At 45.1% G+C, this 57671-nt stretch carries 14 protein-coding genes (1 of these 14 cut by a window edge); 8 read left to right on the forward strand and 6 right to left on the reverse strand.

Annotated elements, in window-relative coordinates:
* Nucleotides 1-376 precede the first annotated feature (376 nt).
* Together KHS79_RS12320 and KHS79_RS12325 are read right to left on the reverse strand one after the other, a co-directional pair.
* Complete coding sequence (locus tag KHS79_RS12320) at nucleotides 377-1204, reverse strand: mechanosensitive ion channel family protein (RefSeq protein ID WP_212719348.1); 828 nt, start codon at nucleotides 1202-1204, stop codon at nucleotides 377-379.
* Nucleotides 1205-1221: 17 nt separating this feature from the next.
* On the reverse strand, nucleotides 1222-2031 hold the full coding sequence (locus KHS79_RS12325; RefSeq protein ID WP_212719349.1) for a hypothetical protein: 810 nt from the start codon (nucleotides 2029-2031) through the stop codon (nucleotides 1222-1224).
* Between the two features lie 686 nt (nucleotides 2032-2717).
* Between KHS79_RS12325 and KHS79_RS12330 the strand changes: the two genes are divergently transcribed.
* The 7 genes from KHS79_RS12330 to KHS79_RS12360 all read left to right on the forward strand — a co-directional run bounded on the left by KHS79_RS12330 (nucleotide 2718) and on the right by KHS79_RS12360 (nucleotide 14189).
* Nucleotides 2718-5843, forward strand: coding sequence for a GEVED domain-containing protein (locus tag KHS79_RS12330; RefSeq protein ID WP_212719351.1), 3126 nt, complete (start codon nucleotides 2718-2720; stop codon nucleotides 5841-5843).
* A gap of 485 nt (nucleotides 5844-6328) precedes the next feature.
* Entirely contained in the window at nucleotides 6329-8272 is a 1944-nt protein-coding gene (locus KHS79_RS12335) for a Hint domain-containing protein (RefSeq protein ID WP_212719354.1), read from the forward strand.
* A gap of 174 nt (nucleotides 8273-8446) precedes the next feature.
* Complete coding sequence (locus KHS79_RS12340; RefSeq protein WP_212719357.1) at nucleotides 8447-9682, forward strand: hypothetical protein; 1236 nt, start codon at nucleotides 8447-8449, stop codon at nucleotides 9680-9682.
* Nucleotides 9683-9695: 13 nt separating this feature from the next.
* Nucleotides 9696-10544: a GEVED domain-containing protein gene (locus KHS79_RS12345; protein WP_212719359.1), complete on the forward strand. Its 849-nt coding sequence runs from the start codon at nucleotides 9696-9698 to the stop codon at nucleotides 10542-10544.
* Between the two features lie 14 nt (nucleotides 10545-10558).
* Complete coding sequence (locus KHS79_RS12350; protein WP_212719361.1) at nucleotides 10559-12073, forward strand: internalin; 1515 nt, start codon at nucleotides 10559-10561, stop codon at nucleotides 12071-12073.
* A gap of 76 nt (nucleotides 12074-12149) precedes the next feature.
* Nucleotides 12150-13385: a hypothetical protein gene (locus tag KHS79_RS12355; protein WP_212719363.1), complete on the forward strand. Its 1236-nt coding sequence runs from the start codon at nucleotides 12150-12152 to the stop codon at nucleotides 13383-13385.
* A 384-nt stretch (nucleotides 13386-13769) separates the two neighbouring features.
* On the forward strand, nucleotides 13770-14189 hold the full coding sequence (locus KHS79_RS12360; RefSeq protein ID WP_212719365.1) for a GFA family protein: 420 nt from the start codon (nucleotides 13770-13772) through the stop codon (nucleotides 14187-14189).
* Between the two features lie 22 nt (nucleotides 14190-14211).
* On the opposite strand, the gene KHS79_RS12365 is transcribed toward KHS79_RS12360, so the two are convergent.
* The 4 genes from KHS79_RS12365 to KHS79_RS12380 form a co-directional block, all read right to left on the reverse strand.
* On the reverse strand, nucleotides 14212-15231 hold the full coding sequence (locus KHS79_RS12365; protein WP_212719366.1) for a TIGR00266 family protein: 1020 nt from the start codon (nucleotides 15229-15231) through the stop codon (nucleotides 14212-14214).
* Nucleotides 15232-15362: 131 nt separating this feature from the next.
* A complete protein-coding gene (locus KHS79_RS12370) occupies nucleotides 15363-16040 on the reverse strand; it encodes a TIGR00266 family protein (protein ID WP_212719368.1) in 678 nt (225 codons plus the stop codon).
* A gap of 32 nt (nucleotides 16041-16072) precedes the next feature.
* Entirely contained in the window at nucleotides 16073-16735 is a 663-nt protein-coding gene (locus KHS79_RS12375; protein WP_212719371.1) for a TIGR00266 family protein, read from the reverse strand.
* Nucleotides 16725-17912 carry a M48 family metallopeptidase gene (locus KHS79_RS12380; RefSeq protein WP_212719373.1) on the reverse strand — a complete coding sequence of 396 codons (1188 nt, stop codon included), beginning with the start codon at nucleotides 17910-17912 and terminating at the stop codon, nucleotides 16725-16727. The genes KHS79_RS12375 and KHS79_RS12380 overlap by 11 nt, the downstream gene beginning before the upstream one ends.
* A gap of 455 nt (nucleotides 17913-18367) precedes the next feature.
* Between KHS79_RS12380 and KHS79_RS12385 the strand changes: the two genes are divergently transcribed.
* Nucleotides 18368-57671 carry the 5' portion of an Ig-like domain-containing protein gene (locus KHS79_RS12385; protein ID WP_212719376.1) on the forward strand. 5834 nt of this gene lie beyond the right edge of the window, so 39304 of the gene's 45138 nt are visible here — the first part of the coding sequence; it begins with the start codon at nucleotides 18368-18370; its stop codon lies beyond the right edge, outside the window.

A 57671-nucleotide genomic window follows, 5' to 3' on the forward strand; every position in this document is an offset into this window, starting at 1 on the left:
TCGTTCTGGGTATAGTATGGAGGCGGAAAGACTTGGTGATTTCTTAAGAACTGTCTGCCGCAAGGATGCGGCAGTCAAGCCTCCAGGGATGGATATACGGCGAGTTCAGAGGGAATTGGCAAGTCTTGGAGTATATTCATTATTGTGTGAATATACCCTTCACGAATGATTTCTAGGTTTTGTTATCTTCACTCCTCACTCCAATCACCTATTACTATATGCTCATGGGGCTTCGTCACTCGATGGTCGCACCTAAAAACCATTCATATTCGGTATATATACTGACAAACACAGTTTATGGCTTACACTACTTTTTTCTTGATAGCATTTTCATTAATGATTACTGAGCTTCCCTCCCTAAGTAAATTTTTGAGTTTCATGATGTTGTTGATTTGGTGACATGTTCTACCGGAAAAGGCTGGGTCTGGCTTCCAGTATAAAGTGAAAGATGAGGGAAGGGGATTTCTATATTATTTTCATCAAAAGCGCTTTTTACACGTGCGATGATGCCATTTTTTAACTCTAGAAGATTTTCTCGTTTAGTCCAAACGGAAAATTGAATATTAATAGATGAGTCACCAAAACCTAACAGCATAAATAAAGGTTCTGGATCTTCCAGGCATAGATTATAGTCTGCTGCGACTTTTAATAATACTGTTCTTACTTTCTCTAAATCTTCTTTGTAAGCAACGCCTATAGCTAAATCAAAGCGCCGTAGCGGGAACCGAGTAAGCGTTGTTACTTCTGATTTTATAATGGTTTCATTGGGAATTCTGACAAACAGATTATCAAATGTTCGCAGCTTAACTGATAGTAGGTCAATCGATAATACTTCACCTAAAGTTGACCCAACCCTAATGGTGTCGCCAACGCTAAATGGTTTTTCACCAATTAAAAATATACCACTAATTACATTTGAGGCAGAAGTTTGTGATGCGAAACCAATCGCAACGGTCAGTATACCAGCAGCGCCAATAATGACACCTAAGTCTACATTGATTTGTTGCAATGCGGTCACTAGAAAAAGCAAAATAATGAGGTAGTAACTGATTCGCTGAAATATCAGTGTTTGATGTTGAGTAAGTTTGTCTTTGCTGAATTTTACAATAGCTTTAGATGATATTTTTGCTAGAAGAAAACCTATAATTACAATGGTTAGACTAAAAGCTATTTGATTAATTGTTAAGTTTTTAAAAATTTCCATGCTTTATTTTTTAATCCCTATGAAAAAAATGTATTATAAGCTTTTGACATCAAGCCTTCCTCTAAAGAAGTTTCAGCTTTATTGATTAACTCCCATTTAGAAAAGTTGGTTGAATATTCATTTGTAGGATCCGAAAGCTTTATTTCACTTTTCGTTTTCGTTTGGGTCAGTGTTATGCCTGTAGTCCATAGTAGCCCATCTTGGCTATACCGTAGTTCTAAGGTAGGAGCAGGGATGTTAATTTTTTCAATAGATAACATTTGTGACTGATTATTCACAATGGTGACAGGAATTATACCTCGATAGGGCTTTATGGATATAAGGTCTTTATTAATAACAGCTCTCGTTTTGCTTGCGTAGCATAGCTGTCCGAGTTGTGTATTTGGGCCGAACCAAGTATCAGATAGTGCCCTTATGGGGACTTGACAAAGAGTGACTTTGTCATGATAAATATTGATCCGATACCACAGCACTATACTTATATATAAGGTAATATGCTCATCAGGTAATAACATTATACGGTCAAAAGGTTTGACAACAATATTACGATCAGGTAACACGGGAGTTATTGTTAGTTGACTTCGAGTTTGAGCCACTACAAAGCGTTTGAGTGTCTTGAATCGGGTTAAATTATGGTTCTCAGCTATTATTTTGACTTCATCCTGCTCTGCTTCAAGGGGGATATCTATATGATTAAATCGTACTTGCCATTCATGGGCCAAGCGTAGGATATTCAACTCAAGACAACCAAAGTCCCAGGTTTGCCCGTGGTTCTCTTCTAGGTGAATTGTTTGCCACCATCGTTCTTTAATAGCTGTTTGTGACATAAATAAAGCCAGTCTTATGAGTTTATACCCTTCACGAATCAATTTTATGTGCGCTATCCATAGCGCTCACCCTAACGGGCCAGCGAAGCTGTTCTAATGTGTTCCCGACACATTAGTAGGGTTTATTGTCTGCGCTCTTGACCACTAAGGATAGTGGGAATGCAGTTTACTGCCATCCCAGTCACTTATTTCTATAAGCTTCTGTGGCTTCATCACTTGACGGCCGTCCCTAAACGTCCTTCGCTTTGGGTATATTTTAAATGTAATATATTTGTTGTGTAGTGACTAATTATACCTGACTCAGTGTATAGTGTGATGGTTTTAGTTTTGTTAAACGATAATCTACCCCTGTGATTTCAATAGTTGACTGCTTAGCCAACTAATATTTTTTTAAAATATAATTGCTGTCACTGCTGGTTTTAAAAGAGCAGACTATCGCTTCTTAAAAATCCTTTGTTATGCTGCTAATTGATGTGTGTCAAAAATAATTTGCTATCGTATTCGAATATATAAGCGAAAGCTAACGGATTAGACCAAAGTCTATACTTCGTAACTTAAAAATTAGTTGAAAGTGAGTATGGAATAGGTTAGCGTGACTTTGATAAAAAATATTACATTGATATATAAAATATAAATACGGAAAAAAGAAGAGTCTAATAGTATAAAGGCTAATACAGGGGGTTGTAATGAGAGATCATCTACTTTTTTTGATGACTCTTCTGCTGTTATCTTTTAATAGTGTATCTGCAGAAAGGTTGAAGCCATTAGAGGTGAATACCTTTAAAATTGCTAATGGTCGACTGTATCATGTCGATAAAAAAAGTCACTCTACAGTTATAAATTACTCTGCTGAACATTCAAACAATAAAATTCTACTTAAAAGAGCTGAAAGTAACTATTACGATCATAGTGATCAATACGAACATTACCAGCAAATTTATAGAGGGATAGATATTGAAGGTTCTGGCCTAATACTTAGTAAAAATAATCATCATAACGCTAAAGTTTTTTACCAGAAATTATTTAAAAATTTAGAAAGAGATATTGTAACTACAGCAGAACCACCCGATTTTACTCCAGACAAAGTTAAGCTTTGGCTTGTTGAAAACTATTTAAAGAGACAACAGGCTGTGAGTGATTGGCAACTCACAGGTTATACAGTTAAACCTGCTATTTATATTGATTCAAATGATAAGGCCCACTACAGCTATAAAGTTGAGTTTTTAGCGCGTTCCCCATCTATTATTAAGCCAATAAGAGAAAAACTGTTTTTAGATCCCTATTCTCAAACTATCATTGCCCGTCAAGACCTAATTAAATACGAAAGTGAACGTATTGCTGGTAGTGGTTATGGAGGAAATAAGAAGGTTGGTTATCGTCAATATAATCAGCCGAACTATTTAAACAGAAATGATACGGCATTAGAAGCAAATACATTTTTAGTAAGTTACGATGGGGTAGCTACTTGCACAATGGATCAAGATAATGTGCAAGTTCTGGATGCCAGTCAGGATGATGCTATTAAAACGCCTTATCGCTATCCCTGCTCATTGTCTGGACAGCACGATGAGACTCAAATCAATGAAGCTTACGGTGTAAAGAGTGATGCTCAATTTCATGGTCAGGTAGCGTATCAGTTATTTGACCGTTTACCGTTTATTCATAAAGGGCCTCTTGGTAAGCATGGAGGTAAGAAGAAACCCGTCAAGATTCGTGTACATTCGGGCTCTAAATTAGATGATGGGTTCTGGGATGGAGAGTATATTAATTTGGGGGATGGTGATAAGTACTTTTATCCTTTGGTTTCTTTGGATTCTATTACGCATGAGCTAGCTCATGGTTTTCTTGAAACATACTCAAAACTTGAAGGTGATGCTGGTCACTCATTTGGTATCAGTGAGTCATTTGCAGATATTGCAGGTGAAGCAGCAGAATATTTATTAGGGAAAACACAAAGCTCTAACCTTAATGATTGGTTCTTTAATAAAGAGTCATTTAAGCAAGGAAAAGCCGCTCGTTATTTTGAAAAACCTTCTCAAGATGGTAAGTCAATCGATAGTGCTAAACACTATCATTGGCAACAAAATGGTCACTACTCAGCGGGTGTTTTTAACAAAGCATTTTATCATCTTATTAATGACAATAATGGATGGACTCCACTTGAAGGATTTGAATTATTTGCTCTGGCTGCAGTAAATTGCTGGGGCGATTACCCAAGTTTTACTGAAGCAGCACAGTGTGTATTAGATCAAGCCAAAAACCTGAATGTTTCAGATACAGCGCTAGCAGGGAAAACAATTGAAGAGCTTGAAAAAGAAATTATGTCTGCTTTTGCTAAAGTAGATGTGTATGTGCTGAGTAATACGGGGAGCCATGCTTTGTTTGACTATAGTGTCTCTTACCGTGAAGTTACCTTTACTAATTTGAGTCACCAGTGGGGTCGTGTGAATGGCTCTTCTTTTGTAAAATGGCACTGGGATTTTGGTGATGGGCTTACACAAATTGAAACTAACTCAGCTGCATTAGTAGTACATCAATATAAGGAGGATGGCTCCTATAAAGTCACACTCACCGTAGAGGATAGTTCAGGAAATCAATATACATACAGTAAGACAATAAGTTTAACGCCACATTATTGTACGCCTTCGGGTAATCCTGGTGATCAAGATTTTATCAAACAAGTTAGTTTAGTGAGTACAGCTCTAGGTCAACAATTAGGGCCTGTTACCTTGCAAGAAACCTCGGGTTATGGGCAGTATTTGAATACCCCTTTTAAAGTAAATGCGGGTGAAAATTTTACTATTAAGCTAAATAAAGAGAGTAATAGCTATAGTCATTATTGGTCAGTTTTTATTGATTCTAATGGCGACGGTGATTTTGCTGATGAAGGTGAGTTAATTACTGAGTTTAAGAGTAAAGAGAACATAAGCTCACAAATAACTATACCTTTAATGCCCGCTAACGCCAGTACCCGAATGCGTATTGCCATGAGTTGGGGAACGAAAATAAAAAATCCTTGTGATTCACTCAAGGTTGGGGAGTTTGAAGACTATCTGCTTATCAATGGTGGTACCGATACTCATCCAGATCCGCTAGTCAGTTTTAGCTTCAGAAAGGTAGAAAATACTGTTTATTTTAAAAATACGTCACGATATCTACCTGATGAAATGGATTGGCAGTGGCAAATCAATGGCCAAACTTTTAGTGGTAAACCGGCATTTAACAGCGAAATCTCACATCAATTTGAAGTGCCAGGAGAAGGTGAGCCTCCAATTTCTTACCGGGTATCACTTGTTTTGAATGGTATATATACCAGTGATGTGGCAGAAATTACTTTTGAAAATGAAGCAGATACTTCAGGCCTGCCGCAAGGTTATTGTAACGCAAAAGGCAGTTATGCTTTTTATGCCTATATAAATAAATTTGGACTCGGAGCATTTTTGAATAGTTCGGGGAATAGTGGTGGCTATCAAAACTACACAGATCAAACAATTTCTTTAAAAAAAGGAAATACATATTATTACGCTTTAACACCGTATTATTCATGGGGTAAGAAAGATTCTTATGCGGGTATTTGGATAGACCTTAACCGAAATGGTCGTTTTGAAGATAATGAAAAACTGGTAACAGAATCAAACTTTAGAGAAACTATTGCAGATAGTTTTTTGATACCAGTAACAGCAAGCACAGGTTTAACTAAAATGCGTGTAATATTGAAAAGTAATGAGCGTCCCAGTGCTTGTGGTACATTTGGTCATTTTTTGAATGGCATAGGCGGGGAGGTAGAAGACTATATTGTTAATTTACAATAGTATGATTTTGCCTTAACAAAATAAGTCGTCAAAGATACGGTTTAATTCGTCAATAATCACCAGTTAAAGATATCTGTTTGGTTAGAATAATTAAAATGTATTCACTGAAGTTAATAGGTGTCTTTTTCTGTGAAAAAAATAAAACAGAATAACTATTACTATACCCAAAACGAATGGTTTTTAGGTGAGGTTATCGAGTGACGAAGCCCCATGAGCCTATATTAATAGGTGATTGGGGTGAGGAGTGAAGATAACAAAAGCTAGAAATCATTCGTGAAGGGTATATATTGGGCAATCAACACTATACCCACAGTGAAGGTTTTTTTAGGGGCGGCTGTCAAGCGATGAAGCCCCTGGAGCTTATATAAATAAGTGACTGGGGTGGCAGTAAACTGCATTCCCACCATCTTTGGTGGTCAAGAGCCTGACAACAAACCCTAAAATTGATTCGCGAAGGGTATAAAAAGCATAAAGAGGACTCAGTCGTGAAACTTAATAAACTCTCATTTGCTATCGCTGCCATAGCGATGTCAGGGGCATTATGGCTAGGTAATCCAGCCAGTGCTGTTGAACACCGTTTATCAGCTCCTGTTGAGGAGTTAACGCCTTCGTTTAATAAGGCACGAGATCATATTGACAAAGTCATAGGTAAGAAAAGTAATGCTGTCAAATTAGACCTTTCTGACCAGAAACAATATGATTATATTTTAGAGCATTTACGCCTAACGGGTACTACCAGAGAAAAGTCGCCACAGTTATATAGAATGTTGGAGCAGTCTAAAAAAGAGCACACATTAAAACGTGAATATCATAAAATGCTGAAGTCAGGCGTAGCAAAAGACAGAGCTATTTCATTATTGAGTGCTAATAACAATGAGCGGATTAATTTAGCGAGAATTTTAACGAATAATAAACCTAAAGATATTTTTCATCGAATTCAAGATTTGGATGCGGGTAAAAATGTCAAAACGAAAAAGAATGAAATGCTGGCAAAAGCTAGGACCAGTATTACAGGTAAAATGACGTATACTTATACCAGTGCTGTTGTAATGGGACCTCATCCAGATGACCCCAAAAAGATGATTAAACTGGGGCATCCAGGAGGAATACATGCATTTGCAGGAAATGCAAATAATGTGGTGGCTTATAGTCCGGTAACCGATGAAATTATTAGCGCTGTTTACGATGATGGAGATTTGTTAACTGTTGAATCGATAGTGATATATGAAGATGCTGATGGTAATAAAGGTCATTATGTCACAAGGTCTAAAAAAACAGTCAGTGAGTATAAAGCGAAGAAAAAAGGAGAAAGTTCAAATGGTGAACTTGATCTCATAGCACCTGTGGATAAAAATGAAGATAATAAAATACAGGTATGTTTAAATCGAGATCATGGTGACTGTGATTATGAGCAAATGTATCCTGCTAATACGCCAAATGATAAGCTATTAATTAAACTTCCCTTTCAAGGAACAATTACAATACCGCATAAAGTAAAAAAAATATATAAGCCTTCTGAAGTACCCGCCGACTCATTCGTAACTGGAAAAACAAATATTTGGATTTCAACCAATACTGGAGAACATGCCCAGTTAGTTGATCCTGCAACCGGAAAAACTTTTGTCGACTTTATGGACCCACCTCGTGAGGTAATGATTGATGGTAGGCCACATACTATTATTTCCTGGGACATCCCTAGAGAACAGGCTGTATTTGGTACTGCGACAATGTATAAGCGGTTCAAAAATGTTGAGTGGGAGATCCATATTATAGCAGATGTTAATCTCATGTTTTATGAAGGGATAGAACCATTTACAGTGGATATTACTGCCGATAATAGCCAAACACCTTCACATCAATGGGTTATTGAAAGTCGAATGCCTTTTATGTATTTCGAATATAGCTGTATGGCAAAAGGTACACTGATTACAATGGCTGATGGTACACAAAAACCTATTGAGCAAGTCATGATTGGTGACCAAGTGCAAGCTAATGGCTTAGTTATGAATGTTGAAGATACTTCCATTGGTAATGAAGTTTTACCGATGGTTCGCATCAATACTAAAGATGGAAAATCTGTATTATTAACGGAGACTCACCCAGTACTCACTAAAAATAGAGGTATTGTTTGGGCGCAGGAAGTTCGGCAGGGCGACCAGTTAATTACCCAGCAAGGTACTACATCTGTTATAAAGGTGGCTAATGAAAACTATAACGATACAGTACATAATCTAAAACTAGCTAAGCTCGAAGATTCAAAAGTCGTACTGGCAACAGATTCAAAAGCTGTGTTTGCTAATGGTCTGTTAGTAGGAGGAATTACTATGCAAGCAGATTACTCCTTTAAAGATCAACAATCGTTAACGGTTGAACAGCAATTACAAGAAATCCCTGAACGCTGGCATCAAGACTTTTTGAATAACCAGTAATTACCTAAAGATATCAGTAACTGCGTGAAAAGCTGTACATCACATACACGGTTACTGATTCTGAGTTTTTCCTTCATGAATAGCAGGGCGTTATTAATCAATTAGCGAGCATACCTAAAAATGTGATTTTTAGACGTGCCCGGACGTAAACGCTAAATTTAAGGACATATATTGATGAAGATAAAAAAGTATAACTTCATCCAGGCCATGGTACTTACAGCAGGAGTGAGTTTAGCTTCTACAGCAAGCTTTGCAACTGAAATACCAGGCATCGATAATGATAATATTCCTTTGGGGACAGCCTATCATAGTAAAAAAGGTGGGTTTTATGGTTTTCAAGCCGTTAACGGTGATATAGATGAAAGCTATGGAAATACTGAATCGGAAATTCGCTTTGCTGTCGATCTAGGTTATAAGCAGCTTTTGGATATGGTCAATGGTAGTGTTGATGTTGGTGTAAAAGTGAATGCCGTGAGTGTTGATGCAGGTGGTGAGTACGCTACTGAAAATGCAGCGGATGAATATACAGGTACCTATACTTTTTATCTAAATAGTAAACCCAAAAAACGACTACTGGTGCCTGTAAATAACCAAGGATATCAACCTACAGCGGCAGCGCTGGAGTTAGCTGATGAAAGCCCTGGAAATCGTTTTGAGGAATTGGGTGACGAGTTTGTAACAGCGATTGAGTATGGCTCATATTTGTTAATAAATATGAAAATCGAGTATCGCAGTGCTAAGGATAAAAAGAATATTGGTGGTTATCTAAAAGTCGATGCCATGGGTGTTGTCAATGTCAGTGGTGATTTGAATTTATTGGATGAAGCGACCAAAAATTCTGTCAAAATATCGATTACTGCGAAACAAGTGGGTGGTGATCCACTTCGCTTAGCGAACATTATTCCTGATGGTTTAATGAAATGTAGTTTAGCTAATCCGACACCTTGTTTTAATTTATTTAAAGAAGCCGTTGTTTACCTTAAAACAGATTATATTAATCAACTTAATGGTTTAGATAAATATAACCCTGTCAAACTTTATACGCAGCAGTATAAATATTCTGGTCCTGCGTTAAATGTATTACTGCCACAAACAGGTTATGAGGATGTTGAGTATTTGACCAAGCTTTCGGTCAAGCGAATGAGTGATCGTTGGGTTAAGTCTATGTTGGATAAGCGTCGAGCAGAGAATATTTTAAACTATTACTCAGCTACGTTAAATTCAGAGGATAAAGCAACTATTAAAGATATTGAAATTAAAGCACGATTCAATGCGTATAGCTATGCTAGTGCCGTTTCTTACTGTCAAAAAAATCCCCTCGGCAGCTATTGCCGTGAGCGTGAGCAAATGATTAATGCCAGTAGTATTAGAACGTACGATGATTCAAAACTGAATTTAAGCTCACTCTGATAAGGAAAAAGAGATGTTAATAAAGAATCGTATTTTAATCGTTATGCTTTATTGCATGGCTGCTTTTTTTTCAAGTGTTAGCTGTGCAAATCAATATCAAAACTATGGTATGTGGGATGATATCCTTTCACCTGTTCAAGCTGTTGGTCGCTTTCAGTGGCTAGAAAAATGCTATAGTGGTTTATTAGTTGAAACCTGGGAAAGAATGTATGATGCTACTGACTTACAATCTGAACAGGATAAAATTAATGAATTAAAAAAATCATGGCTTTATGAAGAAGGCAGACTTAAGAGCTTTCCTCAATATTTAACGTTTGGTAATGAAGATCATGAAAACCCCGTTAACTGGAAAGCGGGTATTTCAGCCAGTGAATCTTGTAAAACAATACCTGTGGGGTATCGGATTATTGGCTTAATTACCAGCTTTGATTTTAAGGACTATTGTAAAATATCTGCAAGAGATTCATCAAAGGGCTATATAAAACAAGTTGAGTTTGGCACGTTTACTAATACTAGTGGTGCTAATAACCTGTCTAATTTTTGGGGACGTGTTATTCAAGTGGACCGTGGCGGTAATTATCATCTGGTAGTTACTCCTGGCTTTACAGTTATGGCATGGCCTGAAACATGGCACGGTTGGATTGACTGGAATAGAGATGGTGATTTTTCTGATAAAGGTGAAGCTATTTTAATCAATGAAGTGAGTGATGAGGCGATTAGTAAACTGATTAAAATTCCTGCCAATGCAAAACCAGGATTTACCAAAATGCGAATAACTATGGACGTGGGTGGTGGTAGTCGTAATCCATGTAACAATATCCGTTTCGGTGAAGTTGAAGAATACACCATTAAGATTAATTAAGGCAGGGCAAGGACATGAAATCAATATTATTTTCAGGTCTGTTGGTGAGCACAGCACTGAGTGTGAATAATGCTGCTGCCGCAATGAACAGAGATTTACCATTTGATAACCAGCCAGAAAGATCGTGGTCGATGATGTCGGAACGGTTTGGCACAAAAATTCCTGGCTTAGTCAATGATCATATTCAATTAGGTACTGCTTACGACAGTTCAAGAGAGATTTTTTTAAACCATCAACCTGTTGCGGGTGTAGAGCGGCAGAATTATGGTGGTGTTAAATTTACCATTACCTATGATCAGGATACCAGTTATGATGAAGTCCTGAGTATGCTTAATGGTAGTGTTGATGCTTCTGTAGCAATTAATGTTGTGCAGGTTAATGCGGGTGCTCATATCGCTAAAGAAGCTGCAGAGTCAGAATTTGCCAGCTCTTATACCTTCAGTGCAACAGCTACACCCAAAAAGCGTGTTTTACTGCCTGAAAACGCTAATACAGGTTTTGTTTTATCTCCAGTGGGAGACGCCATAGCCACTCAGTACCAAAATAAATTAGCCGAGCTGGCAGGTGATGAGTTTGTGACTTCCATTGAATACGGTGCCCAACTTTTTGTTAACATGAAGGTGGAGTTTTTAAATAGCCGTGATAAAGATAATATTGGGGGATATTTAGGCGTTGATGTTGCTGGGGGCATTGTATCCGTTAAAGGTGAGCTGGATTTTCTGGATGAAGAGGTTAAGAAATCGGTTAAAATTACTGTGAGAGCACTGCAAAAAGGGGGTAATCCAATAGAATTACTAAAAGTTATTCCTAATAATATTATTACTTGCTCATTGGAAAACCCTAAGCCGTGCTTTGATTTATTTGAAGAGTCCATTCAGTATGCAAAAACTGATTTTCAAACACAGTTTGACTCATTAAGTGACTACAACGTTGTAAGCTATGAAACAACTCGTTATGACCGTAGTACAGTTGACGTGAAACGTTTAGTTCCAGAATATCAAGAAGTCAGTTGGCAACGTGATCAAATTATCTATGAGATGACGGATAATTATAAGCGCGCAATTAAGGATGAACAACGTGCATCTGATTTACTTGCAAGTTACTTTAGTTGGATGCCGAGTGAGCAGCGCACGAAAGTGGAGCAAATTAAACAAGCGGCGTATAACAATGCTTGGCTATATTATGACATTGCCAAGTACTGCCAGGAGCATCCTTTTGGTACTGAATGTGTCGATTATTGGAATAACGTCAAAGATACCTGTGCAAGCACTGCAGAAGAAGCCTGTATCGCTGAGTATGACCACTCTCAGTTAGAAGTAAACAGTGAAATTAAATCTGTGCATCAATGTGAAGTTGCACGGCAAACAGCCACCAATAATGGTTTGGAAACCGATCGACAGTCGCTTGCTTATCGTAAGTTACGCTGGGCACCTGTTTTTGTTGATAATGCTAGACCCAACGATGGTGTCCTAGAGTGGACTCCTTGTGAGTTTGCGTTAACGACTTACGGTGATTATTTCATAAATTAATATCTTTAAAGCTATACCCTTTTTATGAAGGGTATAGTACACACAAGTTAGGTACTACTTTGTAGGAACCAACCCGGTGAAAAAAATAACCACAATCCTACCAATTATGCATAGTGCTCACTATGATATTGGGTCTAGTGTTATAAACAAGGCTGCTTTGAAATCTAGTTTGCTTGGTTTTTTAACGGCATCATTGATTTCGTTATCTTCTCAGGGGATGACTGCTGAATACATAGCAGATAATGCGCAGTTAGCATGGCTTGGGCTTGGTGTTGATAGTCGTAGTGGTTTTAAAAAGCAGGCATGTGTTACTGGGCACTGGAAAAAAGCTGGAGATACCAGCATCGAGTTAAGTTATTTAGGATCTCGCCAAGTCAAAGATACCATGGAGCAGGTTTTTGGTAAGATAAAAGGCGGCGTAAATGTTATTATATTTTCTGGCTCCGTCAGTGTGTCGATGACATCGCGTATCTCAGAAAATAAAACGACAGCAGCTTCAACCCTTAAACTTGCCTACAATGGACCCAACTATACTCTAGAAAATCGTCGTTTAACATCTCTAGGGCAGGCAATGACCCATGCAGACCCAACCAGCGTAATGAGTAACTGCGGCGATGAGTTTATCTATCATATGGATACCGGAGGTGAGGTTTATGTGACGGCAAAGTTGCACTTTAAGTCAAAGGAAGCATATAAAAAGTTTGTTACTAAAGTAAAAGTACGGGTGTTATTTGTCAAAAAGACAAAAACATATACCAAAGAGTGGTACAACTATGCAGAAGATGCTGTTTACAGCATTAATGTGGTAACAAAAGGCGGTAATACCCCAAAATTAAAACAGTTGCTCAGGGATAATCCTCAGTACTGTAAGATTGAAAATATTAACGATTGCTTTAATACCGCTAATTTATTGTTTGCTTACTTATTTGGTGATAATGGTTATCACCAGGACCTAAGCGCTGCGCCAATGAAAGTGCTGTCATTTGACACTCGGCGCTATGATGATTCTGGACACTTTGCCCTTAATCCACCCAATGAACCTTATGTTGACCCTGGTTTTAAAATTCAGGAAGAAAAAATAAAGATTACACTTCTAAAGCAGTACGACTATCAACAGTCACTTCAAGCATTTTATGCTGTTGAATCTAATAATGTACAAAAAGAAAAATATGCGGAAGAAATTGCTAAAGTAGAACATAATCTAACTGAACTTCATCAGGCAACGGTTACATGTCAGGCGGCATCAGCTTTCGTGGTGTGCCGGGCGGCAGTTGATCAGGCAATGGCAAATTTATATCCAGTGCAGATCTAGTTAACAATTATCCAATTAGTTTTTATTGTGCAATGCTAGGGCCTGTTAACACTATTTGAATATCACTGTTATGACGGTAAAAGCACTCATCTAGGCGCGAAGTTTAGTTGTTCTAAATGAACAATGAGCAACAACGAGTAGTGCTTTTACCGTCTTAACCCTTCGGGCCGTGATTATTTTTCCGCCTAGCGGTGTTACAAGTCATTTATGTAGAATGACTACACGGCATTCCTTGTGCCTAGCTAGGCGAAAAAATACTCTACGGCAGTGGTGATTCAAATAGTGTTAACAGGCCCTAGTCAGTATCAGCCTACTGACATAACGCTGTCAGTAGGGCTGGTTTATTCTGTTTAAGTGTTTTCAAAAAGACAGAAGGGGTATCGTATGGGAGAATCTAAAGGTCAGTGTGCATGTGGAGCAGTTGCATACTCAATTGATGGAGAGCCAATTAATACAGCATTTTGTTACTGTAAAAGTTGTCAAGTGCATACTGGTTCTGATAAGTGGTTTGGTGTGTGGGTACCAAAAGAAAAGCTTACTTTTACAAAAGGGCAGCCTATATTGTATACCCGCCTGGGTGACTCAGGAAAAGATATGATACACAATATTTGCGGTCATTGTGGAACTACGCTATGTATTGAAGTTACAGTAGGGAATTTTTATTCTGTTTCTGCGAGCACCTTAGATAACCATGAGAACTTAAAGCCCAATATGGCTATTTATACGGCCTCTGCTCCAAGCTGGGCCGTTTTTCCGGAGGGTATTGCTAAATATGATGTATTACCTCCTGAGTTGAGTGGTTAAAAAAGGACTCATAAAGGGCATATTACCCACTGCTGCGTGCAGGACGGTAAGCATGTGCCCACCATGCGAAAGCATCTACTCCACGGGTTTGAATCCATACCTTACCTTTACCAGAAAAACGACAAACAAAGCCTTCACCTGAGAAAAATAATGATTTATAACCACCCACTTTACTAATTTTATAGTCGAGGTGTTCGGTAAACGCTACAATATTGCCAGTATCGACCACATAATTATCCTGAACATCAATTTCGATAATAGCTCCATAGCTATTGAACCATAAATCGCCTTTACCCGATGCGCGGATTAAAAATAAATTTTCACCAGAGAAAAAGCCTTTGGTAAAGCCTTGCCACTTTGTTTCAATGTTTACGGACATAGCCGAAGCGACAAATGCGGAATTTTGCAAGTACAATACTTCATCATTTAAATACACATGCATCATATCGCCAGGCGCGCCTGGTGCAATACCAATTTCACCGGGACCATGGGCGGCAGTAAACTCATTTATGAAAATAGACTCTCCTGTTACAAATCGTCCCAGGCCACCCTTAAGTTTCGTTTTCATCTCGATATGGGTGTCCATAGTTGCCATGGCCGAGGCTTCTACTTTTAAGGTTTGATTGGCAGGTAATTGGATTGTTAGAAAACTGTAATCAGGTTTACCTTCTATTTTAAACTGTAAGCCAGGATGATCGGTTGGTGATTCAAATGTGTCACTGATGGGTGAGGAGGAGTCTTTTTTTACTGACGTGTTGTTGTTTACAGAAAGGTTTTGAGTAGCTGCTCTTGCTTCAGCATCAGCTTCGTCTGCAGTTAAAATACGACAGCCAATACCTAACTTATCCAATAGATTACGAATTTTAATAGCGGTTGCCTGATCAACATTTCTTTTTATCGTGACTGGACCTTTTTGTAATGTTTGCATCGCTACTTCTGGTGTTGTTTTGAACAAACGAGCAAACTGAGCGGATGCATGCTCTATATTTGTAGCATCTGCTATTTTACCTGTTAATGTTACGTGATATTGGTTATCTTGCATTTGTGAACTTCCTGTGCGAATCGCTTTTGTCTCTGCTTACGGCGCTTAAACTTAATTATCACTTTAATTAATCTATGGTTTAAAGCTTGTTATCACAGATTAAAAGCCATTCACTTAAAATAAGACAAAACCTATCGAGATCTCAGATCACCGCCGAGCATAGCGCCAAAGCTACTAGGATTATGTGACTGACACCAAACAGTACCTTTACCATGAAACTTACAGACTAAACCTTCTCCACCCAAAAATGAATGCAACCAGCTTTTTCCTGCTTTGGTGATGGTAAAGTCCAATGTTTCATTGAAGGCGACAATATGGCCCGTATCAACAATATACTCACCATCCACATGAATAGGATAAATAGCGCCAAAAGAGCTTATAAGTACTTTACCTGAGCCTTTTAAATGGACCCAAAATACCCGCTCGCCAGATAATATTGATTTAAACCCCTGCCAACCCAGGTCAATCTCAATGGCATGTTCACAGGCGAGAAATGAACTGCCTTGTACAATCAGTGTTTCATTATCCAGCGTCATGACTTCCATATCGCCAGCTAAAGCTGTGCCTAACCATACCTCACCCGTGGTGTTTTGTGCTTCAAAATGGTTAATGAATAATGACTCACCAGCGACCATCCGCTTTACAGCTTTTAGAATACTGCCTTTGCCTCGCTTATGGGTGGTGGTAGTAACGTTTATGTTATTGCTCATCGCAATCATGGCACCAGATTCAGCAGTGCACACCTCAGTGGGGTTTAAGGTGACTTTAGCCGCAGTATTTCCTGGCCGATGCAATAGCTGTATTTCCATTAAGAGGCCCTTTGTGAAAACATCAACAGACACTAAGGTAGTTTAGGGTTTATCCAACCTGCTAGCCCAGATAAACTACGTGTTTGTATGGTGATTTTGCCTTTGCCTACGACACGTGTTACTAACCCTTCACCACTAAAAAGGCTGGAAAAAATGCCACCCGCTAATTGTAGCTTGAGTTTAATGGTGGGTTCGTAGGCAACTAAATGGCTGGTATCAACAATATATTCGCCATCGATTTGCTTTTCTAAAAGTGCGCCAAAAGCACCGTACCATACTGTGCCATTGCCCTTAACCACAATTTTAAACAGACCTTCTTTGGCTAACCAGGAAACAAAACCAGCCCACTTGACGCCTACTTTAATACCCTCAGTACAGGCTAAAAATGCACCAGGTTGCAAGTAAAGCGTTTGTCCTTTTAACTCAGTGGCTTTAATTTCGCCAGGAGTTGGCTGAGCAAGGGTTATCTGTCGAGTACTTTTAGTATTATTAGCGAACTCATTAATAAATAAGGTTTCACCACCTAAAAAATGACGTGCTAATGCAGGAAAAAAACCACCATTAAAACGAGAATTCAAGTCTAAGTCCGCTGACATGGTTGCCATAGCATCAGACTCAGCGGTTATTCTCTCTCCAGGAGATAGTTTAACATCTAAGTAAGAAAAGGCTCGCCCACCTTTAATTTCAGTTTTCATCTGTAGTTATGTCCGATGAAGTATGAGTCACAAATTGTTGTACAGCTTGTTTCAATTTGTCAAATTCTTTATCCAGATTACGAAATGAAGCACTATTTGCTTGTGTGAGTAATTTTAGCTGATCAATTCGATCTGATGTAGTTGGGTGGCTGCTCAGTAATGCCAAAGATTGTTGGATTAACGCGTGATTTTCATCATCGGTAACTTGCGCTAAGCGTTTTTTTTCTTCCTCTTGAATTTTCTTGAAGAATTGGTGGAGTCCTTGAGGGTTAATATTGGCAGCTTTTAATAGCACAACACCTTTTTCATCGGCATCAGCTTCAAACTGTCTGGAGTAACTCTGGTTGATTAATAAGGGAGCAGCCTCGGCAATTACTGCTAAAAGTCCTGTCATATCGCCAAGGAATGCATCTATGATAATAAATGTGCCACTGGCACTGATCATATTGCGTAGTCCATGTTGCTCTGTCACATGCGCAATTTCATGGGCAACAACACCCAGTAATTCTTCGGCACTGTCTGCTTTTAATATGAGTCCTGAATGAATAACAATATAGCCTCCAGGTAATGCAAAGGCATTGACTTCCTCATCTAATGAAATTGAAAAATGAAAATCATAGCGTTTATCAGGTAATGCGGCTAATAGGGGGCTGGTAAGAGGTTTAAGTAGTAACTCAGCCTGCTTATCAGGCATGAACGTGCTTTCTAACTGATACTGTTTTAAGGCTTGTTTGGCTAGAGTTTGTTCCCAGTCTGCTGGTACCTGCCGAGCAATCATTGCAGCCATTGGGTCTATGGCGAAGTAAAGTGAAAATGGACTGGCAATAAATAGCAGGCTAACGACTATAAAGATGATATGGTTTGTTGTGCGTTTTCGTTTGGCATGAGATAGCTGGACAGCAATTGTAGGATGATCAATCAATAAAGGATCATTCAGTATCGATCGGTCACTGGTGTAGTACGACAGCTCTGGCCAGTCTGGATGAGAGATAAATACCAGGCGATTACTTGCACCGCCCAATTTAAACTCGCTGCCTTCAATAGGAATGGCTAGTTTCTGTTCACCACCAATAAAGCTGATTCTACCGTTTTCGATAGATAGTGTGCCAGAACATCGACCATTGGGGAGGTTTTTATAAAAAGCATGAGCGGTGTAGTTATGCTGAGAATTATCCATAGATTAAAGACTTTTGGCCTTGATGATAGTACCTATAATAAGTGTTGTTGGTGATTTTTAGAATCATTGGCTCTGGCAAACTGCCCTACAAAAAAACTCAAGCATTGTAAGCCTATTTTTTGCGGATTTCCTTTCACGTTTAAATAAACAGCTATGATAATTGATGCCTAACCTAGTAAGACAAAGGCTGGATAATGTACGTCAAATTGTTTGCCGCAAAGAAGCGGCAACTATTCTGGTATAAGGGGTTTTTAGGGCAAAATTTACGCCCTGATCGGCAGGCGTTCGTTATGCTGATCTTGGGAAAAGGTACTTCAGAACAGGTGTCAACAAAAAACTGGCTTAATGCAAATCGAAATTTAGCGGTACATCTTATATGAAATTTAAGCACAAATGATTGAGTTTAAACTGCTATAACTAAAGGTATTGTCACGACACCGGCGCCTTTGTAGTTTATGCAGTATTTTAAAAAGGCTTCCTTTATTCCTTCATCTTTCAAGATCGTTATTTTATTAATGATCTATTTTTTTCTGTCAGCATCCGCTTATGGGGTTGATAGCGATATTCGCGTTGTGCATTCATTAACAGGGCGATCAGAGCAAGAATCTTTCAGTTATATGCTATCAATTTCAGACTGCCAGCAGGTATTAAAAGTGGTAGTGCCTGAATTAAGTAAGACTTATTTGCCTGATGAAATGACGTGGAATAGCCAAGGAAATTGTAGCTTACGTATTGACTTTGATAAATTGCAGTTGTTGCCTAGCGTTTCGTTGCAGTTGGCTGATGGATCTACGCAGCAAGTTCAAGAAACATTTAGTGTGGAAGCTCAAAAACCACAATTGACCTTACAGAAGGTCAGTGTTGCTGAAGAAGAAGGAAAAGGTTTCTTGCGAGTTGATTTAACGGCAAGTGATGATGTAGATATTCACTATATTGCGCTTAATGTCAAAGGTGTCCGTATTTCAGACCTTAGGCGCTACAGTGGAATTTTAAATCAAGCATTGGATAATGCATTTGCGGCCACAGCGACAACAAAAATACTTTACCCTTATCATGAACAGCAAACATCTTTTGTTTTGGAACTCCCACTCGCTGATATTTCGGTAGAAGAAGCCATCCAAAATGGCATGGTGATAATTGATGCTTATTGTGTCGATAGTTCTGGAAATCGCACTACCATTGCAGAAATGATGACATTGTCAGAAAGCACCGAAGAAGCCATTTTAAGTACTCATGTTATCCCTAAAGCAATGGTTTTTTCTAACTCACTACAAAACTTCCAAATTATTCCAATGGTGAATTATCAATACCGTGGAGAGGTGGCTTTGTCGGGGAGTGGTCGGGGTGTAAGTTACTCAACAAATGCACCTAACAAAGTATGGGTGAGTGAAGAAGGGGCTGTTTATCCCTTACAGGAAACGGCTGGTGAGACAGTTGAAATCAAGGTTGCCTTCCCCAACGGTGATACGCAATCTATTCCAGTCACAATTGATTTTAATAAGCGTGTTAGCCGCTTAGCCACTAATCAAATGGGTACCGTTGACCCCATAATGATTTCTAGGTTGAATCAGTTTCAACCATGGCAAGACTTATTTGTGGTATTTGATGATGGGACGGTGACGGCTTTACCCAATAACATTGCAGTAGACTATCAATTACAGGTAGAGGAAAAAACACGGCTTGAGCTGTCTACTGAGCAGGGACTATTAGCAAAACACAGTATTGATGAAAATGCCCCTGCACAATTACAGGTAACAGTACCTTCACTCAATAATTTATCGTTAGCAATACCCGTATCCGCAAAAGATGGTCCACCTCTTCTTAAACTTAAACCTGCTGGTAAATTAGTTGCTGAGCAGGCTTTTTCACTACAGGTTGATGCCGAAGATGATGTAGGTATTAATGAGGTTAACTATTATTTGAATAATCAATTAGTCGCGAGTACTTCTGCTGCACCTTTTCAGGTGTCCTTGCCTATTCCGGATCGGTTCGTAGGTCACCAGGTTGAGATAAAAGCCATTGCTTATGATACGTTGGGCCAGTCGTCTATTGACCAGTTTACAGCACAAGTGGTCAGAGATGAGGCTGGTGTTTTTCCAGAAGTGCAATTTGAATTACCCATTGAAGGCAAGCGGGTAACAGAGGGCACATCATTAACGGCTCAATTAGCGATTGATTTAGGCATCATGGGCAAAGGTGAAACACGTTCATCTATCCAGTCGGTACGCTTTTTTATTGATGGTAAACCAACATTACCAATTACTTATCCGCAATTTACACTCAGAGATGGGCCTACGAAAGAAAAATATTTTTTTGAATTATGGCGTACTAATATCAACCTTGACCCCATTGGCACAGATGAAACAGCAATATCACTGTATGCAGAAATAACGAATACTCAACAAAAAAAGCAACAGCTCCCTGCAAAGTTAATTCGGGTTTTTAAAAATAAACCACCCATTGTGAAAATTGTGAGTCCTTTAACCGGGCGTGATGTCAGTGCGGGTGAAAAAATAACCATTAAGGTGGATGTATCTGATGATACTCTTTGGCTAGGAACGGCATTAAGGATTTCAGCCAATGGGAAAATGATTGAAGAGCAACAAATAATCGATATCACTCAACAGCAAAGCACAGCGTATAACTTAGGTAATACCCAACGGGAAATAAAACTCTCAGTACCTGCTGAAGCCATTGGCAGTTCTATTGAATTACAGGCAGAAGCTATTGATGTTCATGAGCAACGTGCACTGAGTTCGCCTGTTGTTATTTCTGTAAAAGCTGATACTAAACCTTCTGTTGCCTTAACTTATCCCGTTGAAGGAACTGTCATGACGGGAGATATTCCGGTTGAAATACGGGCTACGGCCACGGATGATTTAGGGGTGCAACGGGTAGCATTTTATGTAAATGAAGTATTACTCGGTACGGATACTCGGCCGCCTTTTAGTGTTATGTATACGCCACCTGTTTTAGAAAAAGAAACACCTGTTCAAGTAAAAGCCATGGTTTTTGATACGGCACAGCAACAGGCAGAAAGTAATGTGGTGAATGCTGTTATTGGCAAAGATGTTGAACCGCCAGTGGTTAATGTTGTATCTCCCTCAGAATACTCGGGTGATGGCCACTTAAAGGTCATTGAGCAGGAGCAGTTCGTTTTAAAATTAGCAGGCTATGATAATGTGGCTACTACCTCAATTTTGCTACAAGGATTACGCCATCAGCAAGGTCAAGGTTATCAATTAACGGGTGATGAAAATGATCAGGTAACATTTACTGGACAGGATATTAAAACTATTCCGGGTGCAGTCAATGCATATTCTTTAGCGTTGTTAGTGAATAGTCCTGCCACAGTGACTCAGGATACAGGTGACGTACTTTCGCTAAGAATTAATGTGAGTGACCAGCAGCAAAATACAGCAAAACTTACACAAACACTGTTGGTTTCGAAAGATAACCCACCCGCAATAACAGAATTCCAACCAGCAAATGTTCAACCGATGTTATTGAGCAAGCCATATTTATTTACCTTGGTGGCTGAGGATGATATTAGTGTCAATAATCTGGTGGTGGAAGCAAGGCGGCCTAACACCAGTGATGTTGTATTCGCAAAAACCTTTGCTGGCGGGACAGATTTTCTAATTGATAAAAAGTTGATTAAGGATTTTGCATTGATATTGGCTGATCAACCCGCATTAGCCAGCTTGCCTGCAGTTGACTTGACGTTTTTTGTTGTTGATAACAAAGGTCAGCGCTCTCCAGCTCGGCAGCAAACACTTACCTTTTCACAAGATAATGAGCCACCTATAATTACACTTTTTGGGCCAGATGAAGGTAAAAACTATTATGCGGGTGAGAAAATTCAGTTAGATTTTTCTGCTCAAGATGCATCAAGTATTAAGCAAATTAATGTATTGCTGGATAGTCAATCCATTTACCAAAAAAACTATACGACAAATAGTATTAAAGAACGGCTACCTGTTACTGTACCTAATGGCCAACCCTCTTTTACATTAAGTATTTCAGGTAAGGATACTTATGATAATGAATCGGCCATTATTACCAAAACCTACACCATTATTCAGGATGAGAAACCTCAGGTTTCAATAAGAACGCCTGCCACTAACAGTGTTTTTATGGAAGGAGCATTGTTTGCGCTTAATGTGGCTGCCAGTGATGACCGTAAATTGCAGTCACTCACCGCCTACTGGCTTTTTTCTGACCAAACACAGCAGCCTATCCATAGTTTTAAATTATCAGATCAGGCGAGCAGTAATACGCAAGCTTCTAGCGTTCGCCAAGCACACTATCATCATCATGATGTACGGGTCCCCAAAGCGGTTGGCGGCAATGAGGCACAGCTTATCGTAGAAGCCAAAGACAGTAGCGGTCAAACACAGCAAGCTGCCGTCACGCTTCAACTGAAACATGATGCAGAGCCACCTGCGGTATCACTCACCAGTAACCAGTTTGATATTTTACCAGGGCAAGCGCTGACATTAACGGGGGTGGCCAGTGATAATCAGTTTATTGACCGCATAGTGCTGGCTATTAAAGATGCTAATGGCCAGTTATTAACACCTGGCATTTCCATTGGACGCAAAGACGAAGTAAAACAGGAGGTGGTACAGGATGTATTAACGCTTGGTACCTTTGTGAAAGGGAGTCGTTTTTATTCAAATTTTGATTTGTTGGCTAACTTTTCCAATCAGGATTTTCTCACCTATGCCCGCCAGCCGCTCACGGGCACATTGACAGTAACGGATAAAGGGGGAAATAGTGCTGAGGAGTCATTGGTCATTCGGTTACTCCCTGATAAAACACCACCACAGATATCGATTTTACGTCCAGAAAGCCAACAGTTTAGTAATGATGAGTTAGCGTTTTCTTATTCTGTCACGGATGATTTCTTGCTGGCTTCTGTTGTTTCTTATGTCGTTAAAGGGAATGACAAAGTCATTGTCCAGCAACAAGAAGGAATTAATGGTCCACATCATTCAGTGTCAGCACTCAGTAAGCCACTGGCTGATTTTAACTTAGCGGTGAATGATCAGTTTGACGTATTAGTAGAGGCAAAAGATCAGTTTGGCAATACGGCATTACTATCACGTGCAGTAGAGGTAATAGCAGATCAGCCACCCAAGGTAGTTGTTACCAGTGAGCCTCAACAGATCCAGGGCAGTCGTATTGATTTGGCTATCCAGGTTGAGGATGATGCAGTCAGTCGAGAGGACCCTGTGTGGCTCTTTCCGCTTGCCACAACCTTAAGTGGTTTAAAGGTTGATGATTCATCATCGACGCAGGTTTCACGCCAGATCCAGCAACAGGTTAAGCAGCAGACAGTGACTTCACCCAGTCCACGGATGATTAATATGCCAGGCCTGACCTTGGCCTATCCAGAAGCGGGTAGTTGGACGGGCCAAATTTGGGTTGGAGATCAATTGGTATTAAGTGTTAAGCAACAGCAAATGACGCTGTGGCCTGTGCCTTCACTTACATCTGACTCAGTGATTCGTTTTACAGATGGTCAACAGAATGCACTCACCATTACAGCTGAGGTAACTCGGTATACAGACGATCTTTGCTTGGCTAAGCCCGATATCCTCACCACGACCTTTGATGACGGGCAGTTAGCTTTAAAAGATTTGCAGGTGGCAGGTACCCATCGTTTGGAAATTAACCTGCGTAACAACAATCCAGTACTGAATGGCTTGCTACGGCGTATGGTGATTCAGCTGGCGCAAAGTGATCAGTTGTTAGCGCCGCTTATAGTAGCAGTCAGTGATCAGCAGCAAAATGAAGCGCTGTTGTATTTACCTAAGTTACTGTCTGCGCGGCAAGCTCAAACAGAGCTTAAACAGCAGGTGCTGACATCAGTAATGACTCAGGCAGATATGGCTATGGCCATGTTAGTCAGTGCGTCTGACCGGGCCACTCATACGCGTGATATGCAACAGCTAAACCCACTTTATCATTGGCAACTCAGGGGGGATACTTTGCCTCCTGAGCTGAGCTTATTATCCCCATCATCAGGCAGTCATGTCATCAGCCAGCAACAGCTCTTCTTTGAACTCAACTTGGCAGATAATTCCACGCAAATAAAAGCACTTCAGTTAATGGATAGTAAAGGACTGCTGTTACGTGCGTTTAGCCCTAAGGCAAGTCAAACCAGTGTTAAGCTGCCCTATACTGTGCCATCTGGTTTATTGACAGGCGATCTGGCACTGACTGCTCAACTTGTTGATTGGTCAGGAAATCAGCAACGTCAGGCGTTTTTATTCCCCATACAGCAAAACCAGCTACCCACCATTCAGCTGACAGGTTGGAATGATCAGGCTAGGGCGATTAAGGATTTGGAGCGATTGAGTTATGGCGAGTTTTGGGTCAGAAATGGTGGTCGCTTTACAGTCAATTGGCAGGGGGCTGACGATACCGGGGTCTCTAAAGTTACTCTGCGTCAGTTGTCAGCGGAAGGGGTTCCCATACAAACCCTGTTTGAGAAAAGCTATGGGGTATCCTGTCCTAATGCACCTAATCTGGTAGCTGATGAGCAGGTTAGTATTGATTTTAACGAAACGGCTCCCACACAGTACGAACTTATTATTGAAGATAATGCCCAGCAGCAAGCCCGCCAGCGCTTTTTAGTCTACCCACAAGCTAATATCCAGCCACAAATAGCTATTCAATCCCCTGCTCAGGACCAGTTTATTGTAGCAGGCACCCAACAGCTCCTGGTGAAAGTGTTAGGGGTTGATGATCGAGGTATGAAAGGTTCTCCCAGCTTCCGCGTCAATGGTATGCCCGTCTTCCTGTCACAGCCTGATGTTAAAAGGGAGAAACTGGAAAAAGAAGAAATTAATGTCGTGTTGCAAGGGTTTTATGATCGATATGAGGCGCTCTATAACCCTCGTATCGCAGCAGAAGTCGCGATTAAAGAAAATATGGTTGAGCGCTACTATGTGCTGACGCTGCCTGAGCTATTGATGGATACCCAGCAACCCCTGACATTGCAAATGACCTGGGCTGATAATGAGTCGGCAGTGGCAACCTTAGAGCGGCGCATACAGGTTAAAGCGGATGATATTCCACCTGTTGCCGTATTTGTGGGACCTGCGGTTGAGGTGGGGGCAATAGAAGGTGCAGATATGACCCTGCTGTTACAGGGGTACGATAATGTACAAGTGAAGCAATTGGTGCTGGAAAAGCGTTATGGCATTAAGTTAAAGGATGGTAGTTATCAGTATGGTGATTACACGGTTATTCAACGCTATGAAAATACATCTCCAGTAGACTTCAATCCAGTTACCACCCTCAATATAGACTCTCCTTTATATCGGCATTTAGTGCATATTGATACCCAGTCTCGCATTCTTAGTTTGTTTCCGACGATAAGCCGTCAGCAAGTGGAGCGTATGGATGTTTGGTTCCGCTTGGAGGCATCCGATAAAAATCGTCAAGCTCACCGTGAAGTGGCGTTTCTCGTTAAACCGGATGAGCAGCCCATTGTCGATATCATGACACCCCAGCCAAACCAGAAGGTGGTGGAGTCTACAGCGTTAGAAGTGTTGGTAAATGCTCAAGATGATGTCGGGGTCGCTTATGTCAATTTATCAGCACGCTATGCTGATGGTAGCGAATATAGTTTTACCCAAAATGAGCCTCCGTATCGATTTCAAGTCCCTATGCCAACCTATCAGAACACGGGTTCAGCGGCTGACAATCAAGTAGAGCTTTGGGTGGAAGCAGTCGATACCTATGGGCATCGCTGTCCTTTAACAGACTTTAATCAACTACCAGCCTGTGAAAAGTTAACGGTTTACACTCAGACCGATCAGGCCCCCCTTATTACCCTGGTAAAACCTGATGCTGGGGCGGGTTTTATTGAAGGCCAGTCTGTTCTGGTACAGCTCAATGCGGCTGATGACGTCGGGGTGGATCGGGTTAACCTACAGGTTTCAGGGTTGGTTGGCGGTGACCAAGTACTGACTGATGTCGAGTTTCCCTATGAGTTTTTATTAACCTTACCCTATGGCCAGGCGGGCAAGCCGATTAGTCTAACGGCCAGTGTCACTGAAGTGCGCCAACAAAACCCACGGACGATTTATACCCCTGTACCACGTAAGCTGAATGTAGAGGGTGATCAGGTAGCGCCGGTTATTGCCGTCAAGGCACCCGCTCAGCAGGGGGCACAAATCTCTGAGCTACGAGTTCTGCCTTTTGCGGCGGAAATCTATGACAATGTGGCGGTTTCGCGCTTAGAAGCGCAGTTACGGGTCGATAAAAATCAGGATGGAGTGTTTGTTGATAACGAGGTGGTCCAACAACAGACTCAGGTTGCACCACCTTATGCGGGTAGTTTCAGTGTCCAGTCGCTGGCAACCTACTTAACTGGTCAGTCAAATGCAGGCAATGTGTCACAGCTGCCCTTGCAGGTAAAATTTATTGCTTATGATGGAGTAGGTAATACGGCTGAACAATCGGTAGCAGTTCAATTGGTCGCCAACCAGCCTCCGACGGTGACCAATATCCAGCTATTAGATAACCGGGGCTTTAATTTAGGTGAACAGTCTGAGATGGCCGAAGGCCGGCGGGTACGACTCAATGTACTGGGACAAGATCCAGAGCAAGGGGTTGCCAGTGCTGCACTTTATTACAGCTTATTAGATGATGATGGCAATAACACTGAGCTTATCTTTTTAGGTGAAGATGTTGCTGCGCCTTTCCAGTTTGACTGGCAAATTCCAAAAGGCAGGGTCGGCCAACGCATTCGATTTGTTGCCAATGTTAAAGATGTGGATGGTTTTGCCTCTACAGACTTTGCCCGGCCGTCCACTTTGACTATTACGGCAGATGCTCCACCTGTGGCTAAAATTGTCAAACCCAGTAATGCGAGTAGCGCGTTGATTGCGGGTACGGCGCTGGAAGTGGTGGTGGAAGCGTTTGATGATTTGGGTGTCGATGGCATTAACTATGTGGTGTTTTATGTTAATGGCAAGCCCATACGAACCGTTACCAGTAGTCTAGGAGCGCTGACAGGTTCATTAGCACAAAATCATCTTTATCAGGCCTTTTTGCCTGCACCAGAAGGTGTGGATGGCTTTTTGATACAAGCGCTGGCCTATGATCAGCAGGGCCAGGTGGGTCAAAGCCAAGTACTGCAAGTGGGGCAAGTCAGAGATACGGTTCCACCGAAAATCAGCATACTCTCACCCATTGACCGGGATATTTTGACAGCAGAACAACCACTGAAAGCAGTGGTTGCCGTCGATGATATTGGTGCCCCCATTGAGCGGGTAACAATGAGCTGGCAGCGTGAATATGAATCTGTGGGTGGTTGGCAAGTGTTAGCCAGTGATGAGTTGGAATTGAAGCAGACCACCAGTAATGACCCCGCTATCCCGGCAAGTGATCCGGAAAACCATCGCTATATTTATTGGGCAGAATATAGCAGTGGCATGATTTTATCTCGGGCTCGTGAACGTAATGAACGGGTCCGGGTGGTGACCAAGGTGGTGACACCTGCCCATACCGTAGAAGAAACAGCTTACTATGAAGTCGGCTGGCCGATCAGTCAGCGGCGCTATATGGCTCCCGCAGAAGGGCATACTGCTGAAGCGCGTGGGGTGTATTACACCGCCGTTGATCAGTTTAAATCTATTCGCCAGTCATCGACTTCAGATAGCCTACAGGGAGCGATGGTGGGCGCTTGGTCCACCCATGACCCGATGCGTTATGAGCAAGGTTTAGGTCATATTGAGGGTGCCAGCCAAAGTAAAACACCACCACGTACTGGGATATTTATTCTGGATGCAGTGGATGAAAAAGCTGGAGATGCACAGGGTAATTTTTACGTTTACTCATCGCTACTCAACAGTGCTGCAGAAATATTTACTGGGACCATCACTGAGATTACTACTGCTTCTGATCTGGTATTAGCGGCTAAAATTGCCTCACAGCAGGATAATGTTAATGTTGAGGCGTTCAGCCAGAATGAACATACCTTTGTCACCACTTTAGCGCAGGAAATTGAGCAAGACTGGGGTGGCTCAGCAGACCAGGCCACAGGGCGTATTGATCTGACCAATACGCAAGCGGAGTTATTATTATTTGCTCATCGTAATGGTGATGGGCAGTTTGGTTTAGCTTATCAGCTCACTGGGCGAATACAGCTCCCTTACGAAGATGTTTATGGCGTTGCCCGTAAAGATCACTTGGCGCTGGTAGCCAATGGCTATGGTGGGGTGCAGGTATTTGACATTAGTAACCCGACAGCTCCTTACAAAATAGGGTTTATTAAGCCCAACGGTTATGCCAGAGATGTGGTGGTTCACCAACATTATGCGTTTATTGCCGCTTCTCACGAGGGTATTGTGGTCGCTGACCTGGCGGACCCAGCACTACCGATAGTGGCACAGCTGGATACCTTGGGTATTGCCAACCGGTTGACCTTGCAAGGTGACAGGCTGTATGTGACTGATATGGCAGGGGATGGCGGCGCATCCCAGCTCAACATCATCAACATTAACAATCCCTTCCAGCCGCAACTGGTCAAAGTGGTTGAGCTCCAACCTAACCGGCCTGACCTGGTCGCAGATGGTATGTACGATGTACATGTGTCAGGGCATTTAGCCTATGTCACCATGCATTACTCTGACCAGGAAGATAAGCCTGCCCAAGCTCTGGTAGAAATGATCGATTTGAGCAAAGTCGATGACCCGACCATTGATGCCACCATTCCGGTGTTAACCAAGGCTAAGGCGACATTAGATGATTATGCCTCTCGAGGCATTACCCTTGCCCGCGGTGGCTTGCAGGTCGCAACGGGTAAAGGTGGGATTGCACGGGTTGAAATGCCAGAGCTGTCTATCCTGCAGCATACTCCTGTGCTGAATCAATATGATGTGGGGCAGCAGTTACCGGCGATCGAAGTGATGTTCTCAGCACCGCTTGCGGCTGAGCAGGCAGAGGCTGTTCGCCCATCGATTCAAATCAAGGTAGGAGATCCTATTGTCGGTGAGTTGATTACGGATCAGTTTGAGCTGGCCTACAAACCAACAACCGGTAATGAAGTGAGTCGTCAGACGCTTCTGGTTAAGCGCAAGCAGGGCTTCAATCTGGCACCTAATCAGCAGTATTTTGTAACGTTGACGGCTGGGCTGGAGCCACTAGCCGGTTATCCGCTCAGTGAAGACTATCAATTTGGCTTTACCACACAGCGCTTTCTCAATGCCGCAACACCTGAAATACAGCGCATTTGTGCGCAGTCAGCCGCTAACGCACCCGTTGATAGCTGTGTCAGTGCTGGTGATATCAGTGGTGGTACACCAATTCGTATTACTGGTAAGCACTTTGGTGATAAGCCCAAGTTGGTAGTAGGTGGACAGCCACTAGTGGTCAGTCGAGTTGAGCATGATGATCTCACGGGGGTGGATACCCTTTATGCAACAACAGTCCCCAATTATGCGGGGCCTGCTGCCGTCAAAGTGACTAATGCATATGAGTTATCCGATGTGTTGTTAGGAGGCTTTACGTATGTTGATCAGTTGGAAATCTCTTTCTTGACCCCAGCGGTGGTGAATACCAGTCAGCGGGGTGAAAACGATCAGGTGGCCATTGTCGGTTATGGTTTTCATAGCAGGATTAAGGTCACTGCCTATAAATCAGGGCAGCCTGCAACAGCACAGATATTTACGCCAGGTGCTGGCACCTTACAGCTGCAAAGCGCAGAGCGCATGCAGTGGACCGTACCTGATTTTGGCGATGAAAATTATCGTGGTTTTGTTGATATTGAAGTGGAGGATGAGCTAGGGCGCCGCTTTGTCCGGCGAAATGCTTTATTTTACGGCAAGTTGACTGTTGATCGCCGACTGATCAGCTCAGCACCTTTAGCAGCCAACAGAATCCAAGAACTATTAGCCGATCTGGCTGAAGGTAAGCCTACAGACTTTTTGCAGGATGCAGGTCGTTTACCACCTGGGCAAATTGTTGACCTGCAGTTTGATTCAAGCCAACCCCTGCTTTATGTATTAGGCGCAGGTATTACAGATGGTGTAGCCCCTGACCATGTTTATGATCGGCAACAGTTTGAGCATTATTTTGCACCAGGCTGGATATCACTGGTTCATTATGAGCCTGGCCGCTTGGCTGAAGCAGCGACTGTGCATGGTTTAGGGTATTACAACTTGCCTCAGGATCTGGTGCCTCAGGGAATGCTGGTTCATGGTCAGCAGTTGTATATCTCAGCAAAAGGGTATCACTTTAAGCATATTCAAACCGAGTTTAATAATCGGACCGCGCTACTGGTTTATCCAGCCAATACCACTGTATTTGATACTTCAAGCTCTGGTACTGGCAACAGTAGTGTATTAGCACCCAGTACCGAGCGAACCCTGCGTTATGCCTTACCGTTACCCCTTACCGCTACTCCCAGCAAAATGGTCGCTAAAGATGGGTTACTCTTTATTGCGGCGGATAAGCAAGGGGTTGCGGTAGTCAATATCAATCAGCCAGAGCGGCCAGTGGTAATTCGCCAGATTGAATCGGCTTTGATTCAAGGGCGAACGGTGCCATTAACCGTAGTGGATATTGCCATCGTGGAGCACTATCTGCATGTTACGACTGATCGTTATCGGGTGATTTATGATATTCGCCAGCCATCACTGGCTCAGGTGGGGGTGAGTGACCTGAATGGTTTAACGGCAACGACACCCACTAACCCATTACTTGCCACCAGCCGTAATATTACTTTGTTGGATGCCAGCCAGGCAGCCTATCCGCAAGTGAAAGGGCAGTATCAGTCGTTTAACTTTACCGTACCCGGTACCATCAAAGCGCAAAAAATGCAGGCTGCCAGTGTTGCTGCCGCCTCATTTCAAGGGCTGCTTGGTAGTGAGTGTAAGGGGTATGCAACCTACTTAGCCCTTTATGATATTGCGCGGCCAGCACAAATCAGCTTATTGGATGCCTTGGCAGTACCTACCAGTCGTTGTGTGGGTAAGCTCCATGTACCCTTCTGGTATTGGCATCAAACCCCCATGGATTATGCGCCTAACGGCGTGATTGCGTTGGCAACCCCATTAGGCAAGAACCAGTCACAGCTGTATTTTGTGGATCCTGTGCTATTGGATATTGCTCAGACCTCACCTGTAGCCAATGAGCGTTACGTACGACGTGATATCCAGCCGGTTATTACATTAACTCGGCCAGTTAACCTGACGGTTGAGCAGCTGACATCACAAATTGAGTTTGTGGCAATCAACGGGGATGCATCAGGTACCGCAACGCCCACTGCTGTCCCCTTTACTTTGGGTTTAAATGAGCAGCGTAACCAAATTACCTTACAACCTAGTTCCACCCTGGCTGCGAATCAGGCCTATCAGCTGCGTTTGCAGAGCAGCGCTGATCGACGCAGTGATACTCTACCTGTTTTCACAATGGACTTTACCACAGGGGCTTTGTCTGCAGCGCCACTGGTGATTCATCAAGTAACTCCGAGTGCGCTGACCATCGAAGGCGGGGAAGTCACCGTTGAGTTGGATAATGTCAGCGGTAATCTGAGCCTACAGTTGTCGGGTATGCCATTGGAGACCCTAAGCCAAACTGACTTGGGCAATGGGCGTACGCGCTATCAAGTGCGGGCCCCTCGGCAGCTGGCAGGGCCTGCCACTCTGGAAGCAAGTACTGACCAAGGAGGTTATGCCCAGTTTATTGGGGCAGTACAGTACCTTGAGCCGTTGCTGCTGAGTACCGTCACACCTAGCCAAGGACCACTGACCGGAGGAACACGGGTACGTATCTTAGGCCAAGGGTTTAGAGGTGATGCCGGAGGCATGGCCATTAAAGTGGGCAATCAGTCGTTGTCTGCGGATGTTATTAAAGTGCTGGACAGTAATACCCTGGAAATTATTACCCCGCCAGGTCCCTTAGGTACTGTTGATATTCAGGTTGCTCAAGCAGATGGTTCAGCAGGTGTGCTGAGTAGCGCTTTTACCTATCAACAAACTGTTCAGTCGAATATTACTGGAGGCGAAAAACAACGTATTTTGGCATTAGCCCTTGACCCGACTGAAAATTATTTATTTGCCTCGACAGGCAGTGAAATTCTGATTTTAGATGCTCAGGCCAGTCGCTATACCAGCCGTGCTGAAAACCCACTTAACCCAGATGATTTGCTAAATCGGGTGGACCTAAATAAAGACGGCATTGATGACCGTATTCTCGCCAAAATAGCGTTACCAAAGGGATTGGTGGCACTGGATGTTGAGCCTTACTTTGAACAGGGGGTGGATCGTTTATTTGTCACAGCAGTACGTTTGCAAGATGGTCAACCGAGTCAACCCGAGTTAATGGTGTTGGCCGTTGATGCGCTGAATTTAGCCAATACCACGGTTATTAAGCGCCTGCCGTTGCCAGGTGAGGTGGCACAGGGGTTAACCGTAAAAAATTATAAATCCTTAGTGGCAATGGGGCGTGCTGGTGTGGGCTTGGTGGATAGCTATTATCAGCAAAAGCTCTACTTGGTTGACCAGCAGCTGATGCCACAACAAACTCCAGTACTGGATGTAGCTCAGGCTCTGGAGGTAGAGCGTATACCTGGGCAGTCAGTCTATGTTGCGGTTGGGGGAGATTATGATTATCAGTCTTTCAAACTTAATGAGGGAGCAGGTGGCTTGTTTATTGTTGAACAGCAAACTGCATCATCTGCCAGCGATCGAACTGAGTCAGCCTCCGGATTAGTTGTCTTGAGCCAGTTACCTGTGGCAGCGAATCGGGTCAAGGTCAAAGGTCACTTTGCCTATTTAGCGGCAGGTGCTGAAGGGCTGGTGATTGTGGATATCAGTAATCCATTACAGCCAGTGATTGTCAGGCGCTTGAGTGAAGTCGGTTTTGTTCACGATGTAGATATCAATGGCCATCTGGTTTACCTGGCGCTGGGTAAACAAGGGATGGTACAGGTGGATATTGCGGACCCGACACAGCCCGTTATTGTGGCAAGCTTAAATGCTTATCAGGGTAATAACTTAACGCAAGTGGTGGCGGGTAGTGCAACGGCTTTGGGTGCAGGCCAGTCAGGCAATGCCCAGTGGGTAGCTCAGGTGGTGCCTGATGCATCCCTTAAAATCTATGATATTGACCCGCAGCAGCAGCTCAGTGCTTTACCCTCAGGAGCTCTAGAGATCACACTTCGCTTTAATAAAGTGGTGGATGGGTTAGACAGCAATAAGGGCTTATTTAGCCTGAACGATGCTACTGGGCAGCCATTACCTGCTAAGGTATCCCTACAGCATAATGATGTGCTGCTGACCTTAGCCGCTGAGCATGTTAAAGCCCTGCAGGATCAGCAGCCATTACAGCTTGCAGTAAAAGCAGGGGTGGCCAGTACCATCGCTAATACCAGCCAGGTACTTTACCGTCTGGCGCAGGATGTTTATTACACACTCTATTTTAATAGTGGCAAAGATCCTGCGTTTAGTTTGGTTAATATCACACCCCACCATGTGTCAACAGCACAGTCGACCGAGGTCAGTGTAGCCGTCAGTGTTGCCGCAGCACATGCATCCCAGCTGAAGTTTTATGTGGGCGGCGTCAGTGTTCAGCCTCAGGCGATTGAGCCAGACCAGCAGAACGAGAGCATCTGGCTAGCAAAACTAACCATTCCACCGTTATCGATACCCGGTCTTTATGATTTATCTGCTGCCTTGGGAACGCAACAGCAACGGCTGCAAGGAGCCATAACGGCATCAGCACCACTTAGTTTTACCAGCATCAATCCTGGCTGGGGGCCTGCAGTGGGTAGGCAAACGGTCACATTGCTGGGGCAAGGCTTCGAGCCAGGCACCACAGTCAGTGAAGGTTTGCAGATTTGGATTGGTGATACAGCGGTCAGCCAGGTTGAGGTGCTGTCCAGTCGAGAGTTGAAGCTGGTAACCCCTAAAGGCTTACCAGGCAAACATACCGTCAGTGGACGAGATCGTTTTGGGCATCAAGCGTTACTGGAAGGTGATCAGGGTTATGGTTATGGCTTACAGCAACAGGTTGCATTGGCCACCGGTAATGTCCATCCAACCATGCTACAGGTGTTACCGGCGTCAGGCATCGTTTTAACCAATGGTGGCTATTTACAGCAAGGTTATACCCTGGTACCTGTTGAGCGTACTGCCTTTCCGGATAACTATCGGGCTGCTGCGTTTGCAGTGCAAGACCCGCTACATCCGTTATTAGTAGGGGGGGCACCTGCATTAACGGGGGATACCCAGCAACTGGTGAAGCTGGGGCAAATACTATCGTTGAAACAAAAACAGGCGGCAGCTTCGTTAATGCAAGGCACGTCACTGCAGTTATCCAGTGCCGAGCAGCAACTGCTCAGTCAGGAAGGACGTTATGCGTTAACCATTGGTTTGGATTCCAGCCGGATTTATCCCGTCACCGAATGGGAAAATAGTATTGCCCGGCAGCGGCTTTATGTCGCCAGTGGTGTGGGAGGGATCAGCCGGTTAAATCTGGATGATCAGAATGCAATGCAATGGCTAGGTGATACCGATATCAATGGCCTGACCACAGATATCATTAAGCAGGGTAATAGTGTCTTTGCGTTGACGGCTCAACCAGATCCTGGCGGTATCAAAGTACCTCAGAATTGTAGTTTTGTGGGCATTCCTGCTGAACCTGATGCCTTGATTCCAGTTAACTATCTGATGGCCACGGATCCACTGCAGGTAACGGATAATGCCTTAGCCAGTGTCCAGGCTAATGCCCAGCTAAAAGGGCAAAGGGGACGCTATCATAACGGCTGGTTGTATTCAGGAGGAATACCCGCTGCGGTGCTATGGGGCAATTGTCCTTCCTGGTCAGGTGAAACGTTGCAAGCGCCTAAAAGTGGCAGCCAAGCCAGCCAAATAATGGCGGTAAACCTGTTTGATCCTGCATTACAGGCGAACTATGACTTTCAGGGTAATGTACTGGACTTTGTCTTTTACCAGGCCGCTGTTCAGCCTGACTCTCAAGAACCTATGGCTGCAACCTATCTCATTGCGGCGTTAGGTACACAAGGCGTTGAGCTGGTACCACTGCATGCGGCTGAGCAGCGTGTGCGGATTGGTTTAGATGAGCTTAGTCCGTCAGGTAAGTATGCTGCCCGTACCCTGCGTATTCAGGGCAATACCCTGTGGGTCGCTACTGAGCAGGGTCTTGTCATGATTGATATGACTGACCCAGAGTCTCCCAAGGTGATTTCAGCGGGTAATGATGAGCCGGTGTGGGATATGGCCATTCATAATGATCGGGTGATTGGTGTGGCCGATGAGGGGCTACGCCAGTTTGAACTACCTGGTGCACTGGTGATGGGGGTTCAGGTAGGAGGAGAGCAAACGGTTAGCCAGGCTAATGATCAAGCACCGTTCATTACAGCAGGAGATAAGGTTTCTCCCGGGGATCAGCAGTTAATAACTGTACAGTTTAATGAGCTGATCAGTACTGAAAGTATCCAGCAACCAGGTGCTTTGGTGCTGCAACGTCGAGTACCCGAAGGTTTGCAAAATGTACCGATCACCTTTGAGGCTGCGCCTGATGCTCCTGCCAGCACAGCGGTTCAGTTTAAAGTGAACCTTGAGCCCAACGCTGTTTATGAGCTGGCCGTTAATCAAGCTAATACGGTGCGAGGCCGTAACTTATGGTTACCCTTTAAACAGTCACTGCAGACAGCGGCCCAGTCGTTTAAACCTTTCTCAATTCATAATGTCAGTCAGGGACGGGTTCGTTATGGTAATCAAGAAGTTCCGGTTGTTATCCATGGGCGTGGCTTTAGTGCTGATATGCAGGCTCAGCTAAACCAGTATCCGCTTGCCCTGTCATTTATTGATGAGAATACGCTGCATATTCCTGCTCACACCTTAGATATGCTCCCCCTCAGTTCCGGGCAATATCACTTACGGTTAAGTCATGCCGAGTATCAGCAGGATTGGCTGGGTGCGGTGATTATCAGTGATGCGACGCCGTTGACGGCAGCCAAGTTTTGGCTAGCCCCGGATAATACCGATCAAGAAGGTGGGCAGCGTATTAATGTAACGGTTGATAAACCCGTACTCCAGCCCGGTACCACGGTCCTGCTAAAAGCACGTAACAGTGATCAGGAAGTCTACAGTGGTCAAGCACTAACAAGTGAGGCTGCGGGGGCTGAGGCGATTCAATTACGTGATGATGTAAAAAGTCAGCAGACATTTAGCTTTTTGGCCCCCACCGTATTAGCCGCTGACCTGTATGAGGTTTGGTTACGCATCCCCACCGGCAACAGTCAGCAAGAGGTCTATGTTGGTGATATGTCATATACCTTACCTGGTGGTTTAGCCATCAGCTTGCCGAACTATCCACCGATGACCATAGGGGCTGTCACCCGCTGGGATAATTATCTTGCCGTGGGGGTTAAGTCAGGTCAGTCACCCTCTGCCAGTAATCGATTTTTGATGAATGCTGGTTTAGAGCTTTATGACATTAGTTTGTGGGACCGCCCTGTGCGCTTATCACAGCTGCCTATGACAGACCCAGTGACTGGCATTGAGCGCTGGGATGACACACTGTTCTTAGCCAACGGTCAAGGTGGAATCCAGGTGGTGGATATTCAAGATAAGGCATCACCACTGCTGGTGGCGAATGTGTCCACCCCAGGTTATGCCGCCATGGACATTGCGCTGTCTGCACCTACGGCTGAACAAACACGCGTTCTCGCTCTGGTGGCGGCGAATGATTTGGGTGAGGGGTATTTACGGTTCTTTAGTCTAGAGCGAGAAGGGCTAACCCAGGCTGCGGCGCTACCTACCTTAACTTTCAGTAATGATGCCCAGCAGCAAGCTGGGAGTGGTGAACAGCGCCTACTTGGTATGCCTGTGGATGTGGCATGGCAGGATGGTCAGCTTTATGTGCTGACTGTGCATCAAGGCAAGCTGTCATTAGTGATCTTTGATCAACTCCAGCCTACCGTGAATTATCAGGTGGTGGCTGTGCCAAGGGCGAATGTCGGAGGGGATTTGGCCAGTGCTAAATATGCTGCAGCGCTGCAAGTTTCGCCCTCTCAAGTGACTGTGGCAACCACAGATACATCGTTGATTTTGGCGAAGCAGGATGATCAATGGTCACTGCGGTATTGGCAGCAAAATCCTCAGCAGCAGGTTGAGCTTGCAAGTACCGGAGGGCAGGTGTTGCAAGCTGAACAGGGAGGGTTACGAGTCACGCAGAGTCCGGTTTTTGGCTTGGCCTCAGTCATGCCAGCGAAAGACAGTGTGCTGCATCCTGGAGCCACTATTACCCTATGGTTTAACCAGTTGATCAATACCGAGTCCAGTGTCATTGGTAGTAGTGTGAGCCTGTTGCAGGCCAATGGCAGTCCACTGAGTAGCAACAATTATCGCATTGAAGCCAGTAACACCCTAGAGGGCGGGCAGGTCATCATTACGCTGGCAGATACCTTGAGTTACAGTGGCGTGCTCCGGTTGCAGGTGTCATCAACACTGGTGGATTTACAAGGCCGAAGTTTGGCGAGTGTTATTGATCAAGCTTATGTTATGAATGATCAGCACCAACCTGCCATTACTGAGGTGAAGCGCCTGGTTGCCGGAAAACAGCAGCGTCATTACTTCCATGCTGATGGTTCGGAGCAAGCGATTATCAAGGGGAAATACTTTGGTACAGATACAGCCAACCTCCACATCAAACTGGGCAGTCAAATACTCAATCCAGCTGACATTGTTGATGTGACGGATAGTCAGCTGACGATTAATGTTCCCGCACTGGCCATGGCTGATGCCAGTCAGTCAATCCCCTTAACCATTAAACGCCTGGATACCCTCACTCAAGCGACACGCTATGGTGCTCTGGTCATTTTACCGAAGCAGCAGATTGTTGATTTCAGACCTAGAACTGGTCCCCCACAAGGTGGTAATTGGGTTGATATTTATGGGTTGGGCTTCAGTCATCAAACCCAGGTACGTTTTGCGGAAGCGGTAGCGGGGGATCTACAGGTATTAAGTAGTCGCCACTTGCGAGTAAGGGCGCCTGCGGGCAGCTTTGGTGATGTGATCCTGCAAGCCCAAAATACGCTGTTCCCTGGAGAACAGGCCCAAAGCACTGATGCTTATTTTTATACAGGGACTGGTACCGGAAGCACTGAGCTTGCCAGTGATCGTGCTAGCCCAGTAGCGAAAGTATTAGCCAGAGAGCAGATTCTCTATGCCGTTACCGGCGGTGGTATGGATGTGGTTAACCCGCAAGGTGAAGTGGTGAAACGGCTGACCAGTAATGTCGCACGATTGTCTGTCTTTGACCTGTCTGATCCGGTTAGGCCAGCACTGATTGAAAAAAATATTGCGGATCAGACACTACCCTATCATTTTGCTGTGCCCCAAGGCCTAACCCCCAATGGATTTACGGCAATAAGGCAGGTAGCCGATAGCCTGTATCTGGTTGGTGGGCAGCAGCTGTTTTATTTTGATGTCAGTTTACCGGCTGAACCACAGTTGATTACTCAGTTCTCGCTGAGGGGGAGAGCTTCAGACCTGGTCGCATCAGGAAACACCCTGTATGTTGCTACTCAGGTGGGGTTACAGGTATTGCAAATCGATAGTCACCAACAACTGACTGAGCTGGCATTTATTGAAGCGCAAAATCTGGGTGGACAGCCTGGTTTACTCTTTTTTACCCCTGAACAGCTTTGGCTCACTTTGCCGGCAACCCAACAAGTCAAAGCACTGGCGTTGAGCACAGGGGCCTACCAGCAACAGCAGGTACTGGATTGCCAGGATATGGCCGGTAATAAGTTCACCCCGCATGGCATCATGGTGACGGAAGACTTGCTGTGGCTAGCCAGTGGGCGTAATGCTTCAGTCGTTGCCTATTTGCCACAGCAAGGTGAGCGTTACGTGCCAGTGGCTTCATTGAATTTGAAACAGCTTGAAAAAGGTGAGCTGTTAGCCAGTGAGTTGAGGCTACAAGGGCAGTACCTATATGTGGTGGCAGGCCAAGGGGATATTCAGGTGTTTGATGTGGCTGACTGGTTAGCCAGTCGCTTTAGTCAGCGACCTGAACTGATACAAGCCTATGGCATCACCGGTAATGTCACCAGCTTGGCTGTCACAGCTAAAGCTTTGTATGCAGGTACAGCGCTGCTTTATGAAGACGGTGAGGCAAGGGAAAATCCTGTCAGTAATGAAGTGATTCCTCGTATAAATCATATGGGGGGAGGTATTAATACGATTTTGCCCTCACAGTTGATGGTTATTGATCAACAGCCTGCAGCACGTCAACTCTTAGCGGTAGAGGGTACTGTTGCGGTGCAATTTAACCGAATACTTGATGCCACACAGGTGAGTAACGCTGATGAGCAGCTCTTCAGTTTAACCGTCGCAGGGGAAACTACTCCTGTAGCAGGCTATATATCTCAACGGGTCAATAACCAGGGTTCACAGTTAATTTTTACCCCAGCCCAGCCTTTATTGGCGAATAAGCGTTATCAAGTAAGCGTGGCATCTGCCTGGCAGGATATTCAGGGGCAGACGCTGGGCCAGCCTTATGCATTTGCAGTGACCACCACTGATGCTGCACAGCCAGTACTGCGGTCAGTGGATCAGGCACTTGGCAGTTGGCGAGGGGGGCAAGCATTAACTTTGTCTGGGGAAGGGTTTGGCCTGGATACTCAGGTCTGGATCGGGGACTTACTATTGTCCCCTGAACAGGTTATTGAGCGCTCTCCCAATAAATTGGTGATTCAGCTGCCCAGTTATGCTCTGGCGAAAGCACAGAATCGGGCGGTCAATATCAAAGTCACCAATGGCCCACTGGCCTCGACCTTAACGGCTGCCTACACGTTTATCGCTGACCCTCAGATTGAAGCGATTGGTGCTTGGGTCAATGGTCAACTGCAGCCAAACCAGAAGACATTTGTCTTTAACAGTGGTCAAGCATTCGCCATTCAGGGAAAAGGGCTATCCGCTGAAACCCAGGTAAGCATCAACGGCGTCCGTGTTGCCCAGGTCAAACTGGTCAGTAGTAATCTATTAGAGTTAGCCATTCCTGCAAATGTGTTGGGACCACTGCAGGTAGTCGTGAGCAATGATGGCTTTAAGCAAGATGTGCAACGGGATACGTCACTGCAGGTACGCTTACAAGGACAGAAGCAGCTCCTGGCGGTTAACCAGGTGGCACGCTGGCAGGATTTGCTGGTGACTGCGCGGGGTACAACCCTGAGTTTGTATAGCACGGCAGGTAGTGCCGTACCGGTTTTACTGGCAGAACTTTCACTCCCTGAGCATCCTGCAGCTATCACCCTTAATGACAATACATTGGGGGTGATGCTGCAAACGAGTCAAGACGTTCTGCTGTATGAGCTGACCAATGTGTATCAGCCCAGCCTGCTCAACCGGCTAGTTCATGTGGCAAGCAGCAATACAACCGCTCAAGCTAACATAGCAGCTACATCCAGGAATTTCATGGTGCGTGGGGTTAATGTGTTGCGTCAGCAAGGGGATATCCTACAGCTAACAACGCTGAATGGCCGTGACTGGTTGTCTTTGAATTTGCGGGATCAAGGCGAGGACCTGCCAATATTAGGCCTTGCTGCTACAGATTTCTATTTAGTTGTTGTTAAAGCCGGGTGGCTGGAGTTACGGCAACTGAGTCAGCCAGAAACCCTTGTTGTGGCGCAGCCTATTGCCGCGCAAACATTGCAGCAATTGTTAATCAATAAACATCGAGTAGGACTCGTCAGTGGAAATATGCTGTATGTCTATGATATTGCCTCATTGCTCACAGGGCTGGCTGAGCCACTGCTAGGTGCAGCCACAATTCCTGATGCGACTGATAGCGACCACTATGCCTGGAGCGGAGAGTTGCTGGTGCAGTCTCAGCAGGCACATATTCGCTTTTACGATATTAGCGTTGATAGGGCGGTGGCTGATTCGCAAAGGTTACAGCTTGTTACCATGACCAGCCCTATGGCCGTAGGACATTATTTAAAAGGGTTACAGCTAAGTCGTACCTTGCTGGAGTGGTGGGATAGCCATGCTTTTTACTCTATTGATTTACCCTTTGTGCTGAATAGTCAAACACAACCTGAACAGCTTTACAGTGAGCAGCAGCCACTGCAGCTGAGTATTGCCCAGCCTAATCAGTGGCGGTCAATAGGCTATCAATTGGCGAATATGCAAAGTGGTGATGATCTATCTCATACAACCCGATTGGATGGCCGGCAGGTAGTGCTTGAGCCATCAGGCTCAACCTTTGCCGTGGGAGGACTCTATCAATTACGTTTAGTCAATGAGCCAGCACAAGTGGTGCAAGGCGTGAGTTTCCAACATGATATTCCCTGGCGCTTAACAACACAGCCTGTGCTGGGACGAGCACCACCACAGATTACCAGTGTGAAGCCCTCACTGGTTATTAAAGATCAACCTTACACATTTACCTTACATGGCAGTGGTCTAGCTGATATCACCTCATTACAGCTCGGTACGTTGCAGTTGACACAGCAGCAGCTCACCTACGACCCACAAAACCAGGCTCTAACCTTTACCGCAGCACTTCCCACTCAAGGTATACAAACCTTACAAATTAATACTGCTCAGGGTGTTCAGCGGATACCTGCAGCGTTGAATGTCGTCTCACCGTTACTGATTACCCAGGTCCAGTCCAATTATATTGGTGGCGTTGACCAGGTCAGTAATCAAGCAGGACAACAAGTAACGGTGGATATCAGTGGTTACTCATCCGATGTCACACTCCATTGGTTCCCTCAGTCAGGTGGCTATCAGGCAGGTACCGGCAATCAGGTGGCATATCAGGTACAGCAGCCTGCAAGTGGTCAGACTGGTAGCACAGCGCAGCTTCAGTTCGTAACGCCAGCGAGTACGGCAGGTTTGCGGTATCAGGTGGTGGCACGCCGAGCACTTCCTGCGATGGCTGCGGTGGAAAGCCATACAGCAGCACAAATGCTGTTGGTGGTTGATGATACGGCCCCAGCTATTAAGCTTGTGCAAACACTCAGCTCACAACAGCCACTGAGATTAGAGGCCAGTGAACCGATACAGGCAAGTGGGCCCAGGGCATTCAGTGTGACTAAAATCTTTAAGGATTATCAAACCCACAGCTCACCTCAGGAAGATATTTCTGGGCGGTTTGCCGACTTACTGACTCAAGGTAACCAGCTATTGCTGCAGCTTCGTTCTGGTCAAACACTGGAGGCCAACGCCTTTTACGAAGTGAAGCTGTTTGGACTGCAGGATCAGTATGGCAATGCAGCAGCTGATAATGCGTTAATCACTCAGGGTACGTTAACCACACTATACCAGGGTACTGACTCACTGCCTCCTGATAGGCAGTCAGTCACGTTGGTGAATAGTACAGATAATGCACCTGTCACCACTGCTACTTTAGTGAAAACCGGAAGTCGTTATCGCTGGCAAATACAGGCAAATGATAACTACCTGGTCTCGGAAAAACTTCACTACAGCTATCGGTTGTCGTTCGATGGGGGGCAAACTTATGCAACCAGCTGGCTTACTGCCAGGCAAGGGAACGTTGATATTGAGGTGCCTGCTGGTACCGTTGGTGTTGCGTTAAAAGCAATGATCAGTGATGGCAAACAAAGCATTGAAAAAGTTTGGCAGTTTGCCGCGACAGATCCTAGTTTAACATTGCAGCGCATCACCATGACCCCTTCACCTGCAGAAGAGCGACAGCAAAGCCTGATGGCTTTTGAGTTAACCGGTGATGTGGACCTGGTGCAATCAGCCAGCGTGCTCATTGACAATGGACAACAAGCAGGCTGGCAGCCAGTGACCATTGACCCTGCTACCCACCAGTTAACCTTTACCCTGACCCAGCCACGGCTATCTGATCTACCAGCCGCCGCCGGTAGTGGTCAAACGACTCGGCAAATCCCAGTTAGCTTACGTTTACAACTTGGCAATACGGGCACTTCACAACTACTGACCTTTACCGATAGCTATCTGTTGGGGCCTGATGCTACTCCGCCACAGATAAGTATTGTCAGCCCTCTAGAGGGTGAGCGTGTGGCGAAAGGGCAGTCATTGAAGGTCTTGTTGAGTAGTTTTGACCAGTTTGGCATTGACCGTGTTGAGGTTTGTGTCAATGCCGCTGATGCCCAGCAGCCATTTACTGATGCTACAGCCTGCCAGGTCCTGACAGGTAGTAATCAGCTGACCTTAGCCATTGCCAAAGATGCCCCTGCACTCTTGCGGTTACAGGCAAGGGCTATTGATCTCAATGGTTTGGTCAGTGATACCGCCACCGTGCAACTGGCCACAGTGGATGCTACGGATATCCTGCCAGAGTTGGCGATTGTTGCGCCTAATCAGGGGCAAACATTTTACAGTGGTGAGACCCTTAATCTGTCGCTGCGCATGGTGAACCTGGCACAGGCTGAACTACACGTCGCATTAGCCGGTGATACCCAACATGCTAATAATCCAGCATCAGTGATGATCACCAAACCGAGTGCAGAAACGGACTATGTTTCGTATGCACTGACCTTACCTGAAGTAACTGAGGCGATGGTTGCAGTACTTAAACTGACCACTACAGCCAGTAGTCAACTGCCATTGCCTATGGTGAGTCAGCAGTTGATTAATGTGTTACCCGCTCCTGGGATCAGTACTGCCCCTGAGATTAATGTGATTCCAGCACAGCGGGTGCTGTCAGGCAGTGAGCTGTTGATTCAGGTCCCCATACCAGAGGGCATGACGGACTTTAGTAAGGCCTCAACAGTTGCAGTTGCTGGGGTTGATCAGGCGCAATCCTTCGCCTTTAGCGATCAATGGCGGCATCTGCGTGTAGTGCCTGGTAATGCTGCCATCGATATTGCTGCAACCTTGCAGAACCGAGCCAGGCAGCAGGTTCAGCAACAGCATTCCGTGCAGCGGATCAACTATCTTTCTGAGCAGCCGTCGACCTACTACCAGGCAACAACAGCGGGTTATGCGCTTGGCCAGCTGGTGGTCGTGCCAGGCTATCGTCCTGATCCAGCTGCGCCAGTTAACACGTCTGAACCAGTGCAGGGACTGGTTTGGGTGGAAAATCGTTACCAAGGCGGCTATCAGCTGCGTGACCAGCATCAGGTGCTGTATACCTCACTGCAAGGGCGCCTGCAGCAGTTGAGTTTTACTGGAACAGGGCTGGTAGCGGTTGAAACCTCAGCAGAGCAGCAACAACTGCTATTCTGGCCGCTGATATCGGGTACGCAGTCAGGCGATTCCGTAGGGCGGTTTGGCCCTCCCATTAAGCGGCTTTTCCTCGCAGAGCTATTAGGTGGTAGTGGTGACTTTATCTTTACCCGTTCGGGCAACGTGTTGAGTGGGCTTCAGTATCGCCCAGGCTCTGCATCCACCGGTTTACTGTTACCGATGCATGGCAAATCGCTCAGTGGTGATATCCAGCAGGCAGTGGTTGCTGAGCAGCGGGTCATGGTGCTTGTGAAGCGAGAAAATCAACAATCAGCATTAGTGATATTGACACCATCATCGGGTCAACAGCTACATATGGCAGAAATAAACAGTCTGCTAGTCAGCGAACTGACATTACCTGAGGAGGGAGGAGAAAACACCAATAACTGGCAGGGAATGAGCGGGTTGGGTGATGAGCTGTATCTCTGGCGAGGGCAACAGCTACAGCGAATCCGGCTGACTGATCCTGCTCAGCCGAACAGTTGGACACGGCAAAAAATTTCGATGTTGGGTGATATTCAGCAGGTGGCCCATGACGGTTATTTACTTTGGGTATTGACCCAAAGTGCGTTAGGTAACTACTGGGAGGTGTGGCATCAGGCTGAAAGGGTTGGCCTGATACCTCATACAGCTCATGAAGTATTAATCACGGCACAAAATCTATTTAAGGTCGAAGCAAATACCATCACTCAGCAGCCATTGCTTGCCAGTGCTGCGCAGTTAAGTACTCTTGACCTGACTGAGCCAAACTTGGCGGCCACCAGTATTGAGCAGATTGCACTGCCTGCAGGCTGGCTGTTGACTGGCTTGCCAGCAGCTCCCCTGCAAACAGCACAAAAATGGTATATCACTGATCAGCAGCAACAGCGGTTGCCTGCTCAGCAACTGTCAGTAACCCATACACTTAACCAAACCTTGCAGCATATTCTGGGGGCAAGTGCGCCCAGTTTGCCACTGTCAGCCGCAATACTATGGTTACCGGCTCAGCAATCTGAGCAGAACATTGTGGTCCATGGTCTGTCTCATAATCAGCATCTACAGCAGGTATTGACGCTACCTGCCAGCGCCAACTCAGACTATCAGTGGGCGTTACCTAGTCAGCGACAAAGCTTAGCAGAGCAGGGGCATTTACCTTTGGTGCTACGTGCCCAGCAAGGTAGTCCTTCGTTACAGCAAGTGCAGATTAATGATCAGTTGCTTACGCCAACCTATGACATTTGGGGGAACTACTATCTCGACTGGCCTGCAGCAGCACCAACCGGTGAGATGGTGCTGGTTATGCAGCAACCACTGCAGCAGCAACAAGCGGTCGATACGGTTGCTAATGAGTCGTTAGCCACCGTGGTCATTGCTGGGATCGTAAATAACTCAGTGCATAGCGAAGGCAGTGAGGTGCAGTTATCTGTTTCCGTCACCGGCTTGGATGAGACCTTAATCCAACAGGGTATGACAGTTCAGGACTTACAGCTGCGCCTAGAAGACTTTAATGGTGCCACAGTGTTCAGTGAGTGGTTAACCGATGCTCAGTTAACGCAGGTGCTTAATGAGGGAACGGTATGGAGCTGGCGATTACCTCAGGTTGAACAACAGGCCAGTTACCGCATCAAAGCTCGGGCCTATATTGGTCAAGCTCGTTATGTCACGGAGCAGGAAGTTAACCTGCGGGTGATACCCCAAGTCACCCTTGCAGCGCCTGAGCTACTGCCTTTACCTAACCATACTTATGCAGGCAGTACACTCAATCTGGCCTTTAAGCCAGAGCAAGCCAATTTGGCTGGGCAAGCCGTGCAGAAAAGCATTGCTATTTATGATGAGCAGCAGCAACTCCTGCATGCTGGAGGAGAGCAGGTACGCTTTACGGTACCAAACGCTGTTCGTCAACTACGGGTAGTGGCTACGGTTGATGATGGTTTGGGTAACCAGCGACAGCAGCAATGGCAGCTGAGCGTTAGGGCTGCTCCGCAGTGGGCTATTTCAGCAGATTCCCTACCATTTGATGCTTTTCTCCCCGTGGTAGGAGGTTATTGGTATAGCCAGGGGGCCACACTGCGAAACCTGCAAGGTCAGAGTTTTACCGCTAATGGTCCACTGACTGCACTGGCTATGGTAGGCGCTCGGTTGGCCCTGGCAGAGCAAGGGATCGGAATCACGCTGGCGGTGACTGAGGGTAATCAACTACAACGACAGGGCCATTATCCCTTAGCAGGGCGTGTACAGTTAATGGCCAGTAATAGTCGTCAGCTACTTGTTGCGCAAGGGCAGCGTTTAACGCTGTTGGATACTGATAACTTTAATGCTCTAACTCAGGGCTCGGGTACTACGGTACCGCCTAGTTGGGTGCTTGAAAGTCCGATATTGGGTGTGCAACGTTATGGCAGCGACTTTTTGTGCTTAACACAGCAGCGACTCTGGAAAATTACTGCACAGGGGCAACAGATTAAGTTGCTGGATGGACACAGCCAGTTTGCAGGAAATACCTTCAGTGCAATGGCAGTGTATCGTGATGCAATTTACCTCGCACTGACTAATGCATCAGCCAGTCAACAGGGGTTGATCAGATTGGTGAGTGGGCAGTCACCTCAACATATGATCTTACCGGTTAATGCTCAGCGCTTGTTGGCATTATCAGGTCAGCTATTAGCCCTGGATAGCCGGCAACAAACCCTGCAGCAGATCGATATCAGCTCACCGGATGCCATTCAGATAACAGCAGAGTGGCCTATTACCTTGAGCGTTGATGTTGATAGTGAGCAGCAGTCGGTGCTGGCTCATAATGCACTGAATCAAAGTGCATTGAGTCAAGGCAAGTTGTGGCTTGGTGGGAAGGCCGGTCAGGTCATAGAGTGGCAGCGCATGACTGATTATCAGACACAACTGGTTACCTCAGCTGCACTATTTGCCGCCAGTTATTCAGCTCCAGAGCACGTACTGCCTCAAACAGAGGGTTTTCGTGGGGTTGTCAGTGATGTGGCGCTGGCACAAGGAACCCCCTTACTGGCAGGGGGACACTGGGGCGCAGCCTGGTTGACGGCTACTCAGCAAGCGGGCTGGCAACTGCAAGCTTATCCTCCTCAGGCCTTTACCCAGGCAACCCAGCAAGTAGCAGCGAATATTCACTATCAGTTTATGGTTCAGCCTGACTTACAGCGGGTGTTGATACAGCACAGGCAAACCAACCAAGTACGAGAATTTATCCGTAATATTGATCCGCAGGCCATTGCCTTGACAGCGCATCACTTAATCATTGCAGCAGGGAGTGAGCTGTACTGGTTACCGCTGCCTGCTGCCGGACAACCATTTACTTCAAGTCCATATACAACGGACTCAGCGCCACACTTATCGCTGGGTACAGCAGCCATTCAACAACTTACCGCGCATGGGCAAAGTGTCGTGGCACTGCTGGACAACGGTCAGCTATGGCAGGTGACTGCAGCCGTTGCGGCGGCAGGACAGCATCAGCCATGGCAACCCCCATTGCTATTGAATGAAGGTGATGTCGATCAGCCGACGGTAATGGCACTAGGGGATGGCGCGCTATGGCTTGGCCAAGGCAGCCTGATACAGCGCCTTGACTTGATTACTCGACAACGCCAGGACATACCACTGAATCAGTTACTGTTGAGCTACCTGGTTTATCAGGATGGCCTGCTGTGGCTAGCAGCCCAGCAAGCGGATAATACTGGGCAATATTGGGTTCAAGCCTTAGATACTCAGCAACAGCAACTCATTGCTGGTAGCCGCCTCAGTATGGATAAGCCCATTACCGCGATGGCGGTAGATGCCAACCAGCTATTGCTGGGCTATGGGGTACAAGGGGCGCAACTTATTCAAATCCCTGAACAAGTGCTAACAGCCAGTGCCAGTCGCCAGCAGCCCCTACCACAAATTATTTCTCACCTTGAAGTGCCTTTACCTGTGCAATTTGTTCAAACCCAAGGTATTGCCGCAGCCGCAGTGTATGCGAATGAGCAGCTTATTGCCCATTGGCATCAGCCTCCTTTCACAGGTACGGTGCGTTTACCTCCCTGGCTACCCACAGGACAGACACTTCAACTGAAAACCACGGTAGAAGACGTCAATGGTCGAGTTATAAGCGCTACCTCTGAGCCTTTTTTGGTGCAGCTACCCGCTCAACCTGGCAACACCTTCCGGGTGCAGGCTTTATTTGCTGAGCACAGCTGGTCGCCAGCACCTTTCATCGCGGAAGCCAGCATTCAGCAGAATCAGCAACCCATTGCTCAAGTGCTATTCCTCCATGCGGAGCAGGAAAATGGTTCCTGGCAGGTTGCCCAATCGCTGGTCGGTACGCCTTATATCTATCGGGATAATTTGGTCACACCTGCCACAGGAGCTTATTTGAAAGTGCGTGCGGTGGATGTGTTTGGCAATGTGGCAGAAAGTAAACCACGGCTTTTCTACCGTCATGCAGATAATCGACCACCACAAATCAGCTTAACAGTAGCTGGGTCCGGTACCCAACAGCTGACCACTAGCCAGGGTGAAGTGACTGCACAAGCCACACTGGGCGAGTCATATCACTTCAATGTGTCGCTAGAAGATGCAGAGAGTGGTATTGAGCAGGCATTGTTACGAAAAGATGGACAGGTCATTGCTGCGGCCTTTGCGGGTCAGCCCTTGCATTATGCTGTGGTGCCTAGTGCTGTTGGCCAAGCGGAGTATCAGCTGGAAGTTAGGGATAAAGCAGGCAATCAGCAGCAGCTTCGAGCAGTGGTCTCCGTTGTCGGGGATCGTTATCCAACACTTGAAACGCTGGCAAGTAGCCCATCCTCACAAATTTATGAGCAACAGTCTTTTTCAATCACGGTATCGGCTAAAGATGATATTGCGATACGTCAGTTGCAGGCCACATGGAATGGGCAGACACAAACCATTTCATTTGATCAGCCGCAGCTCCGCAATTATAAGTTGACCTTAAGTGATGCCCGGACTGAGCGTTTAACACAAGCCATTACCGATACGTTGACAGTTCAGGTCACGGACAGTAGAGGGCAAAAGGCACAACAGACACTTTCCTTACAGGTTTTACCTGACCCCGTTCCCGATGCCAGCCGTATTAGTCTGAATTACCCGGCACAAACGGTATATGGGGCGACAGTGGCGATTAATATGCGGCATTTAAGTCAGGCTGATGCGATGGCTGATGGGTTGCGCCTAGACCTACTGCAAGTGACGCAGACAGGAACTCATGTGCTGACCTCACTCACCAATCATCAAGGTCGCTATGATAACCATACGCACTATGTGCGCTTGCCTGTGCAGCCCTTACCTGAGCATCGTTACCGCTTTAAGGTGGAATTAACTGATCGTTTAGGCCAGCAGCAGCAAGGTGCTGAGCAGCAAATTATCCTGACCCAAGCACCCACAACATTAGTGTTTACCCAGGTTGCCAAAGTGGTCAAGGTAGGACAAGCACCGGTATATCAGGTGCGGGTGACGGATGCGAATGGTACTGGGGTAGCGGGTCAGCGTGTACAGTGGGGGTTAAGGGATAGCAGCAGTGGTTATGTAAGTCAGCAGGGAACGAATTTAACGGATACGGATGGCTATGCCAGTTTAACTCTGAATACGTCACGGCAGGCTAAAACTTATGAGCTACAAGCATCACTGATGGATTACGCTGCCATTGCTATGGTACGTCAGCAAATTGAAGTACAAGCAGGCGCGGTCGCGGAGCTTCGCTTTAGTCATTTACCCACCACCGCTGCGGGTGACAATCTGGGCATTGCCGTGCAAGGTGTTGATAGCCAGGGCAATAGGGTAACAGATGATAATCGCACCCAGTTTCTGATCCGCTTACCGAACACCCAGTTCCAATGGGTACCTAGTGAACAGTTAGTGGTTCAATCGGTTATTGAAGGTAGCCAGAATCTATCACAAGCACTTGTTACTCTGGCCAGTGGCCAAGCGCGTTTAGTATTACAAGCCGCCACTCAGGCTAACCGTTATTTACTTCCACTACAGATAGCTCAAGGCCAAGGGGCGCTCCGCTTCAGCTACCAGCTGGATGCTCACCAGTTGGCTTTCCATACAGTGTCTCAGTTACCCATTAATGTGATTGCTGGAGTCCCAGCCAGTGTCTTACTGACGGATGCACAAGGTCAACCACAAGCTTCAGGTGATGTTGCTGCAGTAGATACTCATCATGAGGTGGCATTACAACTGCATTTGATGGATCGCTTTGGCAATCTAGCAGCTAATCAATCAGCAATGCACGTGCCTGTTTATACCACCGAGCCTGCACAGATCAATCAACAAGGAGTTACCAGTCTCATTGCATTAAATCAGGGGCAAGGTCAGCTGGTGGTTACCAGCGAGCAGTATGGTGAGGCAACCGTGGCGATTGGTCTAGCTTCAGGTGAAGCACCTCCTGAGTTAACCGGCATTGATCATAGTAGTGTGTTCCGCATCCAGTTCAGCGCGCAGCCACCTGAAGTCAGTCAAGCGTTGGCGACTAATCAGCAAGGCAGTAATACTATTCAGTTTATTTTCACCTTCGATGAGCCTATTGAGCTGAGTGGGGCCAATGGTGCAGCAGTTACCTTGCGGCCAAAAACGGGAGATACCATAACGGATACTCCCATAACCGGTACCGTGAACTTACAAGGTCCTCAGCAGCTGGTATTTAGCCCTGCTAGTCCAGTGGCACTGGGCAGCTGTTATCAGTTTGATACCTCAGGTTCAACATTAAAGGCTCAAGGTCGAGATGAAGCGATCAAAGTGCAGCAAGGAGAAGTCTGTACACCGCATTTACTCTGGAAATATGGTCAGAATATCAGCGTATCTGCCAGTCAGCTCACTGATCCAGCACCTGCTCATAGTCCTGCACAGTTTATGTTGGCAGACCCACTATCCATTACTGCACCGCTGAGTTTGTCGTTACCGTATCAACTGGCTAATGGGCTCAGCCGGTACTCGTTAACCAACCTGAAAATTCATATTGGGTCGGCCACGCTGGGAGCTGAGGCAGTCTCCAGTCGAGATTACACTACCAGTGCATGGCTCACCCTGCCTGCAAACTATAGCTATAACGAGCCAACCATTTCAGTCGTACTCCCTAAAGACCTGCTGGATCAGCTGGCAGCATTATCACCACCGGTAAGGACAAATGAGCCAGTCCTGGTGCAGCTGAGTGGCGATTACCGGGTTAATAATGAGCAGTCCTTTAAACTTCGGACAGGACGCCTGGCTGGTGTGAAGGTATTTGCTGAAGCTCAGGATACTGATCAAGATGGGCTGATTAATGGCCTGGAAATTATGCTGGGTTTAAGGCCAGATCTGGCTGATAGTGATGGCGATACTAAAGCTGATGGTGACGAAGACCTGGACAGTGATGGTTTATCAAATCTGGCTGAGCTGGCAGAAAAAACTCGATTAAACCGCTATGACACGGATGGTGATGGTTTATCCGATGGCAGTGAAGTACTGACCCATAAAACCAATCCACTCCTGGCGGATACTGACGAAGATGGTATCAATGATGGGGAAGAAGTCAGGCGTATACCTCCTACCTCGCCATTATTGGCCGATACCGATAACGATGGTGTGAATGATTACACTGAGCTTGTCAACGGGCTTGATCCTACCCGCAATGATATGGCTGAGGACCGTGATAATGATGGGTTAAGTAATGGCGATGAAATTAAACATGGTACCTACTTATCAGATTCAGATTCAGATAATGATGGCTTAAGTGATGGTCGAGAAGTAAATGAACTAGGGACTAACCCACTGTCCAGAGACACTGATGGTGACCTGCTAGCGGATGCTGATGATCCTGAGCCCCTGATTGCTGACCAGCAGCCACCACAGGTGGTAATTGCGCAACCAGCAGCCAATCAGCAGTTACTGTATGGACAACAGCTGCAGGTTAATGCAGAGGTGACCGAGGCTGGTCGGCTGGTAGAAGTGATGTTCCTGGTCAATGGCGTGCAGGTCGCTCGTCTTACTAAACCTCCTTATCAATTCGCGGTGCAGCTACCCAGTGCGGGTAATCAGGTTGAGTTTGAAGTCCAGGCCCTGGATGTCAGTAATAACCTGGGCACCAGTGGCCCACAACCACATGCACTACAAAATGATCCGTTGACCACAGTGATAGGTCTGGTAGTTGATGGTCAAAATCGACCATTAGCGAATGTTAATGTGCAAGTAGCAGGGCAGTCTGCACAAACCGCACAAGATGGCTCCTTTGTAATAACTCAAGTGCCTGTTGCCCGTGGTGAGCTAGTAGCGCTGGTCAGTGGTCAACTGGCAGGTCAACCGGTTAATACCTTGAGCGAAGCTGTACAGCCAGTTTGGGGTGGGACCACCCAAATGGGCACCATTACCTTGCAGACACCTTTGGTCAATGTGGGGTATTTCAATGCACGACAGAATGCGGGTCAACTGTATCAGCGGCAGATTATCGAGCAGGCAGGCTTTAATGCCGTCCTGTTGAATGACTTGCAGTCTACTAGCCTGAATGCACTGGATATGCTGGTGCTTGACATTAATGCCGATCGAGTTGATCTGAATGCACAGCAACGGCAGGCGTTAGCTGATTTCGTAGCGGTAGGTGGCGTGGCCGTAATTCATGTAGCTTATTGGCGCAGTAATGCCTTGGACTGGTTGCCTGGCAGCCCTGCGACCAAGTTGCTAAGTCGCTATGCCCACGATAATAACTATCCCTTTGATCGTTGGGATACGTTAGCGGATGGTAAGGCTGGTCGCTTTACTCAATTAACACAGTCATATGCTACTCGGTCTTATTTACCAAAAGACAGTCTAGCTGCAACAACGCAGGCTTTGATGTTCTGTGGAGAACGTTATCAGCAGCAAGTTTCCGCCATTTTGTATGCCTACCAGCAAGGCTGGGTGTACTTCTCAACCATTGGCCTTGAAATAACAAATGAAAGCTCCGTTGACCGGCAAACCTATGCACCGAATGTCTTGGCTTATGCCTATGAGCGCTCACTACTGGATTCCGATGAAGATGGTTTGGCTGATATTCGGGAAGTGAGTGCAGGTACTAACCCTTATCAAGCAGACTCTGATGGTGATGGTTTATTAGATGGGTTTGAGCAACGTTTTGGCTTTAATCCTTTGCAAATGGGAGAAGAAGATGCTGACCCGGATAATGATGGTTTAACCAACCTGGCGGAACAGACGGCAAAAACCCATCCACAGCAAGCAGACACCGATGGAGATAACTTAACCGATGGACGTGAGGTTAATGAAATTCACAGCAGTCCACTCCTGGCAGACACCGATAATGATCGGCTGAATGATGATGTGGAACTGGCCAATGGTGCTGATCCCACTAAAGCTGATACTGATCAGGATGGTTTAACTGATTATGAGGAGATCAATCAATGGTCAACCCGCCCTGATAAAGTGGATAGTGATGATGATGGTATCAGTGATGCTATCGAAGTCCGCTATTTTGCAGAGCATGGTAATAAACCATTAAATCCAAATAACAGTGCAGATGCAGATGAAGACTTTGATAACGATGGTTTGACCAATAAACAGGAAGTGGTGGAGTACCATACCGATCCCACCCGAGCTGATCAGGATGGTGATGGCTTATCCGATGGTGCGGAAATAGCGCAGGGTACCAATCCCGATAATCCTGATAGTGATAATGATGGGTTACTGGATGGTGAAGATAGTCATCCAAAAGATGTCGATACTCAGTCACCCCAGGTTGCTTTGTTAAAACCTGCAGCGGATAGCCGGTTATTACATGCCCAGCAGCTGGAAATAAAAGCAGAAGCAACGGATGACGGGCGGGTGGCGACATTGGGTATTTATATCAATGGCAGCTTGTTGCAGACCATTAATGGTGGCACAGCATCAATAACCTACACGGTTCCTGAGCAAATCGACACGCTACGTCTGGAAGTGATGGCCACTGATACGAATGGTAATCAGGCTACTTCAGGTGTGTTTACCTATACCGTCACCGATGATCCGGGTACAGAAGTGATTGGTCAGGTGCTTGATGCGCTAAACCAACCAGTAGCAGGTGTTCAGGTCAGCATCGGTACCCAGCAAGTGGCGACCAATCATGAAGGGCGTTATCAGTTTACCCAGTTAGCGGCTACGGCGTTGAATTTGCAAGTCACTGCAGAAACGTTGTTTGGTAAGCAGCTAATGACGGCAAAATCAGAACCTTTTGCGCCGATACCAGATGGCCGGGTTGAGGTGCCTGCCTTAGTCTTAAAACGTTCAGGCGGCTGGCAATTGTCTGAAGGATTATCTGATGCTGAGGTGACTTATCCTGAGGAGGTGAGCTTTAACCATAATATTGTGGGTGGAGGTTATAAATTTGACTTGACCAAATCAGGCAGCATAAGCGATGGCAGCAGTGATGCTTTTGACGGAGGGCATAGCCTTTCAGTCAACAATGTACTTTTTAGCATAAATGGAAGTGCTAAAGCCCGACAAAATGGACGTGAAATTTATTACCCCGCTCAAACAATGGGGTCACTGCAGGTTAGCCGTAAGGTTTTTATTCCTGAGGATAAACCCTATGCTCAGTACATCGAGAAAGTAGCAAATAGTACTGACCAAGTTCAGACCGTACTGCTCAAAATTAACGGGAATTTAGGATCAGATGGTGGTACCCGAGTTATTGAGACTTCTTCAGGTGATAGTACGGTTAACCATCAAGACTATTTCTTTATTACCGATGATGGTTCAAATGGCAGTGGTGATCCCGCTATAGGGCAACTTTTTGGTATGCCAGATGGACAGCAAAGCGCACGACCTAAAGTAGTCCAGCTTAGTGGTGACAGCTACAGTATTCAATTTGAATTGTCTTTAGACCCTCATAGTTCGTGTACCCTGTTGCACTACGTTATTCAGCAATACAGTCGCTATCAAGTTAAAGTGCTTATTAATGAACTATTAGCGGATGAACGCCAATTACAGGCGATGACCATTGAAGAGTCAGCAAGGCTGGTGAATTTTAATGTGCTGTTGGATACCGACAAAGATGGCATTGCGGATGCTGATGAAGTGCCGCTAAAACTTGACCCTCTTAATAAAGACAGTGACGGTGATGGCCTGGAAGATGGATTTGAGCAACGCTATGGCTTTAATCCACTGTCACCAGCTGGTGCAGGTGAAGCAGATCAAGACCCAGATAATGATCAGTTGAGCAATTTATTAGAGCAACAGCATAAGTCGAATCCTACATTAGCGGACACGGATAATGATGGCTTATTGGACGGTGCAGAAGTATTAACCCATCACTCAAATCCAACACTTGCAGACTCTGATGGTGATCGACTTTCTGATTTAGAGGAAGTGCAAGCAGGTACTTCGCCATCACTGGTAGATACTGACAATGATGACCTTACTGATTATGAAGAGTTAAAAGATTACAAGACGAATCCTCTGCAAGCGGATAGTGATAATGATGGGCTGTCGGATGGATACGAGGTAAATCATAACTTGCAGAATGTTGCCGCAACGGATGATACGGACAACGATGGCTTAACAAATTTACAAGAGTTTGGCTTGGGAACTAACCCTCGGTTAGCCGATACTGACAATGACCAATTATGGGATGGTTGGGAGGTTAATCGCTTTAATACAAATCCGCTCGCTAATGATAGCGATGGTGGGGGTGGGTATGACAGTGATGAAATCTTAGTTCATGGTACAGACCCTAATAATGCTAATGATGATTTCAGTATTTATGATACGGGCAGCTATTTTTCAGATGAAAATAGCCGGTACTGGGAAGTAAGAGAAAATGGTGCAGCTGCTATCCGTTACCGTGGGGGTGAATTTACCCGTCTGCAATTATCTCAACAAAATAGCACGATCAATTATGGCAACAATCGACGACACTTAGGTTCTGACGGTCGAGAAGTGTTCTTTGGTATCCAGTCAATTCATAGTTTGCTCGTTGGACGGCGGACATATATTCCCAATGTCGGTGGTGCTTTTGTACGGCAGATGGAGATTTTGCATAACCCAACGGATGACGAGATAACTATCGCTGTCTATTTAAAAGGCCTGTTTTTTGTTACTGATCAATATACGGAGGTACACACAACGTCTGGTGATGATGTTTTAACCCTTAATGATGATTATTTGATATTAAGAAATAAAAATGATTCATCTCACCCAGTGTTAGGCCATGTTTTTGCTGGTCCTCATGTTATGGCTGACCCAACAGATGATACTTATGGAAGAAGTAATGACAATGATTGGTTAGTTGCTTTTAATGTCACTATTCCTGCTAAGAGTACACGGATACTGACGCACTTTTTGCGGCAGGAGGGCAGTGTTGAATTAGCCTTAGAAAATGCTAAGCAAACACAACGTTTTGAGTCGGCAGCCTATAATTATTTAACCCCAGAGCAGCAAGCTGCCATTGTTAATTTTTATGCCTACCCAGATCAAGATCAGGACGGTTTAAGTGATGAGCAGGAAATAGCGCTGGGTACAGATCCAAATAATATTGATACCGATAATGACGGTATTGTTGATGGTAAAGATACTGAGCCTACTAAAGCTGATACTGAGTCACCCGTTATTTCAATTATTGAAAAACCTGATTCAGGTACTGAAATTTATGCAACTCAAACCATCAATATTAAAGCCAGTATTACCGATAATGGTTTGGTAAAACAGGTTATTGTTAAATTAAATAATGAGCAAATTATTACTCGGGATAAAGGTGGGGAGCAGACCTTTGCTATTCAGCTATCCGAAGCGACCAGTCAGCAAATCGATATTATTGCGGTAGACAGTAATAATAACCAACAGCTTTCAACGTTGAATTTAACGATTAATCCAGACCCAGGAATGACTGTATCAGGACGTTTAGTCTTCAGTGATACGTTGAATGGTGAGGATATTATCCAGGGACTAAGGGATATTACCGTCAACATCATGAGTAAGGCTGCCAGTGAAAGTGGTGGGGAAGTTATTGATACCACTGACTGGCCAAGTACGGTTACCAATCAAGATGGCTATTTTACCTTAAATCATATTCCTTCCTTAAAAGGAGAATTTGTCGTTGATATTAATGCTCAAATGGGTAACCAACCGATAGTTTGGCGTTCCGGACTCATTACTCCAGAAGCGAAAAAACAATTAGCGTTAGGTGAAATTGAACCTAAGTGGCAAATTATTGATGGTGAATTTTTGAAAAAAATGGGGCAGTTTAATGTTGAGATGAGGCAGTATGACTTAGATAGTGAACAATTAGTTTATACATCGCTAAATGATGGAATAATTCCTCATTTTTACGGCGAAGATTATATTGCTTACTCGGATGATAAACCACAGTTTTTATTAGGTAACGGTACCGTTATTTTTGGCAATATAACTAATGGATCGACATTATCTCAAGATGCTTATCAACAGTTGTTAGCAACCAGGCCTTATCTTATTTTCTACCATGGTGAACAATTACCAAAACGAACGTTAAACTATTCCGTAGGCTTTGAGTGGGGTACAGAAAGTGACGGTTATAGTGAAGTTCCTGAACGTTTCTCTTCAAGTCCTATTCAAGTAA

The organism is Zooshikella ganghwensis (assembly GCF_018263875.1).
Taxonomy (GTDB): Bacteria; Pseudomonadota; Gammaproteobacteria; order Pseudomonadales; family Zooshikellaceae; genus Zooshikella; species Zooshikella ganghwensis.

Bases quoted from the DNA above. Each gene is read 5' to 3' on its own strand.
- KHS79_RS12320 (WP_212719348.1), bottom strand. From the start codon at position 1,204: ATGGAAATTTTTAAAAACTTAACAATTAATCAAATAGCTTTTAGTCTA.
- KHS79_RS12325 (WP_212719349.1), bottom strand. From the start codon at position 2,031: ATGTCACAAACAGCTATTAAAGAACGATGGTGGCAAACAATTCACCTA.
- KHS79_RS12330 (WP_212719351.1), top strand. From the start codon at position 2,718: ATGAGAGATCATCTACTTTTTTTGATGACTCTTCTGCTGTTATCTTTT.
- KHS79_RS12340 (WP_212719357.1), top strand. From the start codon at position 8,447: ATGAAGATAAAAAAGTATAACTTCATCCAGGCCATGGTACTTACAGCA.
- KHS79_RS12345 (WP_212719359.1), top strand. From the start codon at position 9,696: ATGTTAATAAAGAATCGTATTTTAATCGTTATGCTTTATTGCATGGCT.
- KHS79_RS12350 (WP_212719361.1), top strand. From the start codon at position 10,559: ATGAAATCAATATTATTTTCAGGTCTGTTGGTGAGCACAGCACTGAGT.
- KHS79_RS12360 (WP_212719365.1), top strand. From the start codon at position 13,770: ATGGGAGAATCTAAAGGTCAGTGTGCATGTGGAGCAGTTGCATACTCA.
- KHS79_RS12365 (WP_212719366.1), bottom strand. From the start codon at position 15,231: ATGCAAGATAACCAATATCACGTAACATTAACAGGTAAAATAGCAGAT.
- KHS79_RS12370 (WP_212719368.1), bottom strand. From the start codon at position 16,040: ATGGAAATACAGCTATTGCATCGGCCAGGAAATACTGCGGCTAAAGTC.
- KHS79_RS12375 (WP_212719371.1), bottom strand. From the start codon at position 16,735: ATGAAAACTGAAATTAAAGGTGGGCGAGCCTTTTCTTACTTAGATGTT.
- KHS79_RS12380 (WP_212719373.1), bottom strand. From the start codon at position 17,912: ATGGATAATTCTCAGCATAACTACACCGCTCATGCTTTTTATAAAAAC.